The sequence below is a fragment of the Spirochaetota bacterium genome (assembly GCA_034190085.1).
Lineage (GTDB): Bacteria > Spirochaetota > UBA4802 > UBA4802 > JAFGDQ01 > JAXHTS01.
Window position 1 is genome coordinate 1 of sequence record JAXHTS010000064.1, and the last position, 57671, is coordinate 57671.

Below are 57671 nucleotides of genomic sequence, written 5' to 3' on the forward strand. Positions count from 1 at the left end.
TTAGTTAAATTTTATAAATAATTCTATTCATTTTTATTTAACTGTGAGGGTTTTGCCAACTCTTCTTTTATGTCACCTGACATTATTATTAATAATGTTCATACAAAATTAATTTACACCCATATGTTCAATAGGGCCAAAGGCGAGGTTAAGGTTACTGCTGATAATCCGGTTGGGCCTACTTTTACTTATCCTGTCAATGCTACCTACAGTGGTGATATTGGGGAAGAATCCTATGGTGGATCTGGGATCAATATCACCTACATTGGAGGGAGCAGGCTGTCGTACAGCTTCAGTTCTTCAGGTATTATCAACAGCAATACTAATTATTATAATGATTTCTTTCACAATGGTTTGGTTATGAAGACATATACGGTAAGTGTTTCATATGATACAAATTTTCTGTAATGATTTGCAGAGTCTGTTATTACTTCATCTGAATAAATTTTATCATTTCTTATGTCAACCTTCCTATTTTTTACTTTCTTTTCTTCGAGCATCTGTTGCAAGCTGATAGCTGACTTAATCCTATCATACTAAGTGTTATACCACAGAACAAAAATAAGTTTGCATGAATCCCTTAATTTAATCTTTTGAATAAATACAAAATTGGATCACCTAAATAGCATTTATTTTTTTAAACAAAATATAATAAATGTTAATTTTAATAAACTGTAATTTTCTTGCTTTTTTTTATATTTAGTCCTAAAATAAGTATAGGAGGAATTTATATTTTTTGGCCTATCGCTTAACTTGACGCTTGAAACATCCAAAAGCTGTATAGTGCGAATAAATATAGTATTTTGCATACTTTGCCGTATTCTTGCTACCGATATAATCCAAGGTGGCAAAGGGTGATTGTTCTGTATAGATTTCAGAGTTTCTTCGCATTTTTTCTAATCTCCTTGAATCTACTATAAATACAGCTTTATACTTTTAAAAATCAATTATATTAAAAAGAATAGTGTGGAGGATAATAATATGAGTAAAGAACAATTTTCAGAAATTATATTAAAAGATAGAGAGGAACATAAAAAAGTTGTATTTGAAGGCACTTTTCTAGATTATATTGAGAAACTCGAAAAGGACACATCAATTCCAAAACTATCTCATGCAAGAATTTTTGAGATGTTAAATAGTAAAGGTGTCTCTACCATAGAGGAAAAGAATGATATCAGACTAATGAAACTCCATAAGAATAAGCAACTACCATTATTCAATTTTTTCATGGATGATTTTTATGGTCTTGAAGAAACCATAACGAACATCGTACGATATTTTCAATCGGCATCAATGAAGGCTGAACAGAGCCGTCAGGTTTTATATTTAATTGGGCCAGTAGGTTCGGGTAAGTCTTCAATTGTGGATAAGCTGAAGAAGGGACTTGAGGAGAGCAATCCTATCTTTGCCATAGAGGGTTGCCCTATGCATGAGGAACCACTTCATCTTGTCCCTTTACACCTTAGGAGTGAGTTTGAGTCTCGCTTAGGTGTAACAATTGAAGGAGATCTCTGCCCAATATGCAGATACCGATTAGATGATGAATTCAATAATGAATATGAGAGATTCCCAATACAATTAATTGAATTTTCAAAAAACTCAAAGATTGGTGTAGCCGAAGTACCTCCAGTAGATCCTAATAATCAGGACACATCTGTACTTATAGGATCAGAGGACATTTCAAAGCTAGATAAATACTCAGAAGATGATCCTCGTGTACTAACCCTTGGTGGAGCATTTAATAGAAGCAACAGGGGGATTATTGAATTTATTGAAGTATTTAAGAATGCAATTGAGTTTCTACACGTCATTATCACCGCTACTCAAGAAAAAAATATTCCGGCACCTGGCAAGCATGGAATGATATACTGGGATGGAGTGATTGTCGCGCATTCTAATGAAGCAGAGTGGAATAAGTTTAAATCAGACCACACAAATGAGGCGATCCTTGATAGGATTGTAGTAATTAAAGTGCCCTATGTCCTTTCCTTGAATGAGGAGATTAAGATATATCAAAAATTCATGCATAAGAGCGATTTCAAACCTCACATAGCCCCTCATACCCTAGAAATCGCTTCAAAGTTTGCCATTCTTACTCGATTAGAAAAAACAAATAAGTGTGACCTTCTTACTAAGCTTAAAATATATAATGGAGAGGAGATCATTGAAAAGGGAAAGACAAAGCATATAGATATTCATGAACTCAAGGAAGATTGTAAACGTGAAGGTCTCTTTGGATTATCTACTCGATTTATTATAAAAGCAATAAATAACGCACTTGCAGATAACATGATTTGCAATTGTATCAATCCAATAAATATTCGTGAATCCTTAGTAAAAATGGTTAAGGAATCAGATTTTTCTGATGATACGAAAAAGGAATACCTTGGTTTTTTGCATGATATTCTTCATAAGGATTATCTTGACATACTTGAGGATGAGATCGGCAAGGCCTTTGTCTATTCTTATCATGAGCAGGCAGAATCCCTCTTCCAGAGCTACCTAGACCATGCCCAGGCATGGGTCAATAAGGAAAAGATAAAGGATAGTGATACTGGTGAAGAGCTGGAAGCAGACGAAAATTTTTTGAAATCAATCGAAGAACAGATCGAGATTACAGGCAGCACAGCGGATGGATTCAGAAGGGATGTTATGGCATATCTATTAACCCTTTCACGAAGGAATGAAAAATTATCCTATAAATCCTATGAGCCGCTAAAAAAAGCAATCGAGAAAAAACTTACTATCTCCGTTAAGGATATTAGCCGAATAGTAACTACCTCCAAGACAAGAGATGAGGAGCAATTAAAGAAGTATAATGATATGGTTACAAATCTTATCAACAACGGCTATTGTGATCATTGTGTAAATGTAATTCTAAAATATGCAGCAAATCATCTATGGAAATAGAGGATATTGATGACTTGCTAACATATTCATTTAATATATGACCATGAGGTGGGAGCCATGCCATACTTATATCAATACGAAACAGGCATCAGCAAAGAAGGGAGAGGCGAGGGAGATAGAAGACGCCATCGTGAAAAAGTACGAGAAGCGATAAAGGGAAATATTGCAGACATTATATCTGACCAACCAATTGTCGGTCAACGCAAGGATAAAATTATTAAGATACCCATTAAAGGCATCAAAGAATATCAGTTTATCCGCGGAGACAATCAGGAAGGTGTGGGACAGGGGGATGGAACGGAAAATGAGGGAGATATCCTCAAAAAAGGAGATCCAAAACATCCTGGAAGACAACCAGGTGCTGGTGCGGGAGAGGAAGAAGGGATTGATTACTATGAAACTGATGTCACATTGGAAGAGCTTATCAATATTATGTTTGAAGACCTCGGTCTTCCAAATTTAGAAGAAAAAAAAATCAGGGAGATTGAGAGCAGCAGCAAATTCAAATATAATGGAATAAGGCACCAAGGAATACGCCCACGCTTGGATAAGAAGCGAACACTAAAAGAGAAGGTTAAAAGAAAAGTTGCCTCAAAGAAATCTGGATCTACTACAAATCATAACGATGAAGAGGGATTCTCATTCAGAGAACAGGATTTGCGCTATCATCACGTTGATGAACAGAAGACCTATGAATCGAACGCTGTAGTGATCTGCATTATGGACACATCTGGCAGCATGGATGAGACCAAGAAATATCTGGCCAGAAGCTTTTATTTTCTCCTTTACAACTTCGTGCGCTTAGAATATCGCAATGTTGAAATCGTCTTCATCTCTCATCATACAGCCGCACAAGAGGTAGATGAGAATTCCTTCTTTCACAAGGGTGAGAGCGGCGGTACCTTTATCTCTTCTGGATATTATAAAGCGCTAGAAATAATTGAAAAAAGATATAATCCTGAACTATGGAATATCTATGCTTTTCATTGTTCTGATGGGGATAACTGGGGTAATGATAATACAAAAGCTATAAACTCAGCCCGTGAACTTCTTGATAAATGCAACCTATTGGGTTATGTTGAAATAAAACCATTTTTACCCTATTTTCCTGTATATTCAACTATAAAAAAAATATACGAAGAGGAATTATCACGATATAAAAACTTCTGTATAGTGGACATTCCTAATAAAGAATCACTTTGGCCATCGTTTAAACGTTTTTTCCAAAAATCTGCATGATTGAGAGGTAATCTGATGTCACGCAATTGGACAAATAAAGAGCTTGAAGATTGGGGGAAGAGTATTGAGGAAAAGGTTGAAGAAATTGGATTGAACTGCTATCCCCAGGATTTTATTATTGCAGATCACTACGATATGTTGACATACATGACCTTTAACGGGATGCCGACTATCTACCCTCACTGGTCATGGGGTAAGCACTATGAGATTACAAAGACCTTGTATGATTATGGGATTACAGGATTACCATATGAGTTGGTGATAAACAGCAACCCCTGCATCGCCTATTTAATGAAAGACAACACCCTTCTATTACAGATTCTAACCATGGCTCATGTATATGCCCATAACGATTTCTTCCGAAATAATTTCATCTACAAATCCACTGTCCCATCTGATGTTGTCTCAATGTTCAACCGTCATGCCAACCGAATACAAAAATATATTGAAGATCCTAGTATTGGAGTTGGGGCTGTTGAAAAATGTATCGATTCACTCCATTCCATAAGGTATAATTGCTCAAGACTGCCTGAAATAAAAGAAGAAACCCATGATAAGCAAATTGAGAAAAAGACAAAAAAACCACAAATAACCGACGATCCCTTTGCAGATATTCACACAAAGGAAGAGAAGGCGGAGTTGCCTGATATGAAAAAGGTACCCATTGAGCCTATTGAAGATATAATGATCTTTATAAGAGATCACAATCCCTATCTCTCAGAATGGGAAAAGGATATATTTACAATTGTTCGTGAAACCACCAACTACTTTCTCCCTAATATTCATACTAAAATAATGAATGAGGGGTGGGCAAGTTTATGGCATAAAAGAATTATAGATGAGCTTGATCTTTCTCAGGAATTGTATCAGGAATTCCTTGTGCAACACAACAGGGTAGTAAGCCCCGTTCCAGGCAGAATAAACCCATACTATATTGGCATAAAAATATGGGAGGATATCTTTAAAAGATGGGATAACCCGTCTAACGATGAAAAGGATCAGTATAAAATTGACGGGAATGGGGGATTAGACAAAATCTTTGAGGTTCGAGAATGTGATCGGGATGCTTCATTTATTCGACGATTCCTTACTGATGAGCTGATTCGTGAATTATTGCTTTTTACTCATAAAAAGAATGATCAGGAGGATGTGGTTATTACTAAAGTGGCTGATGAGAACAGCTGTGAGCACATTCGAAATTCACTTATCAAAAGTACAGGTCTTGAGTCTTACCCAGTGATCAAGATCGAAGATGCCAACTTTTGGGGCACGCGTACACTTTTCCTGAAACATTATCCTATAGATGAGGGCGAGGAACTAGACATGGATTTTGCTCAAAGAACATTAGATCATATAGCCTATCTATGGCAGGGTATGACAATACTTGAAACATCTGTGAAGAATGAAAAGAGGATAATCCAAAGCAAGAAAGAATAACACATATAAATGGCATTGAAGCTATACGTACCCTCGAATCCTATCCTACAAGAATTTTATCACAATCAGTATAACACTCAACCCTAGGGATATCATACTAGTCAATTATAGATAAAGGCAAATCATCCACCAATTACTGCTTGACTGAACTCTATCATTTCACCAAATTCTCAAAACAAATACTCCATAACCTCTGAAATATTTCTTACACCTATTATTTCCCCATTATAATCATTTATCCCGTCTTTCGAATCCTTTATTGAAAGTACTATTCTTCGAAAGCCCGATCTCTGTAATTCCTGTATTCTTCTCAAACATTGTGATACAGGACGTACCTCACCTGAAAGGGATATCTCGCCTAAGAATCCTGTCATAGGTGGTATTGGCTCTTCTTTCAAGCTCGAAGCAATAGACATGGCTACAGCAAGATCAGCAGATGTCTCATTGATGTGATATCCTCCAGCTACATTAACAAATACATCGAAGGATGAAAGCTTCAAAAAACCATGCTTCTCCAAAACCGCAACGATAAGGATCAACCTGTTAAAATCAAATCCATCAGACATTCGTCTCGGATTTGAATAATTAGTGAAAGCGACTAACGATTGGACCTCAAAGAGTATAGTCCTGCTTCCCTCCAGGGCAACAGATATGGCGTTACCCTGAGAGTTGGATGTATAGGAATTCAGAAATATGCTATTCTTATCACTAACCTCCGTTAATCCCTTATCAGTCATCCTGAATAATCCAATCTCATTAACTGAACCAAATCTATTCTTAAAGGCCCTTAACATTCTAAAGTCCTTGGAAAAATCTCCTTCAAAATACAGCACCGTGTCAACAAGATGCTCCAAGACCTTGGGACCAGCTATACTACCCTCCTTTGTGATATGTCCAATTAGAATAATGGGTATATTAGTTTTTTTTGTAATCTCAACTAATCTTGAGGTTGATTCTTTTATCTGGCCAACTGAGCCAATAGGTCCAGGAACCTCTATACTGCAAAGTGTTTGAATAGAGTCAATGATGACGCATTCAGTACCTTCCGACATTATCAGGTTTGAGATATCTTCTACTACAGTAGTAGATGTCACCTTAATCTTTTCAATATTTAATTTAAGTCTTTCAGCCCTATAGCGTAATTGCACCGGCGACTCTTCTCCAGAAATATATAGCGTATTGATGAAATGAGCTATCTGGAGCGCAAGTGTAGATTTGCCAACACCTGGCTCTCCCCCAATAAGAATTGTTGAACCAGGCACAATTCCACCTCCACATACTAAATCAAATTCATCGATTCCGGTTTTAATCCTGCTTATATCATTATAATCAATCGATGAAAGTGGAATCACCTCTGCCTTTACTTGATTTTTTGGAGTCTTTGGATCGATCTCAACTATTGTGTTCCACTCATTACAACTAGGGCATCGTCCAAACCATTTAGATAATTCAAATCCACAGGATACACAGAGAAAGGCTTTAGTTTTTTTTGCCATATTATTACCTGAAATCCAATTATTGTCGCTATTTACCAATGATCATATTAATTGAGATTAGAAGAATAAGCACTCCGAAAATCCTTCTCAGAAGAATATCATCGATAGGCAATGCACATTTAGCGCCGACATAACCACCAAATATGAATCCCAATGCAATAAATAATGCTACAGGAATGTTTACATAACCACTATTATAATATTCATATGCTGCAAGTATTCCAATTGGGGGAATCATTGCCGCAAGGGTTGTACCCTGTGAAAGATGTTGATTAAATTTTAGGATGAACGAAAGAGCAGGTATCATAATCACCCCTCCCCCTATTCCGACAAATCCGCTTAAAGTACCAGCAATAATACCAATTAAAACAGCTATAAGAAACATTTTCCCTCCTAAATAATGAATAAATATGAATCTTTCAGAGACAAAGGTGAAGAGTTCTGCTGAAACTCTTATTATAAATGACTTGGATTCCTTGTCTGTCAAGCCCTTATAGTGTAACTTATAAAACTATTAGTACTACTAAAATTTTAACGAACAGCAAGTGTAAATACCTGCCTTATTGGTTAGCAAAATAGACAGGGTATTATCATCGCAATAATGATTTTCTTTCCTTTATGTAAGATAACAAAAAGTAATAAAAAAAGTATATAGTTTTTCCGTAAATAAATAACAGGGGGTTGATTATATGAAGATAATAGGAACAGAAACCATTGAACTTGACTGATTGCGTTATTATAAAATAATCCTGAGTAAAAATTAATTTTTTGCATTGAAATTTTATTATTATAAATATATAAATGCAAATAATAGATGCACTTTTTCCCAACTTGTATTATAATTTAATTGTTATTCACCAAATTTTCAAATTCTAGATAAGAATGTAAGAAAAATATATAAGATATATAGATATATTATTCGCTTTTCTCATTGATTAAGGGATTGGTTGTTGTTTTTATATTAAAAAACTGTTTTTTCATGTATGGAAGTTTTTCTCTTTTTAGGAATTGTAAACAATTATATAGTATTTACCAAGATTCAGCTAGAATGTTTTTATTTGAACAGTATTAAATAATATATAATAATGAAAACTATTTGAGGAAATATATGAACAATGAGTATATGCCCGAGAATAATCTCGTGATTCTACTTTTATTAATACTATTAACAGCAGGACTCTACTATTTCTGGTGGCTTGCAAGGGCAAGTAAAATATTTAATGATGACCCAGCTATGAACATTTTGCTTGTTATCCTTACTATTGGAATTTGGGGTCTGTATATAAATCTGAAATATATGCAGAAATCTGAAGAAATTAATGGAAGGGATATGAAATGGTATTTATTCTTGTTTTTGCCAATATCCTTTTTAATTATACAACATAATATTAACGAAAGATATTTCCCAGGCAAATAGGAGCATATTGAAAAGATGCTAGTAAAATGTACAAATTGTGATACTTCATATTCAGTTAATGATGAGAAGGTAAGAAATAAGAAGTTTAGCTTTTCATGTCCCAATTGTGCAACAAATGTTATTATTGATAATAGAGAAGAGAAAGAGCCTACAAGAGATCCAATTGAAGGGGCTAACATTTCTGAACCTCCCTTATCAGAAGAGCAACAACAAGAAGAGCCTCTCATAGAGGAAGGGATAATAGATAACAAGGCTAGTACTGATACTACAACAGCAATAGAGGAACCTGAAACTCAAGAATTAATCGAAGGGGAAGAGGAGTTAGATCTCTCTGACATTGAAAGTGAGTCTTTAGTGGAGGAAGGACAAGAAGAAGAACTAAACCTTGAAGATATGTCACTCGATGAAGAAGTAAGATCAGAAGATATTCTATCAGGTATAGACGCTAATGATAGCGAAAAAGCAATAGTTAGTGAAGGAAATTTAGAGGAGTCTGTTATATCTAATATTGATAATGAGATTACTGATTCAACTGAAGCTGGAACAGAGTCGGAATTAGAATTAAATAAAATGGTGGAGACTACAGAGACCATTCTCATTGAGGAATCTGATGATACATCTTACATTAGAGCAGAGAGTCAGGACCTACCTCTTGACAATGAGGATGATTTCAGACCAATAGAAGTTGAGACAAACGATTCTGAATTCAACCTAGAAGAACCCATAATAGATGTTGAGAAAGTTTCATTACATGAGGATGGACATGTAGAAGTAGTCATGGATAAAATCTATCCTCACTCGAACGAACTTACTGAAAAGATTAATCAGGTAGCTGATGATGTACAAGAAGAGGAGATGAAAACTGAGGATATCTTTTCCAAAGAAGACGGAGATGTAGATGAGAGTATTACTATTGATCTTGATTCTCTTGATATTCAATTTGATGATAAAGAGACAAATGGAATAACAGAGTTAGGAACATCTAAAGATGGTTCGACATCAGATGTTCAAGATGAAGATCATCAAATATCATCACAGGAGGAGGATTTAGATATCACGATAGATCTTGACTCTCTTGATCTGCCCTTAGAAGAGGTAGAAGAGGTAGAAGAGGTAAAAAGGGGTGACTTTATTGATGAAGAGGATAAAATTACAGTAGAGGATACTGGCACAACAATGGAAGATCTGATTGCTAATGAAGAAAAGCCTCTTGTCATTGAAAGCAGTGTTGAAGATGAGATTAAATTAAAAATTGATGAAGTAGCGCCGGAGATAGATGTAAATGGATATACAGGAAAGTCTGAAGGTGTCTTGGAGATAAAATCTGAAGGGATTAAATCAAAAGATAATGATTTTGATGATATCGATCTTGAAAACATAATAATTGATGATATAGATACAGAGTCAGAATCATCACTAAAGGTAGCAGATGAGTTACCTGATGTAGAAACTTCACGGGATTTTGTAAAATATAAAGCGGAGTTGGATAAATTTGAGAAAGAGACTTCAGATACAGTTCCGGGAGGAGCTGTAATCTTTTCAATTGATTACTCCTTAAAGTACTCTTCATTAGGTGCGCTTGCAAGACTGTTGATTTTATATCTTATAAGGCTTCTTCCTCATCTACTTGTCATACTAGTCTATCTTATCCTATCAGTTATTTTAGGTCTTATAAACTCGATTGTGATTCTATTTACAGGAGAATCCGTTGAAGATTTTCAAGAGATACAGGAAAATACTATTAGATATATCACCTCTATAGCCGCTTGTGCAATGGATGTAGTTGAAGAGGTACCAAAATTCGCCGGAAAGAAGGATATCGATTATTCCCTTCAGTACAGCATAATTTACCCTATTAAATCCTCTAGGATCCTTTCAATTCTAAGGTTATCTGTAGCAGGCATTATCTTAATTACATTGCCACACATATTACTACTAACCTTGCTTACTGTTGGTAGCATATTGGTTTGTCTTGTGGGAATGATCTCAATTATAGTTATAAAGAGATGGCCTAATGCCTTATTTACTTTTATGGTTCATTATTTTAAATATCTTGTGAGTGTCATCTCATTTCTATTTGGAGTAGTAGACAGATATCCATCCTTCAAATTTGAATAATTTACCTTATACCTATACAAATCATACATATATGGGTAAAAAAGCATATCTAATCCCTAATTAATATAACTAAATTTTCATTTTTATACATCTCATTTTAGCGCATCGGAATTTTGAAAAACTTCACAGATGTGATTTTTCAAAATTGACCTTACTACGCACCAAAATAATCCACAGATGGGTTGTTTTATAACTATTATAATTAATAATGAATGACTCTCAGATGCAGATGTATTTATCTCGAAGTTGAAGTGAGAGTTGTTTAACCAAAGAAAATGCTTTCTCAACGGTTTTCTCACCATCTGGATTGATTAAACAGCATGTGGCAGGTGAAAGCAGGCTTTTTGAAATAAGAAATTGACGGTCAATTCCTACCTGATCTAAATTATTCCATATGTCAGTAATTTTTTTTTCAAGGGAGTCTATCCCTTCCCTCTCAAATGGTTCAATATTTGTTGGCACGATTCCCCATGAGATGATACCCCCTCTATCAAGAAATCTCTTTATGGATGGAGCATATTGAACGAATACCTCTGAATTTGTATAGACATCCAGTGAAAGGATATCAAGATCAAGTCTTAGTAAAAAATCCCAGTCTGGATTACCACAGAGATGAATACCGCGAGGACGCTCTATGGAACATAGAAATGCTTCAATATCATCATGCGCCTTGATATCATTATAACCAGACATGGCGTTGAAAATAAACTGCAAACCCGGCTCATCAATATACATAAATGCATTGGCATTCTTTTTCTTAAGGCGATTTAGTTGAGCGTTTATGCGCTTAGACATGATCTCAAGCATGATTGGACGTATGGTATCGTCGTACAGAATTGGACGATTATCTTGATCAAGGACATTGAATCCAAAGCTTATAGGCCCTTCAAGCTGTCCTCTGATTGCAGGTCTATCTGAGAGATCGAGTTCAAGAAATCTATGATAGACAGATGAGTACTCCTTGCTGATATCAAAGTATTCTGTTTCATCATAATGAGCGAAAGTCTCCTCATACTCTTCTATAAATTTATCCATAGAAAAACATATGCTACGCTTCTGAATATCAATCATTATGCCTGGGAAGTGTTCAGATGCCTGTACATACATGTCTTCATAATAGCTTAGATGAGGAAGTTGAGGCCAAAAGGGTATATCCATAATAAGGGCGAGCTCTAGAGCCTGTTCAATATCCCGATGTGGCATTACTGCCATTGCAGTTGTGAGCAAATTCCCAGGTATTGTCATTATCTCATTACCTATTATTCGAAATATATATTCTCAATTCATGCATAGAAATAAATTCTGAATATTTGTTAACACTGTATATGATAGAATCATTGTACACAATAACAAATCAATAGAATAAATGGTTAAACTGAAAAAAATGGCTTTGCCAATATTTAAGCAAAATCACAACTACCATCCATCATGATAAATCCATATGTCTAATCACCTATATAAACAGCGAGAGGGGGGTCAAGCCTCCCTCTCGCTGTTAAATACAATCCTATTCTTGATCAATACATTCTTTTTTATTATTATTCCTTAAGAATGTATTTAAAAGAACTAGTGTTATAATTAATCACATAGCTCCATAGCTCCCGCTATTTCAGAGCCATCAACTCGAATTGCATTAACATAGCTGTCATCCTCATCAGAATTAATAGTTATGTCATCCCCTACAAGCGTTATTGTACCATTCTTTACATATGGTATTTCATCAATTGTAATGTTGACAGTGATTTGCTCTTCATCAACCATGTAAGTGCCGTCGTCTTGTGGACAATACCAGACTCCAGCAAGAGGATCATACAATCCCTGGCATGTGCCGTTTATATTATTCACGACATTTTTCGTATACCCTCGAATTATTCCATCATTCATAAATTCTGCATATAGATCACTGATGATCTGGGTGTCAGCATTTTCGTCATAATCACAATCAAATGTAAAGGGTAAAGGTAACAGATATAGATGATCCTCTGGCGCATCATATGCCTCAGTGATCTTCCATACTCCCAATAAAGCATTTGTCATATCGCACATCACGTCTATTGCTGCCTCTGTGTCAAAATCCATTAGCAACTCTGCCCTCATAGAGAGATCAATGTCTGTTCTGCGCAGTTCAAGCACATTTACAGTCCTTGAAACCGTGTAGACTTCTCCCAAATCAGTCATGGTTAATTCATCTCCTTCCACTGTATAAGCGCTGTCTTCATCTGTACAATGGAGAAGATCTCCCGCTACTTCCTGAATGTAGGTACTGGAACTACCTCCCAACAAAAAGAGTACGCGCGACTCAATGTCATCATTTGGGAAATTGGTTGTCACTCCATCCTCAATCATAATTTTGATACTCCAAATCCCTTCTACATCCACATCCTCATCCTCACTACATCCAGCCACGTTGAAAACCAGAGACAAAGCGATCATTAGTCCCAAGAATGAACCCCAAAACCCTTTAAAATTAGTCATAAAAAACCTCCATTTAATTGATTTATTATTTTATTGAGAATTTTATTGGCATTCGCCGATATTAATTCTCAAAAATCATTCATAATAACTTAATTTCAAGTATATTGTCAACAAAAAAATGAAAAAAAATTATTTTTCTAATTTTTTTTAAAGGTACACCTTAATTTGCGAGCAAATCATATCAATTTATCCCTTTGATAAGATTATGATCAAAAAAATCCTATAATAATATATTATCCCCTAATACTTCCTAGCTATCTTTATAAGATTTACAATGGGGTGATTGTAAAATCAAGTATAACATTGTAAAAATTCATAGACGAAATCCTTAATGCTATTGTAAATTTGCAGCATAATAACATATAGTTAGGCTTATTATCTATTTATTAATCCCCTTTTTTATAATGCATTCTCAATCAATATGAGCATAATAAATATAAACGAAAAACAATTAAATAATAAATTGCTTCATCAACTAAGCTTCTTATTCTATTTAATTTTTGACAGCTACTTGTACATTAGAAGTGAAAAAATGAAAATTGAAGCGCTCTGTAATAATCCAATAAGATTACTATTAAAATAGAATACCATGAAAAACAGGATTGTCAGATCAGAGAGTGTTTTGCAAAAAAATCCAATAACTGCATTCCTCTTATCTTTCTTTTTCACAGGCCTTGGTCAAATATACAATGGAGATTTGTCTAAGTGTATCGTTTTCTTTGGATTGAAGACCCTAACACTACTAATCATTCCCCTTTATGTAATCCATAAAAGCGCTGATTCGAATATTTCATTTTTTGTTTTCACCAGCATTTTACATCTCGCTATCATTTTCATCTCTCCCCTTGAAGCGATGTATAAAGCCAGGAAGGAGAGATCATTCAATTTCAAGGGATATAATTCTTTATTATTCTATTTCATATATGCTGTACTACACACAGGAATAATATTAATATCTTTTTTTATTGTATCCTTCTATTTTAATATCAATAAGATAAAAGCGAATCTCATGAATCCTACCTTACATGAGGGAGAGTATGTACTGATTAATAAATATGAAGAAAATAATTATGGTGTTGGGAATGTCATTAAATACACCTACAAAGGACAACAGAGGATTGGAAGGATATTAGCAAAAGAGGGTGAACAGGTATATTATAAAGGGAATATATTCTATATCAAAGGGAAAACTCCAAAATTAAATATAATGAGTGAAAGCCAACTGAAAGTGATAGGATTAGACAATAGAGAGGATCTATTTATCGAGTCAATCTCTGGGATACAATACCCCGTTCAGATAACCCTTTCTAAATCAGCGTCCAATTCGAGAAGGGGTAGATCAATTATCATTGAAAATAATATGTTTTTCATAACCTTTGACAACCGAAGAAAAAATATTAAATATGAGTTAATTGAGAAGAAGATAATTGAAGGCAAGGTTGAGGGTATTATATATAGTAGTAAAATTAAGAGGATATTGTTAAAGCCATATGTAATGAACTGATTTTTATAAATCTTAAATTATTCTATAAGAGATGATGACTTATCAGTCTCCTAAATCAGTAAATTGACGAGACTATAGATAATACCTATTCCAGCCTGGAAAGTAGTTTTTCACTCACCTCTTTAACATCGGGTCTGCCATCAACTTCTATTATTATTGGAATCCCATTATTCTTATTCGATAAATCTTTAAAAAATTGCATAGCTGCTAGGGTACCCTTATCTTCATCATAATAAATATTGTGCCGCTTATTTATAGCTGCTTCATCCTGATCATCCGACCTGACTGAAATATTGGCTCCACACACTCTGCATACATCCTTATCACCATTGGCCCTTGCAGGTTTAATATTATCTATATATATGTTGTTGGGATGATTGCCATCCTTTTCGCATATTCGTCTACCCATAATACGCTTCTTAGCTATCTCTCTATCCAATACAATTTCAATTACATAATCCAGCCTAATTCCTTCTTCCTCGAGTGCAATGCTTAAAGATTGTGCCTGAGCCCTGTTTCTTGGAAAACCGTCTAAAAGCCATCCATCTTTACAGTCACCCTCTTTGAGTCTGTCGAGTATCATCGGTATAGTGATCTCATCTGGGACTAAATCACCATTATTAATAAATTGTTTTGCCTTTCTACCCAATTCAGTTCCATTTTTAATATTCTCTCTGAAAATAACGCCTGATTCAACATGAACAATACTATACTTCTTTTGTATAATAGCCCCTTGAGTCCCCTTCCCGCTTCCATTAGGACCAAAAATAAGAATATTCATCTAATTCTCCTGATACTAGTATTCGAAATATAAGGATAATCTATAATTCGCCCTCAAGTTATATATTACTGAGTATATCCGACACCCTTAGGGAATTAGCAGCAATAGTTAAACTTGGATTCACTGATCCGCCAGAGGGCATAAAGCTTGCATCAAGCACGTATAAATTTTTTACCCCCCATACTCTACATTCAGGATCTAAGACTGAAGTTGCACTACTCTCTCCAAATCTGCAGGTACCAAGTGCATGAGAGAAGGTTTCTATTGGTGCTATGTAGTACAAATGGCTACCTGCCCTTTTCAATATCTTTTTTGCTACTCTATAAAGGGCATTAATCGCATCAAAATCCCTTTTGTTATATCTATGATATACCCTTAATGTTGGCATTCCAAAAATATCACGATTCTTCCAATCAACAAATACCCTATTCCTATAGTGTGGTATATCCTCAGCTATACATAATTGATTTATTGAATAGTCCGATAAGAATGCTCCGATATTCCTTAACCCCCATGGGGCATTTGTCTTAATATAACCTTTACCTACGCATGAAACATCCTGAATAATTCCCCAATTACCAGGAGGCCAAGACTTCCTCTTTTTTATGTCACCATAATAAAAATCTGAAATAGCAATCTGCTTTTGAAATTTTTTTTCAGGATTTGTTTTAAAAGGGAATACACCACATACTACACCAGAGATATGACGCATTAATGATCTACCGATAAAGGATCCGCCATTATATATAGTGTCAATTCCTGAGGTGAGCAGCAGATGAGGTGTTGAGAGTGCCCCACATGCGACGATTAGAACCTTCGTATTTACTGTTTTTCTTTCACCACTAGCCTGATCCACAAGATCAACAGAAACAACCTTGCCATTTGAAAGATTGATTTTCACAACTCGAGTATTTGAAATAATTCTTGCACCATGTTTCATTGCATAGGGCAATACAGAAACGGAAAGATCATTCTTTGCCTCAATTTTACAAAGGTAATGATCACAGGTACCACAAAGAATGCACTTCGCTTTGCCATTATTATTCGAAAAATTGATTGCTAATGGGATATGAAAGGGGTGTAGACCGATGTCTAATGCTGCATCCTTTATTTTTTGTGATGGCAAAGAAAGTGTCTTTGGGGGTGTTTGCGGATAATCACTCTCTCTTTGGGGTTCGGTGATATCCTCACCCATTACACCAGCAACATTCTGTAATGCCTCTGCTTCATCGTAATAGGGCGAGAGGGCTTGATAATTGAAAGGCCATGTAAATCGCCTTTCCTTCTGATCAGAATTTTGACGTGGAGGTCCTTCGAAATCGCTTTCCCTCAATCTGAATGCCGCAGCACCATAAAAGGTCGACATTCCTCCAACTGTGTCATCAGGCCACTCCAGATCTTTTCGTCGCCACTTCTGATTTACAATCGTTGGTGTCAATCCCCTATATATAGGATCATCAATATGCAGTTTTCTTTCATCCCAGCAGGTATCATCCCTTTGAACCCATCTACCTCGTTCAACAACAAGTACCTCTTTCCCAGCTTTTGAGAGGTTATAAGCTGCGAAAGCCCCCCCAAAACCGCTTCCAACTACTATATATTCATAACTATCATTCAATTTCATCTCAAATTGCCTTTTAGCTCATATGTATTAGTATCTTCCGCTTAGCATGTGCCTTTCAACAATAGAGATATTATTCTTCCACTAAATATTAAGAAATGAAAAAACTTATAACCTTATTTCACTCATTGAGTAATAATAAACTAACATGCTAGAGCTTAAATATGGGAGACATAAGTATTTATTGTATAGTTTTTGCTTGAATTATTATGATGCTTTGCTATTGAAAATAATTTAAACAAATGGCCAAACAGCCTCCTGATAAGCACGAATAAAGAGAAAAAGAAAGGCCCCTCCCTCTAATATCCATGGCCAAGCCTGAATGTAGCTGCCTTTCATTGTCTCCCATCCAAAATATCCTGAATCAGCCCAAAGCCTAATAGAAAATCTTCTGTCATTCAATGGCAACAATAAAGGCAATCCAACTGTACTGGGCAAATCTGATATATAATGGAAAATTAAGCTTATAATAGCCAGTATTGCCCATGAAATATTAAAGGGCACAAGCAACAAACCTACTATCAATATGAAGAGCAGAGAGTGTGACCAAGTACAATGAAATGAAGGCTTCGCTATTTTGAGCCAGATGGGAATAACATCAAAATTTGGTAACCAATGAGCTACCATCACTAACGCAATACTCTCGAAGGAGAATGCGTCTATCTCACCACCAGTCAATTCTGGAGAATAGGAAGAAATCGCTAAAGCCACTGCTATATGTCCAGCTTGCATTTATTTATCCTCATAAAAGTTGATTTTACTTAGTTTTTGAGTGGTTTCTCTGGCTATGGGATCAAAGAGCAATGCAATTCCCAATGATATGAACAATGAAAGAAAATATAAAACGACAGCATCTTTAATAGTAAAGGGACGGGAGGGTATTTCAAAAATTAATATTATTATTATTGATAAAATTCCTGCTAAAACAAGCGCTATAAGTGGAGTCCTCTTTAACATATTTCTTTTCTTGATAAACACAAAGTACATTATCGTAATTTAATAATAACAGAGCATAACTATTCACAATGAAGCAATAATAAATCAACAAATTTTTTATTTTCATTTAAGAAAACTGAGTATCATGTGAAAAATAAAAACATAGTAGGATATTCCGCGTCGGTGACCGGGACAACTTTCAACAAAGTAAGATGTTGCCAATGTAACAAACTTTTTTATTTATTATTTAACTAATAAAACTTTAGTCACTCAATTTAATCATCTTTTCTCCGAAAATAATATTATAACATAATAATTATAAGAGGTATAGTAAATACTTATATATGGCTGTAGGTTGAAGTCACAATAGACTAATTCACTTATTTATACAACAAAATAATATATTATATAAGGGATTATGGATGCAAGAATTACACAATAATATTGAAAAATCAACCAGAAAAATATTCCGAATATTTTTCGGAAGCAAATTGTATAAGAAAAAAAAATGGGAATCCTTAAGCAATGACCTACTAGGTGTGGATCTATATTTAAACTATAATGGCAACAAAAGGCTATATCTTTATCTGGAAGATGAAACAATAAACTCTATAATGGATAGCCTATTGATAGATAAAGATATCCAACCCAGTGATAAAGTAGCTTCAGATATAATTAGAGAAATGGCGTGTTTAATAACAGGAAATGCTGTAGAGGATGAATGTGAGGAACTAAGAATATCCACTCCTAGTAGATTTCAAAATATTAAACCTATTAATGAAAATACTCTGAACTTCTCATCAAAATTAGGCAACCTTTCAATCGGAATTGAAGATATCTAATCAATCAATGAAGACTTCTCTCATCTTTGCTATTTTCTTGTAGAACCCTATTCAAATTCTGGATAGTTAAAACTGCACAATTAAAAAGGCAACCAGTAATCAAAAATTTTGAGAGATTTTCATTATCCTTTGACATTTGAAATATCTGATGAGTAACATAGATACAATTATCCATTATCTCCTTCAATAAAAGATCATTTTCATTTTGATCAAAATCTGTTTTCAGGAGATTTTTAATTTTTATTTGAGATTCATGTATGATTGAATCTATAAGATTATAGAAAAAAACATCAAAATCCTTATTATACTCTACTTCAATTCCACTCTTTAGTTTTATCATTATTATGTGCGGTTATTTAGGATTATTCCTAATTAGCATTACATGCTTCAAGATTATCCCTATAAAAATAGATATAATAACCTGTGATAATATTCAGTCTCTTTGACAAATGAAAGTATTTTGAGGATAATCGAACTAAGCTCATCAATGGATGAGCAATTTTATACACTATTTGTATTTTTTTTAACTTGACCTATGAAAATATATAATTATTGTTTTTGCATATTGTCAAATGTTATTTTCTAAACTTTGATATTACTGAATAGAGTTGATCAACATAATGAAAACTCTAATTACATCTAATCAGAAAAGAATATAACCACTTTCAAATCTCCAAAAGCAAATTTGGAGGAGTCAAGTAATAGCAGTTTTTACTCAATCTCAAATTGTTTTAAGGGTGATGCATAGATGAAAAGTGACTTCTCGTTCTTTGATCAACCGGAGATATTACAGTCCATCTTCTTTCCAAGAAAAGACTTCATAAACCCTGATTCTTCAGAGGGACAAACCTACTTCATCCAGGTTGAAGATAAAATTAAGATTAGCTGTCGATATTGGGTAGAAGGTAAAGATTCACCCTCCATTCTTTACTTTCATGGCAATGGAGAGACTACAGGAGATTATGAGTCAATTGCTAAGCTCTACAAAAAAATTGGGATTAATCTATTTGTTGCTGACTTTCGTGGATATGGTCTTAGCAATGGAGAACCGACATTTAGCAGTATGATTAAAGATGCCCATATAATTTTTAGAGAGTTCAAGACTATAATAAAGGAAGGGGGTTATAAGGAAAATATTTTTCTTATGGGCAGGTCACTTGGTAGCATTTCAGCAATTGAGCTTGCTTACCATTATCAGGAGAGTATCTGTGGTCTTATTATTGAAAGCGGATTCTCGGGATGTAGCCTTATCCCCAGATTCCAAACCATGAACAATGATTTCAATTTAAGGGAGAAGAATGGGATACTGGGTGGTAGAAAAATTCAATCGATTCGAATTCCTACCTTAATCATACATGCAGAATATGATTCAATTCTGCCAGTAATTGAAGGGATAGATCTATACAAGAATTCAGGCGCTGAGGATAAGGATATCCTTATTATACCTAAAGCTGACCATAACAATCTAATGTTAGTGGGACAAGAGATATATTTTAAAAAAATTGAGGAGTTTATAAAGATATCCAATATTACCTAGAGAAGTGAGTTTATTTTCAATAACTAATATGCTATACTCTGATAATTCCTAATCCATCAGCTTGAAAATATGCATCATTGACACTTCCAACAATAATTGATAATCAATAAACAATAAGTTACTCACTATCCCTTCAGGTTTAGAGGAGAGGAATAATAAATTGTGAATTAGGATAATAACTATACCATATGAATACATTTGGCTTGATAAAATATTTGACAGAATTATATTTTTATGAAAACATACCCCTAAAGTAGATGTTGATATTTATTAAAGAGGTGAATCCATTTCCCTTTCATTATACTTATGCTGAAGAAAATATATTATTTATCAATTAAATCTCCTAATAAATAATGAGGTATATTATGAAAAAACCCCTGTTAGCAATACTTTCAATCTCTCTTGTAATGACAATTGTATATGCAGATGACGCTCAAAAAAAGGCTGTAAATGATCAAGAGAAGTCTAAATCCGCAAAGGAGTATATTGAAGACCTTTCCAGCGATAATGAGGAGACTGTTATTACAGCCGTTGACTGGATAGGGAAGGAAAAGGAAAAGGGTGCTGTTACTAAATTGACCGACCTTTTAAAAAGTGACAAAAGGGTCAAGGTTAGGCTTTATGCAGCGATTGCTTTAGGATTAATTGGTGAAGATGGATATATTGACTCCCTTAATGAAGCTTTCTTGAATGATAGTAGTGCAGATGTAAGATATTCAGCACTTCTTGCAATACATAGAATTGGATCTATGAAGTCTTTGGATGCATTAAAAAAGGCAAAGGAGAGTGAATCCGATCCATTTATCAAAGACTATATTGAGAAGATGGAATCTAAGGTTAAAAAGAAATAGGCTAAATTGTACCTTTTTTCATTCATGAACTGATGAGGTACACTCAATAAATGATAGTTATACTAATGGATATTATAATATTACTATATCTACTTATTTCAAAGTCATATATTCCCAGCCTATAATTTTTCCTCATTATTAAAGTGGATTCGGAAAAGATGTATTTATACTTTTCGATGAAGGGAATCCGAATCCTGCTTAAATAATAATTAATTTATCAAAACATAAAACAAAGATGCAATCTTTTACAAATACTAACTAAATTTTCATAAGCTCTTTATTAAGGATTACACTTTTGGGACATGAAGATGTAAAATATCTCGTTTTTGATATTGAATCAATTCCTGATTCAAAATTAATTAAGATGGTCAAATATCCTGATCTAGATATTGATGAGATATCTGCAGTAAGAAGATATCAGGAGGAGATATTAAACACATCAGGTGGGTCCACTTTTTTTATACCTGTTACCTTTCAATATCCCATCTCAATTTGTGTAGCCAAGGTAAGGGAGGACTTCAGTCTCATTGAAATGATATCCCTTGATGAACCAGCATTCAGGCCTAAGGAGATGGTCAGATTGTATTGGCAGGCTGTAGAAGAATTCTATACTAATGCTTCACTGGTTACCTTTAATGGTCGCGGTTTTGATATACCACTTCTTGAGTTGATGGCCTTTAGATATGGATATACTGCTCGTAGGCATTTTAGAGATAAATATGCCTCAAGATACAGATTTGGGACAAAACATATTGATTTGCATGATTGGTTATCCAATTATAATGCAATCAGGATGGCTGGAGGATTGAATCTTCTTGCTAAGGTGTTGGGAAAACCTGGGAAGATGGATGCACATGGAGAAGATGTATACGACATGTTTCTTGAAGGGAAAATGGAGGAAATAAACAATTATTGTTTTCATGATGTATTGGATACATATTTCGTTTTTCTAAGATCAAGGGTTATGTTTGGAGAAATAACAATTGAAAGAGAACAGGAATTAGTTAAATCAACTCGAGAGCACCTCTCAAACAACGTTGATAAAATACCTGCCTTCGAAATGTATTTGAAGAATTGGGGAAACTGGGCTCCATGGCCTGAAGAATAATCTCTTAAAAATTTATCATTGTAATACTATATATACACAAAGTAGTATTTCACAAAATAGAATTAGGAATTCATTAATAATTATATAAAAGGTTAAATAGTTATTTTTATTCTTCCCATTTTAACCTTATATATTATCTTTGCCCAAATATGAATAATTTTATCAATCATCTGGATTAAATTGATTAATTCAATAAAGGTAACCAACATAAAATGGAATCAATAATTGATTTGAGAATATTTATTCTCATTAGTTTTGGCCTAATTTTAGGATTTTTATCCGCCATACCCGTTGGCGCTGTTCAACTCGATGTTGCGAAAAAAGCAATCAATGGACACCTCTCTCCTGCCATTGCTACAGTATTTGGATCTGTAACATCTGATTTTATATATGGTACATTAACACTCTTTGGAATAGGCCATTTCCTATTCCATAAGGAATCCCAAATAATAATTTACATTATCGGCATTTCAGTTCTGCTTTTCCTCTTCTTTCGTTCATTTCAGGAATATCGTTTCGGGGTACATAATGTGGATAATTCAATTGTATTTCGAAAGAGACAATCCTTTTTAACAGGCTTTACAATTGCAATTACTAACCCTGGAATAATAATCTGGTGGATAGTTGGATATAAATTACTATTAGACTTTTCAATTTACAATGAGATATCATCCCCTATGAAAATTATATTTATTCTATCCGGTTGCATCGGTTTAGGGGGATATCTAATATTAATAGCCTCTCTTCTTCATAGAATCCAAAAATCATTTTCTGATAATTTCATTCATAAAATGAACTTAATCCTATTATTTTTATTAACCCTACTAATTGTATACTTCGCATTAAGGATAATCGCTATTGCCTTTAACTATAACTCTAATATTCCCTTTTTTGAATGAACTGAACTAATAGTCAATTTATATCCTAAATGAAGGATATCCCTTTGCATATAGATGATAATCAATTCATATATTGCAATACGCATTATACTTCTATGCTTATAAATTGCATTTTGCAATCAATCTGTTAATTCATACCATAATTTTACCCCATTAGGTTATTGATTCCAAGAGTATGTGGATTCATGAGGGGAAAATGCCACACTAATTAGTAAAACATGACTTCACATGCTTCGTATGCTATTGGAAGACCTTCCTTAATGAACAAAAAATCAAGATAGTCAATACTTGGCATGATTAATGCATATTAAAATAACATGAAAATTGAGAAGACAGCATTTCCAGTATACAAAGACAGGATATCCCCCCTATTTGATGTATCTGACATATTTTTCATAGTGGATATTATAAATGAGAGTATAGGCAGGAAACATATTTATGATATTTCAAATGTAACAGGGATTAAAAAGATCGATAGGCTTGAAGAATTGGGAGTCAGCATAGTAATTTGCAGCGCTATAAGTAAAATTTTTGCTGATTCATTATTAAGCAGGGGAATTGACCTTATACCAGGGATTATTGGTAAAGTAAATGACGTTGTTCATGCTTATCTGAATAATTGTGTAATGGCTGATGCATATATTATGCCAGGATGTAAATGGAGGAGGAGATACAAGGGAGGACAAGGGTTTGATAATAATGGATTCTTTTGCAGCTCCATGAAATGGAATAAATTGCTATAGTCATATAAATACATAACCTAAAGGGAAGGTAATTATAAAATTTTTTGTTGACGGAACTAAGGGTATAAGTGGAGAACTTGGTATAGATTCACTTCTAAGGATCCTTCAATGATATAACCATGATCTGAGATTCTAAAGGAGCAAGTGAGTCAAGATCTAAATATTTATTGATGACTGTGTATCTGTTGCATTAAGAAAGTGTGAGAGTGAATTCATTAAGAATAATCATTTAATGAAACAATATTAAATCTCCTTACAACCATTAATAGCATCATTGCAAGTTCATCTTTGTTTAATTAAAATTAGGAGGTGAAAATTATGCCAAGAGGGGATAGGACTGGTCCTTCTGGTCAAGGTTCAAGAACTGGGGAAAAAAATGGTTATTGTAGTGGTAATGATAAACCAGGTTTTATAAATTCTGAGGGAACCTGTTTGACAGGACACCAGATGAGAGGACATTTCAATCATTGTGTTAGGCAAAATAGCAATAAAGGTAAGTGTTCAAAAAAAGAATTAAAGAAAAATGAAAAATGAACATATAGCAACCTTTATTATTATGATAATTACAAGTTAATATGCATTAATTTCTGCTGAAGTGTAGAAATAAAGACACCTACTAAAGAAGTCAGAAGATGAAGTAGTTGTTAGCATATTTTAACTAATCAACAATAATTCAGGCAAGAATTACATTAAAGGACAAATCAAATAATCTGGAGAAAAAGCATAACAATTGGCTCTATTATTGCTCAATATGGCAACATGTTAGTGGAAAGGATTGACTCTGATACAGTGATCAATTACACATTATATTACTCAATAACCATAGAGAAGGGAAAAGTTGATTCCCAAATGGTTATAAATAATTATAAAAAGCAGGAGTACAATACATGAAAAAAATGAAAAAGAAATACCTACTATTTTCTATAATATTGGGTTTACTTATTATTGGATTTTCTTTATCAGGCTTGATGGCTGATAAGAAACCCAAATATAAATGGAAATTTGCTACCCTTGGTCAGGATTCCATTAAAATGATAAGCCTCTTAACAGTAGATTTTACTCAGGATGTCCTAAAAGCTACTAATGGGGATGTGAAACTCGTCTGGTACATGGGCGGAACAATGGGTGACGAGGAGGATTATGTGGCAAAGATGAGGATCAACCAATTGCAGGGAGCAGGAATCACCGGCACAGCCAATGCAATGGTATGTCCTGGTATATCAGTGCTGGAACTACCATTCCTTTTTAATAATTGGCCAGAAGTACATTATGTCAGGAAAAAGTTAAGGCCCACGGTTAATAAAATTTCTGAAAAAAACGGCTTTAAAGTGTTAGCTATGATGGATGTGGATTTTGAACATTTCTATTCAACAAAATATCCCATGAAAACACCAGAAGATATCAAGAAGAGCAAGGTTCTTTCCTGGCATGGTCCTCTTGAGGCTGAAGTAATAAAAGCGCTTGGGGGAAGTCCTATTCCAGTAAACGTGCCTGAGGTTGTACCTTCTACAAGATCAGGGGTGACAGATGCGGCTATATCCCCATCCTTTTGGTGGTTAGCAGCTCAGTTATATACGATTACAAAGTATATAAATCCACTTCCGATTAGATATGATCCTGGTGTATTTATAGTTTCTATGAAGGCATGGAATAAAATTCCAGTTAATTTTCAAAATGCTATTAGTAAATTAGCAAATGATTTAGAAAAAAATGTTAATGTTGAAATTCGTATACTCTGTGCTGATGCCCTTAAGGCTATGATTAATTATGGCTGCAAGGAGGTTAAGATGACACCTGATGAGATTGCTGTATTTAAAAAGAAAACGCGGCCAGTATGGGAAAAAATGGTCGGCAAAGCCTATCCTCGTGAATTATTAAATGAAGTATTGAGTCATCTGAATACATATCGAGCTAAAAAAAGATAGATCCAGTTCCTTAATAAGAGCCTGAATAATGATAATCATAAATAACACAGCAGGTACTATTCTGAAAGATTAGCTTAATAAACAATATTTAATGCCTATAGATCGCTGGATAAACTGAGAAGACGAAAGAAATGTCAAGATTTCTTTAAAAGAATCTATTGACTGAGTTATAATTTTTGTAAATAGTCACTAGATAATAAAAGCACGAATGAACAAGATAAAGAAATGGCATAATAATTGTACCACCATAGTAACCTCCTTTCATGTATATGTATTTGAGGGCTCCAAAGCCCTCAAATACATCCCTTTAATCCTATTAGTTATATTCGAGGTTGCGAATGAAAACAAGGATTACTGTTATATGCGATAATATCGTTTATAAACCCCTGAAATTAATTGGTGAGCACGGTCTATCGCTCTTAATTGAGTCTAATGACATAACCCTCTTCGATACCGGTCAAGGTCTTGGTATAATCAATAATTTTAAAGCTTTAGGAAAAGATATATCTTCAATTAATAGAATCATATTGAGTCATGCCCATTATGATCACACAGGTGGGTTGATGAATATTTTGAAAGCCTATCATGGAAGACTTTCTGTTTATGCAAACACATCTATCTTTATGGATAAAATAGCTGAATTTGACGGGCCGGAAGAAAAAATCAATGTGCCGATTGGGATGCCATGCAAAAAAGAGCAATATGAAAAAGAGGGTGCTGAGTTTCAACTGATAAATAATTTTATTAAAATCAATAATAATATATCAGCCATCTCAAATATAAAAAGGGAGCCAGGCTGGAAGAGTTGGGATGCAAAATTAAAACAGAGAGAGAATGATCTATTGGTGGATGATCCCTTCAATGATGACCTCTCACTCCTAATCGAGACTGATTCTGGACCAATAGTGCTTCTTGGATGTGCTCATGCCGGCATAGTTGAAATTTTGAATAATCTAAAGGATGTGACAGGATACAAGGAGTTTCATGCTGTTATTGGTGGGACACATCTCGGCAATGCCTCAGACTTTTATATCGATAAGGCAATGAAGGCATTAAAGGACTATAATATTAAAATTATAGGAACTTCTCACTGCACTGGATTTAGAGTATCCTGTATTTTTTCTTCATTTTTTAATGATAGTTTTTATAATGCTTCGGTGGGTAGTGTGTTTGAGTTTTAACATCATAATGGATAACAAATGACATTATCAATTTCAAGTAAAAGGACAGAACTGTAAAGACAACGATCTCTCTTGGAGTCTTTGAATATATGGCAAAGCATAAAAATTCTATTTCTCTTCTCGACTGTGATATCGAAGAACCAAATATCAATTTGTTTCTTAAGGTTCAATATTTTGATTCGCGAGACTGTCTACATCCCAATACCATTTGTTATTGGGAATTAGCGCATCGGTTGAGAGAAATATGAAAATATATGTATTTAGTTCAATAATAAGTATAGAGGACAAGCCTATATTTATTTAAAAATAATAGATTTTATGGAGGAATAACGATAATGTTTAATCGGAAGGTCAGGAATGACTCATGCTCAGCTGAAAAATCAGTTAATGCAAACGTAAATGAAAGGGAAGCGGAGGAGAGAAGAGAACTTAAGGTTAATTTAGAGAAGATAGATCATAAAATAGTTGTCCTCTCGGGCAAAGGGGGGGTCGGGAAGAGCACTGTGGCTGTAAATTTGGCCATCTCCTTATCTCAAAAGGGATTCAGGGTTGGTCTTCTCGATATTGATATACATGGCCCTAGCATACCGAAACTGCTAGGATTAGAAGAGGAGAGGCTATATGCTGATGAGACAGGAAAACTTATACCTGTTGTATATGGCGAATCGATGAAAGTAATTTCTATAGGTCTATTGATTGGGAAGGGCGATGATGCCGTTATATGGCGAGGCCCTCTTAAGTATAGCGCCATTAAACAATTTCTTAAGGATGTAGAGTGGGGGGAACTGGATTATCTAATAATTGATTCTCCTCCCGGAACTGGTGATGAGCCGCTCTCAGTATGCCAGCTAATTGAAAATCCTGATGGCGCTATTGTGGTTACCACACCACAGGATTTAGCGATTATTGATGTTAGAAAATCGATTACATTTTGCAATAAACTAAACATGCCTGTGTTGGGAGTTATTGAAAATATGAGCGGTTTTGTATGTCCACACTGCGGCTCAAGGGCGGATATATTTAAGAGTGGCGGCGGTAGAAAGATGTCTGAGGATATGGGAGTACCCTTTTTAGGGAGCATACCAGTAGAGACGGATATTTCAGAGATGGGCGACTCTGGAAAGCCCTTTATTAGTATGAATTCGGATAATAAAACCGAAGCAGGCAAAGCATTCGAAGAAATAGTAAATAAGATTACAAAGATGGAGGTGGAATGTGAAAATTGCAATACCTGTAGCAGGGAATAAATTATGTCTACATTTTGGCCACTGTGAAAAATTTGCTTTAATTGATGTTGATGAGAAGGCAAATAAGATACAATCAGAAAATTATGTAGATGCTCCGCCTCACCAACCAGGACTATTGCCCAAATGGCTCAATGAACTTGGAGCAGATTGCATCATTGCCGGCGGAATGGGTAGCAGGGCTAAGGAAATCTTTGAGAGTTATAATATAAAAGTAATTATTGGTGTTAATCCTGATTCCCCTAAGCAAATAGTGCATAATTTCCTAAATAATGAGCTAAGGGTGGGGGACAATGTCTGCGACCATTGATATACTATTATAGTTAATCCGGACAAAGACTTTTTCAATAACGACTTTCCATTTATAATTTTACAAAAATTATTGGAGGTAAGAAAAATGACATCAAAGATGGGATCTATCAAGGATGTATTACAAAAGAAAAGTATTGATGAGTTAGAAAAGAGCAGAGAATGGTGGTGGGTAGCTGAGAAGAAGAGGTCAGAGCGCCTTGATTATTTGAGAAAAGCAGTTTGGAAGAAGGGGAAAAAGGGAGGGATGTATGAGCCTGGCGTAAAAATTGATCTTGAAAGGCCCCTCCTCTTTACAGAAAGTTGGAAGGAAAATGAAAATGATCCAATTATGATGAAACGAGCAAAGGCCCTAGAGCATGTGCTTGACAATATTACTATACACATAACAGATCATGCTCAAATTGTGGGTTATCTTGGAAGCCTACCTAATACACTCATGTGGTATGTTGATATAGCAAGTTTCCTGAATGAAGAGATATATAATGACCCGATGGTAATACCTGAACCTCAGGAGGAATCGCTTAAGACTATGGCTGAACTTAACAACTACTGGGGACCTAGAGATAATCTGGGAAAGGTCTTCAGGGAGTTATCAAGCGAAGAAGCTGTTAAGATGATGAGCACTGTTATAATGTGGGGTCTTCCTGTTGGGGGCAGTTTTGGGTATTCAGGCAAGGACTATGAGTACATGATGACGGGCAAGAGGGGATTTGAAGACATTATAGATGAGATACAGGAAAGAATAGATGAAGCAGAGGAGAAGATTGATGGGAATCCAGGGCCGGACATTCTTCCACTCTATGACAAGCTAGCCAATTGGGAGGCTATGCAGATCATCTTAGAGGCATGCATCAGATACGCAAAGAGATATTCGAGACTTGCACGGATAATAGCAGAAAATTTTGAATCTGATCCTAAAAGGAAGGAGGAACTCCTGCGCATTGCTGAGTCCTGCGAGAGGGTGCCTGACAAACCGCCAAGGACTCTTCAGGAATCGTTGCAGTATGATCATTTTATACAGGTATGGGCAAGATTTGAGGATGGCGAAGCCGCATGGCCATGCCGGCCGGATTATTACCACTGGCCTTGCTATAACAGGGATGTTAATATAGAGAAGAATATTACAAAGGAAGAGGCGATTGACCTTATAGGAGAGTTTATGATCAGGTCTTATGAATTAGCCGGGTATACCCCAAGCTTTGCCTCTGAGGCCCTTCAGGGCATACAGGCCACCTGGGTATGGACCCTTGGCGGAGTAAACCAGGATGGCACTGACGCATGCAATGATCTCACCATTGCCTTTATGCAGGCTGCAAGGCTTGTGCGTGTTGCGAATCCTACCTTTGGGTTCAGATGGCATCCAAAGGTAAAGGATGATGTATGGAGAGAAGTATTCGAATGCATCAGGCATGGATTGGGCTATCCAAGCATACGAAATGATCCAATACTTATTGCAAATGGTATGCATTGGTTTGGTCATCCCCTTGAAGAGATGAGAACATGGGTCCATCAGGCCTGCATGTCTCCCTGCCCCACGACAAAGCATGGCGCACAGCCTGCTCGCATGGCCTCAACAACATTAAATACTTCAAAGATGGTTGAATATGCTCTGCACAATGGATTCGATAATTGCATCAAGATGCAGATGGGTCCTAAGACGGGTGATGCGCGAAAGTTTACAGATTTTGAAGAGCTTTTCGAGGCATGGGTAAATCAGATGGAATGGTTGATGAACTTTGGCACAAGGATAGTAAACCGAGGCAGAGTGAAAAGTCCTGAGTATTATGGTCGCCCCTTTCTCTCTGCTATTTCAGAAGCGTCTGTTGAGACCGGTCTTGACAGACTAGAGCCATCGCTCGAAAGGGGCAATGCATGGGTTACCTTCTTTACTTGGGTGGAGAATGTTGACAGTCTGGCAGCGGTAAAGAAATTGGTTTTTGATGATAAGAAATACACTATGGATGAACTTATTACTGCCCTTGAGACTAATTGGGAGGGTAAGGAGGATATGAGGTTGGATTTTGTGAAGAACGCTCCTAAGTGGGGTAATGATGATGATTATGTGGATGATATAATGGTACGCTGTTTAAAAGAGGTTGCGAGGCACTCCCATGAGATAAGGTGTCCATCGGGCAATACATGGCCTGCATTGCCTGAGAATGTAAGTGGTAATATCCATTTTTCTACTATGGTTCACGCGCTTCCCAATGGAAGGAAGTTGGGAGATGCTCTATACGATGGCGGTATTTCACCAGGCCCTGGTCTTGATAAAAAAGGACCTACAGCAGTGCTGAAGTCATGTGGGAAGATAGATCATATAAGCGATGGAAGGGCATTCCTCTTGAATCAACGCTTATCTCCTACCCAGCTTTCTGGCGAGAAGGGCTATCAGTTATGGAAGTCTTACATGAAAACATGGGCTGACCTTGGAATAGACCATGTACAGTTCAATATGGTAGATGATGCGACACTTCGAGCAGCGCAGAAGGACCCTGAGCAGTATCAGGAGGTGATCGTTCGTGTGGCCGGTTACAGCGCGCATTTTGTGGACATCAGCCGCAAAACACAGGATAATATTATACAGAGAACAGTTCAAGGTCTGGGATAGGAAACGATTATTTAAAAGGATTCAAATAATAAGTCCTTTATTATAAGGCTGTATTATAAGTTGATAATATATCTTAACGCATTATACAAGATGTTAAGGTTAATAAATACAAAACACAATTAAAGGAGGCAAAGAAATGCCACAAGAAGAACAAAAATTAAGTAGTCCGTCTGAAAAAAAGAGTATAGACGAGTTAGAAAAAAACAAAGAATGGTGGTGGGTGGCGGAAAAAAAGAGATCCAAGCGTCTTGATTATTTGAGAAAAGCGGTCTGGAAGAAGGGGAAAAAGGGAGGTATGTATGAGCCTGGACTCAAGGTAGATCTTGAGAGACCATTGCTCTTCACAGAGAATTGGAAGGAGAATGAAAATGATCCAATTATGATGAGAAGGGCAAAGGCTTTATCGCATGTCTTTGATAATATAACTATCTTTATCACAGATAATGCCCAGATTATGGGTTATTTGGGGAGCCTTCCCAACACAATCATGTGGTATAATGATGCTGCGAGTCTCATCAATGAGGAGATATACAATGATCCAATAATAATACCTGAACCTGAGGAAGAATCGCTAAAGACTATGTCAGATTTAAACAACTACTGGAACACAAGGGATAGTATGGGAAAGGTGTTAAGGGATTTATCAGCAGAGGAAGCCATAAAGTTTATGACCATGGTCCTGATGTGGAGCGCTCCATTTGGAGGCAGTTTTGGTTATTCAGGTAAGGACTATGAGTACATGATGACAGGTAAGAGGGGATTTGAGGACATCATTGATGAGATACAGGATCGAATAGATGAGGCTGAGGAAAAAATAGACGGCAATCCAGGACCGGATATTCTTCCGCTCTATGATAAACTATCCAACTGGGAGGCAATGCAGATCATTTTGGAGGCTTGCATAAGATATGCCAAGAGATACTCAAGGCTTGCTAGAATAATAGCAGAAAATTTTGAATCGGATCCAAAGCGCAAAGAGGAGCTTTTACAGGTAGCTGAAACATGCGAGCGAGTACCTGGGAAAGCCCCAAAGACATTTCAGGATTCACTCCAGTATGACTTCTTTATACAGACATGGGCTAGGTTGGAGGACTTGGAAGGGGCATGGCCGGCTCGTCCTGATTACTATCACTGGCCATACTATAATAAGGATGTCAACATAGAGAAGAATATAACAAAGGATGAAGCGATTGATCTTATTGGGGAGTTTCTAATTCGTGCATATGAGACTGGACATTATCTTCCACAAGCTGGATCAGAGGCGCTTCAGGGTATTCAGGCTACCTGGGTGTGGACCATTGGCGGAGTCAATCAGGATGGCACAGATGCATGCAATGATCTTACTACAGCCTTATTGCAAGCGGCTAGGCTCGTACGAGTGGCAAATCCTACCTTTGGATTCAGATGGCATCCAAAAGTAAAGGATGAAATGATGAGAGAGGTATTCGAGTGCATCAGACAAGGATTAGGTTATCCAAGTCTACGAAATGACCCAATACTCATATCAAATGGAATGAATTGGCATGGTCATCCTTTAGAGGAGATGAGGACATGGGTTCACCAGGCTTGCATGTCTCCATGCCCAACAACAAAGCATGGTGTTCAACCCTGCAGAATGGCCGTTACGCTGAATTGTGCTAAGATGGTTGAATATGCCCTGCATAATGGATTTGATCATGTAGTAAATATGCAGGTTGGTCCTGAATCTGGAGATGCCAGGAAGTTTACCGACTTTGAGGAGCTTTTTCAGGCATGGGTCAAACAGATGGAGTGGTTGTGCAATTTTGGAGTGCGGATAATGAACCATGGAAGGGTAAGGAGTCCTCAAAATTATGGACGACCCTTTCTATCATCCATTACTGAGAGATCAATAGACATGGGTGTTGATGTAATGGAGCCAGATAAAGAGAATGGTAATTGCTGGATGACCTTTTTCACATGGGCAGAGAATGCGGATAGTTTAACAGCAGTAAAAAAGTTGGTCTTTGATGATAAAAAATACACCATGGATGAGCTTATTACTGCCCTTGAGACTAACTGGGAAGACAAAGAGGATATGCGTCTGGATTTTGTGAAGAACGCTCCCAAGTGGGGTAATGATGATGATTATGCGGATGAGATGATGGTACGGTGCCTTAGAGAGGTAGCAAGACATTCACGAGAAATAAGATGCCCATCTGGCAACACATGGCCAGCGCTGCCGGAGAATGTAAGCGGAAACATACATTTTTCGAATCTAGTCCATGCCCTTCCCAATGGAAGGAAGTTGGGGGATGCGCTATACGATGGCGGGATTTCACCTGGTCCTGGATTGGATAAGAAGGGGCCCACAGCAGTATTGAAGTCATGTAGCAAGATTGACCATATCAATGATGGAAGAGCATTTCTATTAAACCAGCGTTTATCTCCGACTCAGCTTTCAGGAGAAAAGGGTTATCAGCTATGGAAATCCTACATGAGGACATGGGCTGACCTTGGAATAGACCATGTACAGTTCAATATGGTAGACGATGCGACACTTCGAGCAGCGCAGAAGGACCCTGAGCAATATCAGGAAGTGATCGTTCGTGTGGCAGGCTATAGCGCTCACTTTGTGGATATCAGCCGTAAGACGCAGGATAATATTATACAGAGAACCATTCATGGGTTGGGTTAGAGAATGATTATACTGAAGGGCTCATATATTGAGCCCTTCACTTTGTTATGAAATTTACCAACCAATCAGGATTAGTTGAATAATATTTATTACTAATAATGAATTAAATAAATCTGAAGAGAAGGAGGTGATATAATATATTAGAATAGATATTATTATTAGATAAATAAAAAATGGGAGGTAAGAACAATGACACAAGATGAACAAAGATTAAATATTGCGCCAGATAAAAAAAGTATAGATCAATTGGAGAAAAGCAGAGAATGGTGGTGGGTAGCTGAAAAGAAAAGGTCTAAAAAACTGGACTACTTGAGAAAGGCAGTGTGGAAGAAGGGCAAAAAAGGAGGGATGTATGAACCAGGCGTAAAGATTGATCTTGAAAGGCCCCTCCTCTTTACAGAAAGTTGGAAGGAAAATGAAAATGATCCAATTATGATGAAACGAGCAAAGGCCCTAGAGCATGTGCTTAACAACATTACTATACATATAACGGATCATGCTCAGATTGTGGGCTATCTTGGGAGTCTTCCCAATACTCTCATGTGGTATGTGGATATTGCAAGCTTTCTCAATGAAGAAATATACAATGACCCAATGGTAATCCCAGAGCCCCAGGAGGGATCCCTCAAGACTATGGCTGAACTCAACAACTACTGGGGGCCAAGAGATAATCTCGGGAAGGTCTTCAGAGAACTCTCCAGTGAGGAGGCGGTTAAGGCCATGAGCACTGTTCTTATGTGGGGTCTCCCTATTGGAGGGAGCTTTGGATATTCAGGCAAAGACTATGAGTATATGATGACGGGCAAGAGGGGATTTGAGGACATTATTGATGAGATACAGGAGAGGATAGACGAAGCAGAGGAGAAGATTGACGGCAATCCTGGTCCGGATATTTTGCCACTATATGACAGGTTATCCAATTGGGAGGCTATGCAGGTTATCTTAGAGGCATGTATTAAATATGCTAATAGGTATTCGAGGCTGGCAAGAATAATAGCGGAAAACTTTGAATCAGATCCCAAAAGGAAAGAGGAACTACTTCGCATTGCTGAGACATGTGAAAGGGTACCGTCCAAACCTCCAAGGAGTTTTCAGGAATCGTTGCAGTATGATCATTTTATTCAAGTGTGGAGCAGGTTTGAAGATGGAGAAGGAGCCTGGCCATGCAGACCTGACTATTATCACTGGCCCTGCTATAACAGGGATGTTAACATTGAAAAAAATATTTCCAGGGATGAAGCGATCGATCTTATAGGCGAATTTATGATTCGTTCAGCTGAATTGGCGGGTTACATGCCATCAGTAGGAGCCGAAGCGCTACAAGGAATACAGGCCACTTGGGTATGGACTCTTGGTGGAGTGAATAAGGACGGCACTGACGCATGCAATGATCTCACCATTGCCTTTATGCAAGCAGCAAGATTGGTGCGCGTGGCAAATCCTACCTTTGGATTCAGATGGCATCCCCAGGTGTCCGATGAGGTATGGAGAGAGGTATTTGAGTGCATACGACATGGTTTGGGTTATCCAAGCATACGAAATGATCCAGTACTAATAGCAAACGGAATGCATTGGTTTGGTCATCCTCTGGAGGAGATGAGGACATGGGTACACCAGGCCTGCATGTCTCCCTGTCCTGCTACGAAGCATGGCGCACAACCTGCCCGCATGGCTTCCACAACACTTAACACATCAAAAATGGTTGAATATGCTCTTCACAATGGATTTGATCAGTGCATTAAACTGCAGATGGGGCCCAAGACGGGTGACGCAAGGACCTTTACAGACTTTGAAGATCTTTTCCAGGCATGGATAAAACAGATGGAGTGGTTGATGAATTTTGGCACAAGGATAGTAAACCGCGGTAGGATGAAGAGTCCTGAGTTTTACGGACGTCCCTTTCTCTCTGCTATTTCTGAAGCCTCGGTTGAGACGGGTCTTGACAGGCTTGAGCCATCGTTAGAGAGGGGCAATGCATGGGTTACCTTCTTTACATGGGTGGAGAATGCAGATAGCTTGGCGGCGGTAAAAAAACTCGTATTTGATGAAAAAAAGTACTCGATGAAAAATCTAATAGACGCTTTGGAGAGCAATTGGGAAGGAAGAGAGAAGATGCGTTTGGATTTCGTGAAGAACGCTCCAAAGTGGGGAAATGATGACGATTATGTTGACGAAATCATGATAAGATGCCTGAAAGAGGTGGCAAGGCATTCACATGAGATAAAGTGTACATCCGGCAACAACTGGCCGGCATTGCCTGAAAATGTCAGCGGAAATATTCACTTTGCACCTATGGTTCATTCACTACCCAATGGCAGAAAACTGGGTGATGCGCTATACGATGGCGGTATTTCACCAGGCCCAGGTCTTGATAAAAAAGGACCTACAGCAGTGCTGAAGTCATGCGGAAAGATAGATCACATAAGCGATGGAAGGGCATTTCTGTTGAATCAGCGGCTTTCGCCAACTCAGCTTTCTGGCGAGAAGGGTTATCAGTTGTGGAAATCATACATGAAGACATGGGCTGATCTTGGAATAGATCATGTACAGTTTAATATGGTTGATGATGCTACGCTAAGGGCAGCGCAGAAGGATCCTGAGCAGTATCAGGAGGTGATCGTACGTGTGGCTGGTTACAGCGCGCATTTTGTAGACATCAGCCGCAAAACACAGGATAACATTATACAGAGAACAATTCAAGGACTCGGTTAAGCATTATTATGGAAATCCATAATAATGGATTATTCACTATAACTAATTATGCTAATAGGGTGGAGGATCTATTATACATTTTAGCAGTATATACTATTCAATATTAAGAAATAGGAGGTAATAATAGATGTCAGATAAAGCAGGGAATACTAGTGTAACACAAAAAAAGAGTATTGAAGAGTTGGAGCAGGATAAAGAATGGTGGTGGGTAGCTGAAAGAAAGAGATCCAAAAGACTGGACTACCTAAGAAAAGCGGCTTGGAAGAAGGGAAGAAAGGGCGGGATGTATGAACCTGGCGTGAAGATTGATCTTGAAAGGCCGCAATTGTTTACAGAGGCTTGGAGAGAAAACGAGAATGAACCTCTTTCTATGAGAAGGGCTAATTCATTAGCACATATCCTAGATAACATCACCATATTTATTACTGACAGCTCACAAATTATGGGTTATCTGGGAAGTCTTCCGAACACCCTTATGTGGAATTGCGAGCTGGCAAGCTTTGTAAACGAAGAGATTTATAATGATCCGGTTGTAATTCCTGAGCCTGAAGATGAATCGCTTAAGATTATGGCTGAAATAAATAATTATTGGGGTTCAAGGGACAGTCTGGGCAAGGTGTTTAGAGAGTTATCCAGCGAAGAAGCTGTGAAGATGATGTCTAGCGTAATAATGTGGGGGGTACCTATCGGAGGTAGCTTCGGGTATGCTGGCAAGGATTATGAGTATCTCATGACTGGCGAGAGGGGATTTGAAGACATAATCGATGAGATACAGGAAAGAATAGATGAGGCAGAGGAGAAGATAGACGGCAATCCAAGGCCGGATATTCTACCACTCTATGACAGGCTATCCAATTGGGAGGCAATGCAGATTGCGCTTGAGGCATGCATAAGATATGCAAAGAGATATTCCAGACTTGCCCGAATAATAGCCGAGAACTTCGAATCTGATCCAAAGCGAAAAGAAGAACTGCTCAAGATTGCTGAGTGCTGTGAGAGGGTGCCAGGCAAACCCCCAAATACCTTTCAGGAATCGTTGCAGTATGATCACTTTATTCAAGTATGGAGCAGGTTTGAGGATGGGGAAGGAGCTTGGCCGGCCCGTCCGGATTACTACCATTGGCGATGCTATGATAGAGATGTTAACATAGAGAAAAATATTACAAATGACGAAGCGATCGATTTTATAGGAGAATTTTTAATTCGCAGTTATGAATTGGCGGGTTATATGCCTAGATTTGGGGCTGAGGCGCTTCAGGGCATACAGGCTACCTGGGTATGGACCCTTGGTGGAGTAAATCAGGACGGCACTGACGCATGCAATGACCTCACCATTGCCTTTTTACAGGCTGCAAGGCTTGTGCGTGTGGCAAATCCTACCTTTGGATTCAGATGGCACCCCAAGGTACAGGATGAGGTGTGGAGAGAGGTATTCGAGTGCATCAGACACGGATTGGGTTATCCCAGCATACGGAATGATCCGGTTTTGATTGCTAATGGTATGCACTGGTTCGGTCATCCCTTGGAGGAAATGAGGACATGGGTTCACCAGGCCTGCATGTCGCCTTGCCCCACAACAAAGCACGGCTCTCAGCCATGCCGAATGGCCTCAACAACACTTAATTGTTCCAAGATGGTTGAATATGCCCTGCATAATGGATTCGATAATTGCATCAAGATGCAGATGGGACCCAAGACTGGAGACGCGAGAAACTTTACAGACTTTGAAGAGCTTTTCCAGGCATGGGTAAAACAGATGGAGTGGATGACGAACTTCGGGACACGGATTATTAACCGTGCTCGCTATCAAAGTCCAAAGGCTTTCACACGACCCTTTCTTTCGGCCATCTCTGAAGTTTCCATTGAGAGTGGTCTCGACAGGCTTGAGCCATCACTTGAGAGAGGGAATGCATGGATCACATTCTTTACATGGGTTGAGAATGCTGATAGTCTCGCTGCAGTAAAAAAAATGGTATTTGATGAGAAGAAATATACTATGGATGAGTTGGTTGAAGCTCTAGAAAACAATTGGGAAGGCAAAGAGGAAATGAGATTGGACTTTGTAAGGAATGCGCCTAAGTGGGGCAATGACGATGATTATGTTGATGAAATAATGGTTCGCTGTTTAAAGGAGGTGGCGAGACATTCACATGAGATAAAGTGTCCATCCGGCAACAACTGGCCGGCATTGCCAGAGAATGTGAGTGGGAATATTCACTTTGCTCCTATGGTTCATGCCCTGCCAAATGGAAGGAAGCTGGGGGATGCGCTATACGACGGGGGCATATCACCAGGTCCCGGACTGGATAAGAAGGGGCCTACAGCGGTATTGAAGTCATGCGGAAAGATAGATCATATAAGCGACGGAAGGGCATTCCTCTTGAATCAGCGTTTATCACCAACCCAATTGGCTGGAGAGAAGGGTTATCAGTTATGGAAATCCTACATGAAGACCTGGGCTGACCTGGGATTAGATCACGTTCAATTTAATATGGTTGATGATGCTACGCTAAGGGCAGCACAGAAGGATCCTGAGCAATATCAGGAGGTGATCGTTCGTGTGGCCGGTTACAGCGCGCATTTTGTGGACATCAGCCGCAAGACGCAGGATAATATCATACAGAGGACAATTCAGGGATTAGGATAATGAATCAGAACAGGAGGCCTCTGCAAAGGGGCCTTCCCTATGCTCAAATTATTCTATGAATTCCAAAATTGTATAAAATAAAGGAAATCTCCTATCGCTTCTCATAATTCTTCTCAATCCATTTTTTATAATTACCGCTTCTTATATTATTCACCCAATCCTCATTCTTAAGATACCATTCAATAGTCTTATTAAGCCCCTCATCAAAGTCTACACCCTGACACCATTGCAATTCACCCTTTATCTTATCACAATTTATTGCATATCTTCTATCATGTCCTGGTCTATCCTTTACAAATTCAATGAGATTCTTATATTCATCCCTATGTTTGCCTAAATATGCCGCCATTTTCTCACTTATCACATTAACAAGCCTAATATTTTCCCATTCATTCTCACCGCCAATATTATATGTCTCTCCAATTATTCCTTTGTTCATTATCATCCATACTGCGCTGTTGTGGTCATCTACATAGAGCCAATCCCTTATATTCTTTCCGTCACCATATATGGGCAATGGCTTTCCTTCCATGATATTCAATATCATAAGCGGAATAAGCTTTTCAGGAAACTGATAAGGACCATAATTGTTTGTGCAGTTGGATATGGTTACAGGCAACCCATAGGTATGGGAATAAGCCTTTACCATATGGTCTGAGGAAGCCTTTGACGCTGAGTAGGGGCTGTGTGGATCATAGGGTGTATCCTCATAAAAATACCCCCTCTCCCCAAGGGAGCCATATACCTCATCAGTGCTAACGTGATGAAACAATACATCGTCCCTTCCCTCCCATAATGATCTGACAATCTCAAGCAGGGTGAATGTGCCGACTATATTGGTCTCAATAAAATCCTTAGGTCCGTATATTGATCTATCCACATGCGATTCAGCAGCGAAGTGTACAATTGTATCAATATCATACCTCTTACAAATATCATTAATTTTATCAAAATTGCATATATCTGCCTTCTCAAAAAAATATTTCTCTCCACCATAAATTTCATCAATATCCTTAAGATTCTCCGGATTGCCTGCATAGGTAAGATTATCAACATTTATTATTCTCCCATCAAAATTTCCTCTTTCAAAGATATGGTGAATAAAATTTGATCCTATAAAACCAGATCCTCCGGTTACTATGATGTTCTTCAATTTTCTCATGCCTTTATATTCCCTTATGCTTTATTTTACAATTAACACCGGTTTTCCTAAGGAAGTGAATCCCGATTGAGTCCCTTCCTTTATTATTTATTCATCTTATTATTGGCGATATCCCTTAAGAAATTGTCTATTGCCCTCTGCCATGATGAAATACTAATACTCAATGCCCCCTTAATCTTTTCCTTTGACAAATAGGAATTTTTTGGCCTCTCTGCCCTGGTTGGATATTCCTCTGTTGTTACCTGCACAATTTGAACAGATTTACCAATTAGTTCATATTCTCTTGCTAATCTATATATCTCCATGGCAAATTCAAACCAGTTGGTCATGCCTTCATTAGTAAAATGATATATACCATACTCTTTATGATCATCAATAATTATCTTAGATATTACCTCGGCTACATCCCTAGCATAGGATGGGCTACCCCATTGATCGGATACTACCCTAACCTCATCCCTCTCACCAAACAATCTCAACATTGTATAAACAAAATTATTACCATGCTTTCCAAAGAGCCATGATATTCTTATGATGAAGTAGCAACTAAGGTTATCTATAATATTTCTCTCACCTTCCAGCTTGCTTCTACCATAAATCCCCATGGGTTTCGTCTCGTCCTGTTCAACATACCCATCATTGTTATGACCATCAAAGACATAATCGGTAGAGACATGTATAAGCCTTGCCTTCTTCCACTTTGCAATTTTAACAATATTTAAGACGCCCTCTGCATTGATCCCAAAGGCCATAGCAGGCTCATCCTCTGCCTTATCAACAGCCGTATATGCAGAACAATTTACTATCCATTGAATATCCCTATCCCCAATGAAATTCTTTAACGCTTCATGATCCATTATATCAACTTCTCTGTCAGATGCAAAGTAATCAACATTCATTCGCTTAAAGCCCTCTTCAACATCAGTACCGAGCATACCCTTATTTCCAATAAGCCAAATCATAATTATTCATTCCTAATAATACAAAGGATGGTAAAATAAACTATCAAAATCAATATTCTCATTTACAACAACCACCATCCATATTGCAAAGATTTCTATTCTCCAACTGCAATGTTGTATGACCTATCCCAAATTTCTCTTCTAACATTGAATTAACATTAATAATAATATCATCCGAATCAAATAAATCGAAATTATTAAGGCAAATATGACAGGAGAGGAAAACCTCCGAAGAGCTGACTGACCAAACGTGAAGGCCATGAATGCTTTCAATATTATCAATAGCTAACATGCTGGCATAAATCGCATCTATGTCAATATTATCAGGCACTCCTTGAAGAAAAATTCGTAGTGATTCTCCAATTATAGATATTGAACTCCAAATAATCATGAATACAATTAGAATACTGATACCAATATCTATCCAAAGCCAATTTGTATAATAGAGTACAATTCCAACAATCATTACTGCAATTGATGATATTGCATCATAGAAAAGATGCAGAAAAGCAGCCTTCATGTTGAGATTGCTCTCTTTTGCTATGTTCAATATGAGGATTGAAAATAGATTTCCAAGAAAACCAATAAATGCAATTGGCAGCACTATCTTAATATTAATGGAAACCGGATTTGCATATCTCTCAGCTGCTTCATAAAGAATGTATATCCCAATGGCAACCAGACTCAGTGCATTTGCTAATGCTATAAGCGTCTCAAATCTCTTTAATCCGAAGGAATATTTACGACCAGGTTTGATCTCTGATACCCTCTCCCCAGCATACCCGAGCATTAGGGAAAGCACATCAGATAGATTATGTCCGGCATCTGAAATAAGAGCCAGGCTTCCCGAAAGGATACCACCAATATATTCTGTAACAGTTATTACTGAATTTAATAATATTACAAGTCCAAGCCTTTTCCTGCTGGATATCCTTTTACAACCATGATCATGATGGCCCAAACTCTTCAAAATTCTCACTTAAACGCTTCCTAAAAAAATAATGACCTTTAGTTGATATTTCTTTGAAGCAATCAAAAATGATACAATAATAAGGGATGGATACACCTATAGAATACTACATTAGGATGATAATATAAAGAAAATTATCATTCTATTCGCCCACCCTCTTCTTATTTTCAAAGGAGGTCATTATTACTTATCCCAATCAAATAGTATAGCATTCTTAAATAAGGGTAATTGCTTATCCTTTTCTGATACAATTACCTCCTTCAAAGGCCACCTGATTCCGATATCCGGATCATCCCATCTGATGCCAGTATCAAGAATTAGATCATACTCCTCTGTACATTTATATGTTAAATGTACATTATCCGTTAAAGCAATAAATCCATGCGCAAATCCAGGAGGGATATAGAGCATTTTATTATTCTCCCCTGAAAGCTCAACCCCTAGCCACTTTAAAAATGTTGCAGAATCCTTGCGAATATCAACAGCCACATCCCATACCGCCCCGGTCATAACCCTTACAAGCTTACCCTGGGCTTTTGGATTAAGCTGATAGTGAAGCCCCCTAATCACACCCTTTTTCGATAGGGAATGGTTATCCTGAACAAAATCATGGGTTATTCCATTTGAGATAAAATCGGATTCCTTATATGATTCAAGAAAAAAGCCCCTCTCATCACTAAAGACCCTGGCCTCAACCAATATCAAACCTTCTATCTCCAATGTTGTAAAATTGAAAGGCATCTATATCTTCGTCTCCAGTATCTTTAACAAATATTCGCCATAGCCAGACTTCCTCAATGGCTCGGCTATTTTTCTCAATTGCACTTCATCTATAAATCCCTTCTTGTAAGCGATCTCCTCAATGCTTGCAATCTTCAAACCCTGCCTGTCTTCAATTGTCTTAACATACATTGCAGCATCAATCATTGAAGTATGTGTGCCTGTATCAAGCCATGCGAATCCTCTACCCATCAGTTTAACCTTTAGGGTTCCCCTGTCAAGATAGACGCGATTTACATCAGTTATCTCGATCTCTCCCCTTGGGGATGGTTCTAATGATTTAGCAATCTCTACAACAGTGTTATCATAAAAATATAATCCTACAACAGCAAAGTTCGATTTTGGATTCTTAGGTTTCTCCTCAATTGATAATACTCTACCATCATTGTCAAATTCAACCACACCATACCTCTCAGGATCATTTACATAATAACCAAATACTGTTGCTCCATCCTGATTTGACTCAGCATCCATCAATAATTCCGGCAATCCATGCCCATAAAAAATATTATCACCAAGGATAAGACAAACATTATCATCACCAATAAACCCATCGCCAACAATAAAGGCATCCGCCAGGCCTCTGGGCTCATCCTGAACCATATAGGAAAGGCTTAACCCAAGAGAAGCGCCATCCCCCAGCAGCTCCTTAAACCTTGGTAAATCAACCGGAGTTGATATAATAAGAATCTCATTGATGCCAGCAAGCATAAGCGTGGAAAGGGGATAGTAGATCATGGGTTTATCGTATACAGGCAAAAGCTGTTTGCATACAACCCTGGTGATAGGATATAACCTTGTGCCATATCCTCCTGCAAGTATAATTCCCTTCATTCCTTTATCTTCCTTTTTTATTTTATATAACTTTTGACGACTAATATCAGAAAGTAATTGTTTTGTCAAAGTATAATCAGCTAAAAAGGAACAAATTGAACAATTTCCAAACCAGTCTCCAATTGTTGAGTACCTGCTTTATACTTATTCTCCTATAGCGGGGTGAAGGGTATCATAATAATTAATATCATCTTTCCAACTAGGATCAGGAAGAATTTTAATCAGTTTACTACCGATAAAATGGTTGCCAAACTGAAGGTATTGTAAATCATCCTATAATTAAGATAATTTACGATAGGGGATAACCTACATCCTATGAATGATGGGGGACAAACCAATAAGAAGATGTATAGAGTATTTGGCATAATCTTAGCAGGCGGACAGGGAGCAAGACTTGGGAATAATCTCCCAAAGCAATTTGTCAATCTATACAATAGACCAATAATTACATGGTCCCTGGAGAAATTCAATATTCATCCCAAGATAAATGGAATAATAGTAATTACCCCACTTGAATATACTCTACTCATAGAAGAGATAGTTAAGGAACATAAAATCTCTAATATCACTAAAATTATACCTGGAGGCGAGACCAGACAGGGATCATCATACAATGCATTGCATAGCATTGATTTTAATAGCGATGATATTCTAGTTTTTCATGACGCAGCAAGGCCGTTTATAAAAAAAGAATTAATAGATAAATGCATAGAAGAGACTGAGGCTTATGGAGCCTGTGGCGTTTACATAAAAGCGATTGATACCATCGCTGAAGCTGACAGAGACCTCATCAAGCATATACCAGATAGAGCAAAACTATATTACACTCAAACCCCACAATCATTCAAATATAGCATAATCAGAGAAGCCCACGAGGTTGCACTTCTAAGGGATATAACAGATTCTTCTGATGATGTTCAACTGGCAATAGAAGCAGGATATAATGTAAAAATTATCGAGGGAGACTATAGTAATATTAAGATCACAACACCCCTTGACCTTGAATTTGCTAGGTTTATAGCAGAAAAAAAATGCAATTGATATCTTCAATTATATAACTACCTGAAAAAAGTTAAAATATATCTTATATAAATGAAATTCTTATCACTTATCAAAAATCTGGAAAAGAGAAGGGTTCATTTTTTTTTAATCCTATTTTTTATTAGCCTGCTATTTCGTCTTCCAACCCTATTCAATGACTATTATGATGTTGATGAACTAGCTGCCATTGTCCAGGTATATGAATATTTAGCTGGTAATATACCTGGTGAGGATTTCGATGAAAGCAAATTACCGCTGTATCACGCTATATTTAAACTATCATACAGTCTCTCATATGATAAGGGTTTTGTAATAGTCCATTTATTCACAATTTTTATCATCTTCTCTACATCCATATATATATTTCTAATTGGAGTCAAACTTCAAGACTTCCATACTGGGGTTCTTGGAGCTATATTGTACGCAATTCTAATCTCTTCATTCAATCGACATTTTATGGCGACCAATGGTGAAATAGTCTATAACCTTCCCATTACAGCAGGGCTATATTATTTTATAATGTATTTAAGTAACAGGAAGTGGAAGAGGATATTATTCCTTTTATTATTTATGGTGATGGGGTTTGCCGCTGCTTATGTGAAGATTCATGGGTTAATATTTTTTATATTTATCGCCCTATATACAATAGTATATTATCCCTATTTAACAAAGAGGGTAAACACAAAATATATCCTTATGGTGATTTCGATCGGACTGCTATTGCTAATTATTTCTATATACTTGATAGATTATAGTTCTATTACAACCCATACACAAAAAATTATTGCATACCTCAAAACGTGGATATTCTATTCAACTGTTCGCGGTTTCGATCCATTTATATTCATAATAAAATATGCTCATCGCCAGGGGATGCTTTTACTCTGGCATTGTGTTTTATGGATTCCTGCAATTATATATATTATTAGATTCTTCAATAATAGATTTAAATCCGATACTCCCTACGAGTCAGCAGTCTCGCTCCTTTTCATACTCTCATTTTTGATGGTATTTTCAGGAGGGATTCGTCTATATTTTCATTACTTTATTGCAATCTATCCTAGCCTATGCATCCTTTCATCTATTGCTTTGATAAAATACAAAACCAGAATGATCTGTTGCCTTAAGCAGAGATTGACACCATTGATTCTAATACCATCGCTCTTCTTTTTATTATGGAATACAAAGGACATTATCATAAAGCATTATTTCCCTATCGGCTTCTATAAAGAGGGGAAGATCCTTTACTGGACTAGAACAGTGTTGATTGGAAGCTTTAATGACTATCTTTTACCAGATTCTACATATATGGAAGCCTGCAATTATATTAAAGAAGTAACACAACCAGAAGATAAGATCTTTGTTTGGGGTGATGGTCCCTATCTCTATTACTTTTCAGAGAGGAGAATGGGAGGAAAATCTCTATGGCTAAAAAATATGATTATCCATATCTCTAACTTATACATAAGTGGCGATCCCCATTCAATAGATTTAGCAAGGATATTTGAAGAATACTTTATTAACATCATTGAAACCAAAAAACCTGTTCTGTTTATTGATACTTCAGAAAATGGCCTCTCAAATTTCCATCTTAAACCTGAAGCATTACCACTGATAAACAAATATATCAAGAAAAACTATTATTACCTCAACAATATCAATAACATAAAAATCTATAGATTAAAAGGGAATTAATGTGCTCCCCTAACTATAGGATTTCACTTTCAGCTTTGATACAATGAAAATAACTAAATGTCAGCTTTTGTTCTTGATTTTTTCTTCATGTACAGATTTTATTACCACAAAAGCTAATCTGAGGGAAAAGCAAAGCAATTGAAGTCACATAGACTTGAGGCTTTAAAAGCTATAGATAGGTATCATATTGGGAATCAACCTAGATCTACTAATTCCTATTGCTTTATACACAAAGAGATGTCTGTTTTCTCTCATTCGCCAATGCCGTTCTGGACCTACCATTACTAAACAAATCAATAAGTCTTGACTAATCTTATTAAAACCGAAGAGGCATGACATTTATGCATAACATGTGGAGGAATAATCTACACTCCCCACTGATAACTGAAGTAATTAAAATACTTCTATTTGTGAATCCAATGAAAATCGAGTTTTTATATACTGCTGTTAGTTAGATGGAAGACTTTGCAATAGAATCCTATTCTAAGCTAAAACTACTGTAACTGCATTCACGCTGGTTAACGATCAGATGCTGATTCACAACTCATTGTGTACACAACTCTGCGTCTAATACAATAAATAGATATGTATTCAAGGGAAATTTCATTTTGGAGGTGTAATTATGGTTGTTGAGCAAGAAGTTGAAACTCTTCTCGGGGGTTATCGGATTCTTGATCTGTCCGATGAGGGTGGAATGCTATGTGGGAAGATATTGGGAGATCTTGGAGCTGATGTGATCCAGATTGAACCACCAGGTGGGAGCCCAGCTAGAAACATCGGCCCATACTATCACGATATCCCTGATCCAGAAAAGAGTCTTTACTGGTTCTGGACTGCCCTTAATAAGAGGGGAATAACCATGGATATCGAGTCTAATGATGGGAGGGATATCTTCAAGAGATTAGTAAAGAAGGCTCATTTTGTAATTGAAAGCTTTCCCCCTGGGCATATGGAAAGCCTTGGATTGGGATACTCTGAATTAGAGAAGATCAATCCTGGAATCATCATGACCTCAATCACCCCCTTTGGTCAGACTGGGCCTTATGCTCATTATAAGGCTACTGACATCGTTGGTGTATCCATGGGTGGAATGAGCTGCATCTATGGAGAGATAGATCGAGGACCTGTGAGAATTAACGCGCCTCAATTCTATTTCCAGGGGGGGGTGCATGGCGCTCTGGGTTCAATAATGGCACATTACTGGAGAGAGTTAACTGGCGAAGGACAACATGTTGATGTATCCTGCCAGCAGGCGGTTGTTTTGTCCCTGATGATTGCTGCCGAGATGTGGGATATATGCAAAATGATATGTACAGGGGTTGGTCCTGGAATGGGTTTTATGGGCAAGAGGGTCTCGCAACTCATCTATCCAACTAAGGATGGCTATGTTTTAAGTATGTTAGGAGGGGGGGCTCAGGCAGGGATGGTAACCTCATCTAAAAATTTGACTTCAATAGCCAACTCCGATGGATACTTACTGGATCTCAAGGACTTTGATTGGTCCAATTGGGATTTCATGTCTGCAGCAATAAATAAAGCCCTTGGAGTGGAGTCAGATGGGACAACAATAATTGATCAATTAGAAAAAGGATTAAACGAATATTTTCCTACCAAACGAAAACAAGACCTCTTTGATGAAGCTGTGGCTAAAGATATTCTGCTTATCCCAGTTTGCGATCCCAAGGATGTAGTTGAAAGTCCTCAACTAGCAGCTAGAGAATTTTGGGTACAAGTGGAACACCCTGAATTAGGAGAGACAATCACATATCCAGGGTATCCTATTAAATTTAATGGTCTTCCATCATACAAACCACAACGACGAGCCCCATTAATTGGAGAGCACAATGAAGAGATATACTCGAAAGAATTGGATTTAACAAGGGATCAACTTTGCCTCTTGAAGGGTCAGGGAGTAATATAAGGAGGAGGATATGAATAGGAAAAAACAGATATTCAAAGGAATAAAGGTCGCTGACTTCTCCTGGGTCGGCGTTGGTCCTCAGGTAGTGAGGGAACTTGCTGAGCATGGAGCCAAGGTTATACGTGTTGAATGTCATCGCTATCCGGATACCCTACGGACTATTTTTCCTTTTAAGGATTTCAAACCTGGAATAGACCGAAGCGCATTTGGGGCTTGCTATAATACAAATAAATATGGCATGAGTCTTGATTTGAATATGCCCAAGGGACAAGAGGTTGCTAAAAGACTGGTTGAATGGGCTGATGTTATTACTGATAGCATGACTCCAGGGACAATGGCCAAATGGGGGCTGGATTATGAAAACTGCCAAAAAATAAAACCAGACATTATATACTACTCTACTTGCCAAATGGGTCAAATCGGGCCTTATGCCAAATTCGGTGGCTATGGGATGTTCGGCACCTCATACGCGGGTTTCTGTCATCTTCTGGGTTGGCCCGATAGATCACCCTTACCACTCTTTAACAACTACACCGATTTCATTTCACCCTGGTATTTATGTTTGACTCTAATATTAGCCCTTCTTAGGCGAATGAAAACGGGTAAGGGGATGTATCTTGATCAATCTCAGGTGGAGGTTGGAGCTCAATTTATCGGACAGATTCTTTTGGATTATACAGTCAACGGTAGGATCCAAAATCGCTTGGGCAATCGAGATAACCAAATGGCTCCACATGGTATATATCGTTGCAAGGGTGAAAACCGCTGGATAGCTATAGCAGTAATGAACAACAAACAATGGAACGCCTTTTGCAACATCACTGACAATACTGCATTAGCCAATGATCCAAGATATACTACCATCCTTCAGAGAAAGCAAAACGAGGATGAGCTTGATAATATCATAAGTAGGTGGACCTGCAATTATACTCCTGAACAAGTGATGGAAATGATGCAAAAAGAAGGAATACCCGCAGGTATAGTAGAGACTGCTGAGGATTTGTTCAAGGACCCACAACTGAAACACCGCAAACACTTCCGCTTTATGAAACATAGAGTTATTGGAAATATGGCGTTTAATTCTCCAGCCTATCAGCTTTCCAAAACCCCGAATCATATCTGGAAAGTATCCCCTTGCCTAGGCGAGGATAATGACTATGTGTATAGGGAGATACTGGGATATAGCAAAAAAGAGATAGCTGAAATGCTGGCAGAGGGAGTAATCACGACCAAAGAAGATGTCCCCGCTGTACTTAAGGAATAGGTCGAAATTATAAACAGGAGAATAGAACTATAAAAAATTTTCAATATTTTACATTTTTATTAAATAATTGATTTTGGATTGATTGAATATTGATTCTATATTGATTTTCATTTTATATAATGACCACAACCTGAGGATACGTACCATAAAATGTATACATAGAAATAAAATTCAAATAAAGGGAGGTGAGTGAAAAGGATTAAATATTGATAAATTGTTATAAATTATAAAAAAAATGGAGGTATTGTAAAATGTCACCAGAAACAGAAACTATTAGTGATGCACCCCAGAAAAAAAGTATGGAGGAACTCGAAAATAATAAGGAGTGGTGGTGGATTGCTGAAAAGAAAAGATCCAAACGACTGGATTATCTAAGAAAGGCTGTTTGGAAGAAGGGGAAAAAGGGCGGAATGTATGAACCCGGTATCAAGATGGACATTGAGAGGCCGATTTTATTTACAGAGGCGTGGAAAGAAAATGAGAATGAGCAGGTGATGATGAGGAGAGCAAAGGCTATTTCACATGTTATGGATAATACCAGCATCTTTATTACTGACCATGCTCAATTAGTGGGTTATTTAGGCAGTCTGCCAAACACCCTCTCATGGAATTGCGATTTAGCTACATTGGCCAATGAAGAGATATACAACGATCCAATTGTAATACCTGAACCACAGGAGGAATCGCTTAAGATAATGGCTGATATTAATAACTATTGGGCTCCGAGAGACTGTTTAGGCACAATGTTGAGAGATCTCTCAGGTGAAGAGGCTGTTAAATTCATGACTTTTGTACTTATGTGGAGTTTTCCGGTTGGTGGAAGCTTTGGCTATTCAGGCAAGGACTATGAATATTTTATGACAGGCGAGAGGGCATTTGAAGACATAATAGATGAGATACAGGAAAAAATAGATGATGCCGAGGAACAGATTGACGGCAATCCAGGGCCGGATATCCTCCCGCTCTATGACAAGCTAGCCAATTGGGAGGCTATGCAGATTATACTTGAGGCTTGCATCAGGATGGCTAAGAGATATTCCAGATTAGCTCGAATAATAGCAGAGAACTTCGAATCCGATCCCAAACGAAAAGAGGAACTACTTAGAATCGCAGAAACCTGTGAGAGAGTTCCAGCAAAACCTCCGAGAACCCTCCAGGAATCCTTTCAGTATGACCACTTTATTCAGATATGGGCAAGAATTGAAGATGGGGAGGGGGCATGGCCTGCCCGTCCTGATTACTACCATTGGCCATATTATAACAACGATGTTAACATTGAGAAGAAGATTACTAGAGAGGAGGCCATCGATCTAGTTGGAGAATTCATGATTCGCTGCAATGAAGTAGGGGCATATGTACCCGCAGTAGCAGCTGAAGCCCTCCAGGGCATCTCAGCTACCTGGGTATGGACATTGGGCGGAGTCAATACAGATGGCAGTGATGCTTGCAATGATCTTACTACAGCCTTTTTGGAGGCAGCGCGACTCGTGCGCGTATCCAATCCTACCTTTGGCTTTAGATGGCACCCACAGGTAAAGGATGAGGTGATGAGGGAGGTATTCGAGTGCATACGGCATGGATTGGGTTATCCAAGCATTCGTAATGATCCTATTTTAATAGCAAACGGCATGAACTGGCATGGACATCCCTTGGAAGAGATGAGGACATGGGTGCACCAAGCCTGCATGTCACCATGCCCAACAACGAAACATGGTTCTCAACCAGCACGAATGGCAATGACCCTGAATTGTGCTAAGATGGTTGAATATTCTCTGCATAATGGATTTGACCATATTGTTAATATGCAGATGGGGCCAGAGACAGGCGATGCAAGGAAGTTTAAGGATTTTGAAGAACTCTTTCAGGCATGGGTACAGCAGATGAAATGGCTGGTTAACTATGGCACACGGATAATGAATCGGGGACGTATGAGGAGCCCCCAAAAATATGGTCGCCCATTCCTCTCAGCCATATCAGAGAAATCCGTTGAAGCCGGTCTTGATGCTTTAGAGCCATCCCTCGAGCGAGGAAACTGCTGGCTTACTTTCTTTACCTGGGCAGAGAATGCTGATAGTTTAGCAGCGGTGAAGAGATTGGTGTTTGATGAGAAGAAATACACAATGGATGAACTTATTGAAGCATTGAAGACTAACTGGGAAGGCAAAGAAAAGATGCGTTTGGACTTTGTAAAGAATGCTCCTAAATGGGGTAATGATGATGATTTTGTGGATGAGATAATGGTACGATGTCTGAGAGAAGTTGCTAAGCACTCGAAGGAAATACAATGTCCATCAGGCAATAGCTGGCCTGCATTACCTGAGAATGTAAGCGGAAATATACTTTTTTCGAGTCTGGTACACGCTTTGCCAAACGGCAGGAAACTGGGGGATGCGCTATACGACGGCGGCATATCGCCAGGCCCAGGACTCGATAAAAAGGGGCCTACAGCAGTGCTGAAATCTTGCGGAAAGATAGATCATGTGAGTGATGGAAGGGCATTTCTGTTGAATCAGAGACTTTCTCCCACTCAACTCTCCGGAGAGAAGGGGTATCAGTTATGGAAGTCCTACATGAAGACATGGGCAGATCTGGGATTGGATCACGTACAGTTTAATATGGTTGACGATGCCACGCTTCGAGCAGCACAGAAGGATCCTGAGCAGTATCAGGAGGTGATCGTTCGCGTGGCAGGCTACAGCGCTCACTTTGTGGACATAAGCCGCAAGACGCAGGATAATATTATTCAGAGAACAATTCAAGGACTAGGATAGCTATAAAGATGATGGGGCCTCAGAGGTAGAGGCCCCTAATTTATATCTATTTATTTACTATCAGATATAAAAATAGAAATCACGTTAAGTATTAACTACATTGGTAATATTAATGAAAGGAGGAAGAAGGGATGACTTCAGAAACAAAAAAAACTAATAATTCATCTCCGAAAAAAAATACTGAAGAACTTGAGAAGAGCAGAGAATGGTGGTGGGTAGCAGAGAAGAAGAGATCCGAAAGACTCGATTATCTACGGAAAGCAGTTTGGAAGAAAGGCAGGAAAGGAGGGATGTATGAACCTGGAGTCAAGGTTGACCTCGAAAGGCCGCTACTCTTCACAGAGAGTTGGGAAAAGAATGAAAATGATCCAATAATGTTAAGAAGGGCAAAGGCAGTAGCACATGTAATGGACAATATTAGTATCTTCATTACGGATAAGGCTCAAATTGTTGGATACTTGGGAAGTCTTCCAAATACCATATTCTGGTATTGTGAATTAGCTAGCATTCTTAATGAAGAAGTATATAACGACCCAGTTATTATACCTGAACCTCAGGACGAATCGCTTGAGACAATGGCTGAAATCAACAATTACTGGGGAGCAAGAGATAGTATGGGGAAAGTGTTAAGGGATCTCTCAGGAGAGGAAGTAGTAAAGTATATGACACGCACCCTTATGTGGAGTTCGCCTATTGGCGGCAGCTTCGGTTATGCTGGCAAGGATTATGAGTACTTTATGACAGGCAAGAGGGGATTTGATGAGATCATTGATGAGATACAGGTAAAGATAGATGATGCTGAGGAAAAAATTGACGGCAATCCTGGACCGGATATCCTCCCACTCTATGACAAGCTAGCCAATTGGGAGGCTATGCAGATAATACTTGAGGCCTGCATCAGAATGGCTAAGAGATATTCCAGATTGGCGCGAATAATAGCCGAGAACTTCGAATCCGATCCCAAACGAAAAGAGGAACTCCTTAGAATTGCTGAAACCTGTGAGCAGGTACCTGGGAGACCACCCAGATCTCTACAGGAATCCTTTCAGTATGATCATTTTATTCAGGTTTGGACTAGATTTGAGGATGTTGAGGGGGCATGGCCGTCTCGACCAGATTACTATCATTGGCCATACTATGACAATGATGTAAACATCGATAAACGTCTAACCAAGGAGGAGGCGCTTGATCTAGTAGGCGAATATATGATCAGATGCAGTGAAACAGGTTTTTATCTTCCTAGATCTGGAGCAGAGGGAATTCAGGGTATAACTGGCACCTGGGTATGGACCATAGGTGGAGTAAAACAGGATGGGAATGATGCCTGCAATGACCTGACCATAGCACTCTTGCAGGCTGCAAGGCTCGTGCGTGTATCTAATCCCACTTTTGGATTCAGGTGGCATCCAAAGGTGTCTGATGAGGTATGGAGGGAGGTATTCGAGTGCATACGGCATGGACTGGGGTATCCCAGCATACGCAATGATCCGGTGTTAATTGCCAATGGTATGCACTGGCATGGACATCCCTTGGAGGAGATGAGGACATGGGTACATCAGGCCTGCATGTCGCCCTGCCCTGCTACGAAGCATGGTTCTCAACCAGCAAGAATGGCAACAACTCTTAACTGTTCCAAGATGATTGAGTATGCCCTGCATAATGGGTATGATCATTGTATAAAGATGCAGATGGGACCCCAAACAGGAGATGCCAGGAAATTCACAGATTTTGAAGAACTATTCCAGGCATGGGCAAAACAGATGAAGTGGCTAACTAATTTTGGAGTCCGGATAATGAGTCGCGGCAGATATAAAAGTCCAAATAATTATGGTCGCCCCTTTTTATCAGCCGTATCCGAAAGGTGTATTGAGACCGGTTTTGATGCTCTTGAGCCATCAATCGAACGTGGGAATTGCTGGTTAACATTTTTCACATGGACTGAAAATGCTGATAGTTTAGCAGCAATAAAGAGATTAGTCTTTGATGAGAAGAGGTATACGATGGAAGAGCTTATTGATGCATTGGAGAATAATTGGGATGGCAAGGAGGAGATGCGCTTGGACTTTGTGAAGAATGCTCCCAAGTGGGGCAATGATGATGATTATGTGGATGAGATTATGGTACGATGCCTTAGAGAGGTGGCCAGGCATTCCAAAGAGATTAAGTGTCCCTCTGGAAACAATTGGCCTGCGTTACCAGAGAACGTGAGTGGGAATGTACTATTTTCAAGCATTGTGCATGCATTACCAAATGGAAGGAAATTGGGTGATGCCCTGTACGATGGCGGCATATCGCCTGGCCCAGGACTCGATAAAAGAGGCCCTACTGCGGTGCTGAAGTCATGCGGAAAGATAGATCATATAAGCGATGGAAGGGCATTCCTCTTGAATCAGAGGCTTTCGCCCACTCAGCTCTCAGGAGAGAAGGGCTATCAGTTATGGAAGTCCTACATGAGTACCTGGGCTGATCTGGGATTGGATCATGTGCAATTTAATATGGTTGATGATGAGACTCTTCGAGCAGCGCAGAAGGATCCTGAACAGTATCAGGAGGTGATTGTTAGAGTGGCTGGTTACAGCGCTCACTTTGTGGACATAAGCCGCAAGACGCAGGATAACATCATACAGAGGACGATTCAAGGACTTGGATAGATAACCAAATTGATGGGCCCTAGTAAATATAGGGCCCAATACATTTTCGTAAGATATTCATAGACTATAATCACGGTGCAATATTGATGACTTTTGTTATTTCTGGCATATATTTTTTCCTTTTGCCCATACTCTTACTTAATATACTAATCACAATAAATGCAAGCGCAAAGAAAATGATAGCTAACAGTAATGAGAATAATTCAGCATGATCAGGGGAATGAGAACCAATAACATTTAAACCCACAAAAGCCCCCAAAACAAGACTCAGAAGAGGAACAATATATACAAGAAATGTCATCTTCAGAAATGAAGATGACTCTAATGATATTTGTACACGATCACCCTTTGTTGCCCCTGCTGTGTTAAGAACCTCAACCTCCATATCATTACCACCACCCAATGACCTGCACATACCCTTATTACTACATGCATTACACATTGTGCTTCTCTGTAGAATAACCAAGGCCTTATTCCCTATAACCTCTCTAATTACACCTTCTTCTCTCATAATTAGACCAACTCCCTCTAATTAAATTTAATAGTATCAAAATTATAAAGGTTAATTTATTACAACAATCTTAATCAACATATAAAGTAATTTTATCAATTACTTCTGATAGCATAATGATAAATTATTTCATCTGTTAGTAACCATACCAACACTCTGTTAAACATATATACAAATAATATAATGAAACTATCAAGTACTTTCTTCATAATCTATTAAAATAACCTTTTCTAGACAAGTCTCGAAATAATACGACCCCTCTCTAAATTCACTTGACATTCTTAATATATAAGTATCACATAATATCAGTTCAATAAGCTATGATAACTACGATATCATCCAACACCCTGCATATAATATGGATTGGATTACCCCCTCCTTACAATCATACTTATTGAATATTGCTACCATTGAAAGTAGATTAATCTGTCATCTACTCAAGTGTTTACTAATCACTAATTGATAAATTAATGTGGGTTAAGATATGCATCAACGAAAAAAGGTTACTCCCCCAAATTTGATAGCTAAAAAAGCTAATAATGAAAAAATTACCATGCTTACTGCCTACGATTTCTCTATGGCTGGGGTATTGGATGAGGCTGGAGTTGATACAATATTAGTTGGAGATTCCCTAGGTATGGTTGTATTGGGATATGAAAACACTGTCCCGGTTTCAATGGAAGAGATGATACATCATTGCAGAGCTGTTAAGCGTGGAATGAAATATGCTCTTCTGATAGGGGATATGCCCTTCATGTCCTACCAAGTTAGCCTTGAAGAGGCTAAACGAAATGCTGGTCGTTTCTTGAAAGAGGGTGGATGTGATGCAGTGAAGCTGGAGGGCGGTCTTGAGATGGTGAACACCATCAAGGGTATTGTTAATATCGGCATCCCTGTTGTGGGACACATTGGACTCACTCCACAAATTGCCACATCTTTGGGTGGTTTTAAAGTACAGGGAAAAGATTTATCATCTGCCCAATATCAATTGGATTCCGCTATGGCTCTTGAGGAAGCCGGCGCAAGCCTAATTGTGCTTGAGTGTATTCCTGATAGTTTAGCAAAAATAATTACAGAAAACATCAGCATCCCCACAATCGGAATCGGTTCAGGCCCTCACTGTGATGGTCAGGTACTTGTTATAAATGATCTTCTCGGTCTATTCAACAAATTTATACCTCGATTTGTCAAACAATATGCCAAGCTATATCCTATTATAGAAGATGCAATTAAATTATTTATAAGGGATGTATTGGATGAGAAGTTCCCTAGCGCTGAGCATTCCTTTGAAATGGATGATAACATAATAACTCAGCTTAAGGTGCCATCATGAGAATAGCGATCGTTGGTCCTGGAGCTATGGGGCTTCTCTTATCAGGACTTCTACATAGAGCAGGAGCTATTGTTACTATAATCGATTACTGTAGAGAAAGAGCTAATCAGTTAAATAAAAATGGTGTACGATGGCAGGGGATGGATGATGAACAAATTCTTCATTTGAAGGTCACAGTTGGAATGGAGGACCCACTTAACACTGACCTCGTAATACTGTGCGTAAAGGCATATCAGACCGAATCTGCTATTCTTGAGCTTGTGCAGGTAAATTACCAGGGCCCAATATTAACATTACAAAATGGCGTTGGCAATGTGGAAACGATACTAAGTCATATGCCGGATGCGAAGATTATTGCAGGAATAACCTCCGAAGGGGCTACACTTATTGATATTGATCATGTCCGACATGCGGGAAAAGGTGAAACCTCCTTTGGCTCCGTTAAATCCGATCATCCTGAGGATTCATTTTTAAATAAATTATCCAAACTCTTCAATGATGCTGGCATTAAAACAGGAATTGCAAGTGAGGTTGATAATTTAATCTGGGGTAAACTACTCATAAATGTTGGCATAAA

Annotated in this window: 46 protein-coding genes (1 of these 46 running past the window's edge); 31 read left to right on the forward strand and 15 right to left on the reverse strand. The window is 37.7% G+C overall.

Translation table 11 applies throughout. The features are described 5' to 3' along the window. Positions 1 to 123: 123 nt before the first annotated feature. Complete coding sequence (locus SVZ03_12320) at positions 124 to 408, forward strand: hypothetical protein (GenBank protein MDY6934990.1); 285 nt, start codon at positions 124 to 126, stop codon at positions 406 to 408. A 333-nt stretch (positions 409 to 741) separates the two neighbouring features. On the opposite strand, the gene SVZ03_12325 is transcribed toward SVZ03_12320, so the two are convergent. Next, positions 742 to 891: a hypothetical protein gene (locus tag SVZ03_12325; GenBank protein ID MDY6934991.1), complete on the reverse strand. Its 150-nt coding sequence runs from the start codon at positions 889 to 891 to the stop codon at positions 742 to 744. A 90-nt stretch (positions 892 to 981) separates the two neighbouring features. Here SVZ03_12325 and SVZ03_12330 point away from each other — a divergent pair, with 90 nt between their 5' ends. Genes SVZ03_12330 through SVZ03_12340 form a run of 3 tightly spaced genes read left to right on the forward strand, consistent with a single transcriptional unit; the run spans position 982 to position 5586 of the window. After that, a complete protein-coding gene (locus tag SVZ03_12330) occupies positions 982 to 2910 on the forward strand; it encodes a serine protein kinase (protein ID MDY6934992.1) in 1929 nt (642 codons plus the stop codon). Positions 2911 to 2967: 57 nt separating this feature from the next. Then, entirely contained in the window at positions 2968 to 4149 is a 1182-nt protein-coding gene (locus SVZ03_12335) for a DUF444 family protein (protein MDY6934993.1), read from the forward strand. A 15-nt stretch (positions 4150 to 4164) separates the two neighbouring features. Beyond that, positions 4165 to 5586 carry a SpoVR family protein gene (locus SVZ03_12340; protein MDY6934994.1) on the forward strand — a complete coding sequence of 474 codons (1422 nt, stop codon included), beginning with the start codon at positions 4165 to 4167 and terminating at the stop codon, positions 5584 to 5586. A 170-nt stretch (positions 5587 to 5756) separates the two neighbouring features. Here the strand turns inward: SVZ03_12340 and radA are convergent, their stop codons facing one another. Further along, positions 5757 to 7082, reverse strand: coding sequence for a DNA repair protein RadA (gene radA, locus SVZ03_12345; protein MDY6934995.1), 1326 nt, complete (start codon positions 7080 to 7082; stop codon positions 5757 to 5759). Positions 7083 to 7110: 28 nt separating this feature from the next. Further along, positions 7111 to 7467 carry a sulfite exporter TauE/SafE family protein gene (locus tag SVZ03_12350; protein MDY6934996.1) on the reverse strand — a complete coding sequence of 119 codons (357 nt, stop codon included), beginning with the start codon at positions 7465 to 7467 and terminating at the stop codon, positions 7111 to 7113. A 723-nt stretch (positions 7468 to 8190) separates the two neighbouring features. Here SVZ03_12350 and SVZ03_12355 point away from each other — a divergent pair. After that, positions 8191 to 8499, forward strand: a complete 309-nt coding sequence (locus SVZ03_12355) for a hypothetical protein (protein MDY6934997.1) — start codon at positions 8191 to 8193, stop codon at positions 8497 to 8499. A 15-nt stretch (positions 8500 to 8514) separates the two neighbouring features. Next, on the forward strand, positions 8515 to 10617 hold the full coding sequence (locus SVZ03_12360) for a DUF4389 domain-containing protein (GenBank protein MDY6934998.1): 2103 nt from the start codon (positions 8515 to 8517) through the stop codon (positions 10615 to 10617). A gap of 219 nt (positions 10618 to 10836) precedes the next feature. On the opposite strand, the gene SVZ03_12365 is transcribed toward SVZ03_12360, so the two are convergent. Both SVZ03_12365 and SVZ03_12370 read right to left on the reverse strand, forming a co-directional pair. Then, positions 10837 to 11862: a hypothetical protein gene (locus SVZ03_12365; GenBank protein MDY6934999.1), complete on the reverse strand. Its 1026-nt coding sequence runs from the start codon at positions 11860 to 11862 to the stop codon at positions 10837 to 10839. 333 nt (positions 11863 to 12195) lie between these two features. Next, complete coding sequence (locus SVZ03_12370) at positions 12196 to 13092, reverse strand: hypothetical protein (protein ID MDY6935000.1); 897 nt, start codon at positions 13090 to 13092, stop codon at positions 12196 to 12198. A gap of 589 nt (positions 13093 to 13681) precedes the next feature. Between SVZ03_12370 and lepB the strand changes: the two genes are divergently transcribed. Next, on the forward strand, positions 13682 to 14596 hold the full coding sequence (gene lepB, locus SVZ03_12375) for a signal peptidase I (protein MDY6935001.1): 915 nt from the start codon (positions 13682 to 13684) through the stop codon (positions 14594 to 14596). Between the two features lie 85 nt (positions 14597 to 14681). Here the strand turns inward: lepB and SVZ03_12380 are convergent, their stop codons facing one another. The 3 genes from SVZ03_12380 to SVZ03_12390 all read right to left on the reverse strand — a co-directional run bounded on the left by SVZ03_12380 (position 14682) and on the right by SVZ03_12390 (position 17730). After that, on the reverse strand, positions 14682 to 15377 hold the full coding sequence (locus SVZ03_12380) for an adenylate kinase (protein ID MDY6935002.1): 696 nt from the start codon (positions 15375 to 15377) through the stop codon (positions 14682 to 14684). A 58-nt stretch (positions 15378 to 15435) separates the two neighbouring features. Then, positions 15436 to 17001 (reverse strand): GMC family oxidoreductase, encoded by a 1566-nt coding sequence (locus tag SVZ03_12385; protein MDY6935003.1) that lies wholly within the window; start codon positions 16999 to 17001, stop codon positions 15436 to 15438. A gap of 231 nt (positions 17002 to 17232) precedes the next feature. Further along, positions 17233 to 17730 (reverse strand): metal-dependent hydrolase, encoded by a 498-nt coding sequence (locus SVZ03_12390; protein ID MDY6935004.1) that lies wholly within the window; start codon positions 17728 to 17730, stop codon positions 17233 to 17235. Positions 17731 to 17785: 55 nt separating this feature from the next. Between SVZ03_12390 and SVZ03_12395 the strand changes: the two genes are divergently transcribed. Together SVZ03_12395 and SVZ03_12400 are read left to right on the forward strand one after the other, a co-directional pair. Further along, positions 17786 to 17998 (forward strand): hypothetical protein, encoded by a 213-nt coding sequence (locus SVZ03_12395; protein ID MDY6935005.1) that lies wholly within the window; start codon positions 17786 to 17788, stop codon positions 17996 to 17998. Positions 17999 to 18356: 358 nt separating this feature from the next. Then, positions 18357 to 18776, forward strand: coding sequence for a hypothetical protein (locus tag SVZ03_12400; GenBank protein MDY6935006.1), 420 nt, complete (start codon positions 18357 to 18359; stop codon positions 18774 to 18776). Between the two features lie 4 nt (positions 18777 to 18780). Here the strand turns inward: SVZ03_12400 and SVZ03_12405 are convergent, their stop codons facing one another. Then, a complete protein-coding gene (locus SVZ03_12405) occupies positions 18781 to 19116 on the reverse strand; it encodes a hypothetical protein (protein ID MDY6935007.1) in 336 nt (111 codons plus the stop codon). A 408-nt stretch (positions 19117 to 19524) separates the two neighbouring features. On the opposite strand from SVZ03_12405, the gene SVZ03_12410 reads away from it, so the two are divergent. From SVZ03_12410 to SVZ03_12475, 14 genes are all read left to right on the forward strand, one after another. Continuing rightward, entirely contained in the window at positions 19525 to 20313 is a 789-nt protein-coding gene (locus SVZ03_12410; protein ID MDY6935008.1) for an alpha/beta hydrolase, read from the forward strand. A 365-nt stretch (positions 20314 to 20678) separates the two neighbouring features. Then, a complete protein-coding gene (locus SVZ03_12415; protein MDY6935009.1) occupies positions 20679 to 21164 on the forward strand; it encodes a HEAT repeat domain-containing protein in 486 nt (161 codons plus the stop codon). A 295-nt stretch (positions 21165 to 21459) separates the two neighbouring features. Further along, positions 21460 to 22272: a 3'-5' exonuclease gene (locus SVZ03_12420; GenBank protein MDY6935010.1), complete on the forward strand. Its 813-nt coding sequence runs from the start codon at positions 21460 to 21462 to the stop codon at positions 22270 to 22272. 212 nt (positions 22273 to 22484) lie between these two features. Further along, complete coding sequence (locus tag SVZ03_12425; protein ID MDY6935011.1) at positions 22485 to 23171, forward strand: LysE family transporter; 687 nt, start codon at positions 22485 to 22487, stop codon at positions 23169 to 23171. Positions 23172 to 23488: 317 nt separating this feature from the next. Next, complete coding sequence (locus SVZ03_12430) at positions 23489 to 23914, forward strand: NifB/NifX family molybdenum-iron cluster-binding protein (GenBank protein ID MDY6935012.1); 426 nt, start codon at positions 23489 to 23491, stop codon at positions 23912 to 23914. 318 nt (positions 23915 to 24232) lie between these two features. Continuing rightward, positions 24233 to 24448 carry a DUF5320 domain-containing protein gene (locus SVZ03_12435; GenBank protein MDY6935013.1) on the forward strand — a complete coding sequence of 72 codons (216 nt, stop codon included), beginning with the start codon at positions 24233 to 24235 and terminating at the stop codon, positions 24446 to 24448. A gap of 353 nt (positions 24449 to 24801) precedes the next feature. Then, on the forward strand, positions 24802 to 25839 hold the full coding sequence (gene dctP / locus SVZ03_12440; protein MDY6935014.1) for a TRAP transporter substrate-binding protein DctP: 1038 nt from the start codon (positions 24802 to 24804) through the stop codon (positions 25837 to 25839). Between the two features lie 338 nt (positions 25840 to 26177). Next, positions 26178 to 27020, forward strand: coding sequence for an MBL fold metallo-hydrolase (locus SVZ03_12445; GenBank protein MDY6935015.1), 843 nt, complete (start codon positions 26178 to 26180; stop codon positions 27018 to 27020). A 335-nt stretch (positions 27021 to 27355) separates the two neighbouring features. Continuing rightward, a complete protein-coding gene (locus SVZ03_12450; GenBank protein ID MDY6935016.1) occupies positions 27356 to 28267 on the forward strand; it encodes an Mrp/NBP35 family ATP-binding protein in 912 nt (303 codons plus the stop codon). Continuing rightward, positions 28236 to 28574 (forward strand): NifB/NifX family molybdenum-iron cluster-binding protein, encoded by a 339-nt coding sequence (locus SVZ03_12455; GenBank protein ID MDY6935017.1) that lies wholly within the window; start codon positions 28236 to 28238, stop codon positions 28572 to 28574. Before SVZ03_12450 ends, SVZ03_12455 begins: the two co-directional genes overlap by 32 nt. 87 nt (positions 28575 to 28661) lie before the next feature. Beyond that, entirely contained in the window at positions 28662 to 31184 is a 2523-nt protein-coding gene (locus tag SVZ03_12460; protein ID MDY6935018.1) for a pyruvate formate lyase family protein, read from the forward strand. Positions 31185 to 31320: 136 nt separating this feature from the next. After that, the gene (locus SVZ03_12465; GenBank protein MDY6935019.1) at positions 31321 to 33840 is read left to right on the forward strand and encodes a pyruvate formate lyase family protein; all 2520 of its coding nucleotides are present in this window, start codon (positions 31321 to 31323) and stop codon (positions 33838 to 33840) included. A 189-nt stretch (positions 33841 to 34029) separates the two neighbouring features. Continuing rightward, a complete protein-coding gene (locus SVZ03_12470; GenBank protein ID MDY6935020.1) occupies positions 34030 to 36552 on the forward strand; it encodes a pyruvate formate lyase family protein in 2523 nt (840 codons plus the stop codon). A 127-nt stretch (positions 36553 to 36679) separates the two neighbouring features. Continuing rightward, positions 36680 to 39199, forward strand: a complete 2520-nt coding sequence (locus SVZ03_12475) for a pyruvate formate lyase family protein (GenBank protein ID MDY6935021.1) — start codon at positions 36680 to 36682, stop codon at positions 39197 to 39199. Between the two features lie 91 nt (positions 39200 to 39290). On the opposite strand, the gene rfbB is transcribed toward SVZ03_12475, so the two are convergent. From rfbB to rfbA, 5 genes are all read right to left on the reverse strand, one after another. Beyond that, positions 39291 to 40361 carry a dTDP-glucose 4,6-dehydratase gene (gene rfbB, locus SVZ03_12480; protein MDY6935022.1) on the reverse strand — a complete coding sequence of 357 codons (1071 nt, stop codon included), beginning with the start codon at positions 40359 to 40361 and terminating at the stop codon, positions 39291 to 39293. A gap of 83 nt (positions 40362 to 40444) precedes the next feature. Beyond that, entirely contained in the window at positions 40445 to 41323 is an 879-nt protein-coding gene (gene rfbD / locus SVZ03_12485; protein MDY6935023.1) for a dTDP-4-dehydrorhamnose reductase, read from the reverse strand. A 58-nt stretch (positions 41324 to 41381) separates the two neighbouring features. After that, entirely contained in the window at positions 41382 to 42302 is a 921-nt protein-coding gene (locus SVZ03_12490; GenBank protein ID MDY6935024.1) for a cation diffusion facilitator family transporter, read from the reverse strand. Positions 42303 to 42476: 174 nt separating this feature from the next. Further along, entirely contained in the window at positions 42477 to 43034 is a 558-nt protein-coding gene (rfbC, locus tag SVZ03_12495; protein ID MDY6935025.1) for a dTDP-4-dehydrorhamnose 3,5-epimerase, read from the reverse strand. Beyond that, a complete protein-coding gene (rfbA, locus tag SVZ03_12500) occupies positions 43035 to 43907 on the reverse strand; it encodes a glucose-1-phosphate thymidylyltransferase RfbA (GenBank protein ID MDY6935026.1) in 873 nt (290 codons plus the stop codon). It abuts the gene before it with no gap. A gap of 315 nt (positions 43908 to 44222) precedes the next feature. On the opposite strand from rfbA, the gene ispD reads away from it, so the two are divergent. The 6 genes from ispD (at position 44223) to SVZ03_12530 (ending at position 55250) form a co-directional block, all read left to right on the forward strand. Continuing rightward, positions 44223 to 44948, forward strand: coding sequence for a 2-C-methyl-D-erythritol 4-phosphate cytidylyltransferase (gene ispD / locus SVZ03_12505; protein MDY6935027.1), 726 nt, complete (start codon positions 44223 to 44225; stop codon positions 44946 to 44948). Between the two features lie 51 nt (positions 44949 to 44999). Beyond that, positions 45000 to 46643, forward strand: a complete 1644-nt coding sequence (locus tag SVZ03_12510; GenBank protein ID MDY6935028.1) for a hypothetical protein — start codon at positions 45000 to 45002, stop codon at positions 46641 to 46643. Positions 46644 to 47265: 622 nt separating this feature from the next. Continuing rightward, positions 47266 to 48564 carry a CoA transferase gene (locus SVZ03_12515; GenBank protein MDY6935029.1) on the forward strand — a complete coding sequence of 433 codons (1299 nt, stop codon included), beginning with the start codon at positions 47266 to 47268 and terminating at the stop codon, positions 48562 to 48564. 10 nt (positions 48565 to 48574) lie between these two features. Continuing rightward, a complete protein-coding gene (locus SVZ03_12520; GenBank protein ID MDY6935030.1) occupies positions 48575 to 49828 on the forward strand; it encodes a CoA transferase in 1254 nt (417 codons plus the stop codon). A gap of 251 nt (positions 49829 to 50079) precedes the next feature. Then, on the forward strand, positions 50080 to 52599 hold the full coding sequence (locus tag SVZ03_12525) for a pyruvate formate lyase family protein (GenBank protein MDY6935031.1): 2520 nt from the start codon (positions 50080 to 50082) through the stop codon (positions 52597 to 52599). Positions 52600 to 52730: 131 nt separating this feature from the next. After that, complete coding sequence (locus SVZ03_12530) at positions 52731 to 55250, forward strand: pyruvate formate lyase family protein (protein ID MDY6935032.1); 2520 nt, start codon at positions 52731 to 52733, stop codon at positions 55248 to 55250. 70 nt (positions 55251 to 55320) lie between these two features. On the opposite strand, the gene SVZ03_12535 is transcribed toward SVZ03_12530, so the two are convergent. Continuing rightward, on the reverse strand, positions 55321 to 55761 hold the full coding sequence (locus tag SVZ03_12535; GenBank protein MDY6935033.1) for a SoxR reducing system RseC family protein: 441 nt from the start codon (positions 55759 to 55761) through the stop codon (positions 55321 to 55323). Between the two features lie 484 nt (positions 55762 to 56245). Here SVZ03_12535 and panB point away from each other — a divergent pair, with 484 nt between their 5' ends. Further along, positions 56246 to 57094 (forward strand): 3-methyl-2-oxobutanoate hydroxymethyltransferase, encoded by an 849-nt coding sequence (panB, locus tag SVZ03_12540; GenBank protein ID MDY6935034.1) that lies wholly within the window; start codon positions 56246 to 56248, stop codon positions 57092 to 57094. Beyond that, on the forward strand, positions 57091 to 57671 hold the 5' portion of the coding sequence (locus SVZ03_12545; protein MDY6935035.1) for a 2-dehydropantoate 2-reductase. It continues 355 nt past the right edge of the window; only the first 581 of its 936 coding nucleotides appear in the window; it begins with the start codon at positions 57091 to 57093; the stop codon falls past the right edge of the window. The genes panB and SVZ03_12545 overlap by 4 nt, the downstream gene beginning before the upstream one ends.

Coding starts and splice junctions, on each gene's coding strand:
- SVZ03_12465 (MDY6935019.1), top strand. CDS start 31,321: ATGCCACAAGAAGAACAAAAATTAAGTAGTCCGTCTGAAAAAAAGAGT.
- SVZ03_12385 (MDY6935003.1), bottom strand. CDS start 17,001: ATGAAATTGAATGATAGTTATGAATATATAGTAGTTGGAAGCGGTTTT.
- SVZ03_12530 (MDY6935032.1), top strand. CDS start 52,731: ATGACTTCAGAAACAAAAAAAACTAATAATTCATCTCCGAAAAAAAAT.
- lepB (MDY6935001.1), top strand. CDS start 13,682: ATGAAAAACAGGATTGTCAGATCAGAGAGTGTTTTGCAAAAAAATCCA.
- SVZ03_12535 (MDY6935033.1), bottom strand. CDS start 55,761: ATGAGAGAAGAAGGTGTAATTAGAGAGGTTATAGGGAATAAGGCCTTG.
- SVZ03_12435 (MDY6935013.1), top strand. CDS start 24,233: ATGCCAAGAGGGGATAGGACTGGTCCTTCTGGTCAAGGTTCAAGAACT.
- SVZ03_12370 (MDY6935000.1), bottom strand. CDS start 13,092: ATGACTAATTTTAAAGGGTTTTGGGGTTCATTCTTGGGACTAATGATC.
- panB (MDY6935034.1), top strand. CDS start 56,246: ATGCATCAACGAAAAAAGGTTACTCCCCCAAATTTGATAGCTAAAAAA.
- SVZ03_12405 (MDY6935007.1), bottom strand. CDS start 19,116: ATGATAAAACTAAAGAGTGGAATTGAAGTAGAGTATAATAAGGATTTT.
- radA (MDY6934995.1), bottom strand. CDS start 7,082: ATGGCAAAAAAAACTAAAGCCTTTCTCTGTGTATCCTGTGGATTTGAA.
- ispD (MDY6935027.1), top strand. CDS start 44,223: ATGAATGATGGGGGACAAACCAATAAGAAGATGTATAGAGTATTTGGC.
- SVZ03_12460 (MDY6935018.1), top strand. CDS start 28,662: ATGACATCAAAGATGGGATCTATCAAGGATGTATTACAAAAGAAAAGT.
- rfbA (MDY6935026.1), bottom strand. CDS start 43,907: ATGAAGGGAATTATACTTGCAGGAGGATATGGCACAAGGTTATATCCT.
- SVZ03_12390 (MDY6935004.1), bottom strand. CDS start 17,730: ATGCAAGCTGGACATATAGCAGTGGCTTTAGCGATTTCTTCCTATTCT.
- rfbC (MDY6935025.1), bottom strand. CDS start 43,034: ATGCCTTTCAATTTTACAACATTGGAGATAGAAGGTTTGATATTGGTT.
- rfbD (MDY6935023.1), bottom strand. CDS start 41,323: ATGATTTGGCTTATTGGAAATAAGGGTATGCTCGGTACTGATGTTGAA.
- dctP (MDY6935014.1), top strand. CDS start 24,802: ATGAAAAAAATGAAAAAGAAATACCTACTATTTTCTATAATATTGGGT.
- SVZ03_12515 (MDY6935029.1), top strand. CDS start 47,266: ATGGTTGTTGAGCAAGAAGTTGAAACTCTTCTCGGGGGTTATCGGATT.
- SVZ03_12415 (MDY6935009.1), top strand. CDS start 20,679: ATGAAAAAACCCCTGTTAGCAATACTTTCAATCTCTCTTGTAATGACA.
- SVZ03_12350 (MDY6934996.1), bottom strand. CDS start 7,467: ATGTTTCTTATAGCTGTTTTAATTGGTATTATTGCTGGTACTTTAAGC.
- SVZ03_12395 (MDY6935005.1), top strand. CDS start 17,786: ATGGGATCAAAGAGCAATGCAATTCCCAATGATATGAACAATGAAAGA.
- SVZ03_12340 (MDY6934994.1), top strand. CDS start 4,165: ATGTCACGCAATTGGACAAATAAAGAGCTTGAAGATTGGGGGAAGAGT.
- SVZ03_12330 (MDY6934992.1), top strand. CDS start 982: ATGAGTAAAGAACAATTTTCAGAAATTATATTAAAAGATAGAGAGGAA.
- SVZ03_12335 (MDY6934993.1), top strand. CDS start 2,968: ATGCCATACTTATATCAATACGAAACAGGCATCAGCAAAGAAGGGAGA.
- SVZ03_12325 (MDY6934991.1), bottom strand. CDS start 891: ATGCGAAGAAACTCTGAAATCTATACAGAACAATCACCCTTTGCCACC.
- SVZ03_12450 (MDY6935016.1), top strand. CDS start 27,356: ATGTTTAATCGGAAGGTCAGGAATGACTCATGCTCAGCTGAAAAATCA.
- SVZ03_12470 (MDY6935020.1), top strand. CDS start 34,030: ATGACACAAGATGAACAAAGATTAAATATTGCGCCAGATAAAAAAAGT.
- SVZ03_12510 (MDY6935028.1), top strand. CDS start 45,000: ATGAAATTCTTATCACTTATCAAAAATCTGGAAAAGAGAAGGGTTCAT.
- SVZ03_12320 (MDY6934990.1), top strand. CDS start 124: ATGTTCAATAGGGCCAAAGGCGAGGTTAAGGTTACTGCTGATAATCCG.
- SVZ03_12355 (MDY6934997.1), top strand. CDS start 8,191: ATGAACAATGAGTATATGCCCGAGAATAATCTCGTGATTCTACTTTTA.
- SVZ03_12400 (MDY6935006.1), top strand. CDS start 18,357: ATGCAAGAATTACACAATAATATTGAAAAATCAACCAGAAAAATATTC.
- SVZ03_12475 (MDY6935021.1), top strand. CDS start 36,680: ATGTCAGATAAAGCAGGGAATACTAGTGTAACACAAAAAAAGAGTATT.
- rfbB (MDY6935022.1), bottom strand. CDS start 40,361: ATGAGAAAATTGAAGAACATCATAGTAACCGGAGGATCTGGTTTTATA.
- SVZ03_12520 (MDY6935030.1), top strand. CDS start 48,575: ATGAATAGGAAAAAACAGATATTCAAAGGAATAAAGGTCGCTGACTTC.
- SVZ03_12430 (MDY6935012.1), top strand. CDS start 23,489: ATGAAAATTGAGAAGACAGCATTTCCAGTATACAAAGACAGGATATCC.
- SVZ03_12410 (MDY6935008.1), top strand. CDS start 19,525: ATGAAAAGTGACTTCTCGTTCTTTGATCAACCGGAGATATTACAGTCC.
- SVZ03_12525 (MDY6935031.1), top strand. CDS start 50,080: ATGTCACCAGAAACAGAAACTATTAGTGATGCACCCCAGAAAAAAAGT.
- SVZ03_12380 (MDY6935002.1), bottom strand. CDS start 15,377: ATGAATATTCTTATTTTTGGTCCTAATGGAAGCGGGAAGGGGACTCAA.
- SVZ03_12365 (MDY6934999.1), bottom strand. CDS start 11,862: ATGACAATACCTGGGAATTTGCTCACAACTGCAATGGCAGTAATGCCA.
- SVZ03_12425 (MDY6935011.1), top strand. CDS start 22,485: ATGGAATCAATAATTGATTTGAGAATATTTATTCTCATTAGTTTTGGC.
- SVZ03_12445 (MDY6935015.1), top strand. CDS start 26,178: ATGAAAACAAGGATTACTGTTATATGCGATAATATCGTTTATAAACCC.
- SVZ03_12360 (MDY6934998.1), top strand. CDS start 8,515: ATGCTAGTAAAATGTACAAATTGTGATACTTCATATTCAGTTAATGAT.